Source organism: Nioella sediminis (assembly GCF_001879695.1).
Lineage (GTDB): Bacteria > Pseudomonadota > Alphaproteobacteria > Rhodobacterales > Rhodobacteraceae > Nioella > Nioella sediminis.
Map to the genome: position 1 here is coordinate 1 of NZ_MNBL01000027.1, position 48,022 is coordinate 48,022.

Annotated in this window: 59 protein-coding genes, 1 pseudogene and 1 riboswitch; of the genes and pseudogenes, 29 read left to right on the top strand and 31 right to left on the bottom strand. The window is 62.8% G+C overall.

Translation table 11 applies throughout. The features are described from left to right. Nucleotides 1-229: ATP-binding cassette domain-containing protein (locus BKY26_RS02995; RefSeq protein ID WP_131541751.1), on the bottom strand; the 229-nt coding region annotated here is incomplete at its 3' end. 160 nt (nucleotides 230-389) lie between these two features. Here BKY26_RS02995 and BKY26_RS03000 point away from each other — a divergent pair. Continuing rightward, on the top strand, nucleotides 390-1,385 hold the full coding sequence (locus BKY26_RS03000) for a nuclear transport factor 2 family protein (RefSeq protein ID WP_071688969.1): 996 nt from the start codon (nucleotides 390-392) through the stop codon (nucleotides 1,383-1,385). 360 nt (nucleotides 1,386-1,745) lie between these two features. On the opposite strand, the gene BKY26_RS03005 is transcribed toward BKY26_RS03000, so the two are convergent. Together BKY26_RS03005 and BKY26_RS03010 are read right to left on the bottom strand one after the other, a co-directional pair. Then, the gene (locus BKY26_RS03005) at nucleotides 1,746-3,392 is read right to left on the bottom strand and encodes a lysine--tRNA ligase (RefSeq protein ID WP_071688970.1); all 1,647 of its coding nucleotides are present in this window, start codon (nucleotides 3,390-3,392) and stop codon (nucleotides 1,746-1,748) included. An 81-nt stretch (nucleotides 3,393-3,473) separates the two neighbouring features. Further along, nucleotides 3,474-4,367: a LysR family transcriptional regulator gene (locus BKY26_RS03010; protein ID WP_245764419.1), complete on the bottom strand. Its 894-nt coding sequence runs from the start codon at nucleotides 4,365-4,367 to the stop codon at nucleotides 3,474-3,476. Between the two features lie 98 nt (nucleotides 4,368-4,465). Between BKY26_RS03010 and BKY26_RS03015 the strand changes: the two genes are divergently transcribed. Beyond that, a complete protein-coding gene (locus BKY26_RS03015) occupies nucleotides 4,466-4,948 on the top strand; it encodes a cupin domain-containing protein (protein WP_083431296.1) in 483 nt (160 codons plus the stop codon). Nucleotides 4,949-5,065: 117 nt separating this feature from the next. Further along, entirely contained in the window at nucleotides 5,066-5,485 is a 420-nt protein-coding gene (locus tag BKY26_RS03020; protein ID WP_071688922.1) for a tellurite resistance TerB family protein, read from the top strand. Between the two features lie 9 nt (nucleotides 5,486-5,494). Here the strand turns inward: BKY26_RS03020 and BKY26_RS03025 are convergent, their stop codons facing one another. Both BKY26_RS03025 and dacB read right to left on the bottom strand, forming a co-directional pair. Further along, entirely contained in the window at nucleotides 5,495-6,529 is a 1,035-nt protein-coding gene (locus BKY26_RS03025; protein ID WP_071688923.1) for a DMT family transporter, read from the bottom strand. Nucleotides 6,530-6,638: 109 nt separating this feature from the next. Continuing rightward, complete coding sequence (gene dacB, locus BKY26_RS03030; protein ID WP_071688924.1) at nucleotides 6,639-8,126, bottom strand: D-alanyl-D-alanine carboxypeptidase/D-alanyl-D-alanine endopeptidase; 1,488 nt, start codon at nucleotides 8,124-8,126, stop codon at nucleotides 6,639-6,641. A 99-nt stretch (nucleotides 8,127-8,225) separates the two neighbouring features. Here dacB and BKY26_RS03035 point away from each other — a divergent pair, with 99 nt between their 5' ends. After that, nucleotides 8,226-9,074: a DMT family transporter gene (locus tag BKY26_RS03035; RefSeq protein ID WP_227434904.1), complete on the top strand. Its 849-nt coding sequence runs from the start codon at nucleotides 8,226-8,228 to the stop codon at nucleotides 9,072-9,074. Here BKY26_RS03035 and BKY26_RS03040 read toward each other — a convergent pair. Further along, the gene (locus BKY26_RS03040; RefSeq protein WP_071688925.1) at nucleotides 9,071-9,673 is read right to left on the bottom strand and encodes a nicotinate-nucleotide adenylyltransferase; all 603 of its coding nucleotides are present in this window, start codon (nucleotides 9,671-9,673) and stop codon (nucleotides 9,071-9,073) included. The genes BKY26_RS03035 and BKY26_RS03040 overlap by 4 nt on opposite strands. Before the next feature lie 97 nt (nucleotides 9,674-9,770). On the opposite strand from BKY26_RS03040, the gene nthA reads away from it, so the two are divergent. The 8 genes from nthA to BKY26_RS03080 all read left to right on the top strand — a co-directional run bounded on the left by nthA (nucleotide 9,771) and on the right by BKY26_RS03080 (nucleotide 16,316). Further along, nucleotides 9,771-10,412 carry a nitrile hydratase subunit alpha gene (gene nthA / locus BKY26_RS03045; protein WP_071688926.1) on the top strand — a complete coding sequence of 214 codons (642 nt, stop codon included), beginning with the start codon at nucleotides 9,771-9,773 and terminating at the stop codon, nucleotides 10,410-10,412. Further along, nucleotides 10,412-11,065: a nitrile hydratase subunit beta gene (gene nthB / locus BKY26_RS03050; protein ID WP_071688927.1), complete on the top strand. Its 654-nt coding sequence runs from the start codon at nucleotides 10,412-10,414 to the stop codon at nucleotides 11,063-11,065. Before nthA ends, nthB begins: the two co-directional genes overlap by 1 nt. After that, a complete protein-coding gene (locus tag BKY26_RS03055) occupies nucleotides 11,052-11,405 on the top strand; it encodes a nitrile hydratase accessory protein (protein ID WP_071688928.1) in 354 nt (117 codons plus the stop codon). Before nthB ends, BKY26_RS03055 begins: the two co-directional genes overlap by 14 nt. A gap of 78 nt (nucleotides 11,406-11,483) precedes the next feature. Beyond that, the gene (locus tag BKY26_RS03060; RefSeq protein ID WP_071688929.1) at nucleotides 11,484-12,356 is read left to right on the top strand and encodes a bifunctional helix-turn-helix transcriptional regulator/GNAT family N-acetyltransferase; all 873 of its coding nucleotides are present in this window, start codon (nucleotides 11,484-11,486) and stop codon (nucleotides 12,354-12,356) included. A gap of 149 nt (nucleotides 12,357-12,505) precedes the next feature. Beyond that, nucleotides 12,506-14,161 carry an energy-dependent translational throttle protein EttA gene (gene ettA, locus BKY26_RS03065; protein WP_071688930.1) on the top strand — a complete coding sequence of 552 codons (1,656 nt, stop codon included), beginning with the start codon at nucleotides 12,506-12,508 and terminating at the stop codon, nucleotides 14,159-14,161. 522 nt (nucleotides 14,162-14,683) lie between these two features. After that, nucleotides 14,684-14,890: a cold-shock protein gene (locus tag BKY26_RS03070; RefSeq protein WP_071688931.1), complete on the top strand. Its 207-nt coding sequence runs from the start codon at nucleotides 14,684-14,686 to the stop codon at nucleotides 14,888-14,890. 130 nt (nucleotides 14,891-15,020) lie between these two features. Next, nucleotides 15,021-15,467, top strand: coding sequence for a thioredoxin TrxC (trxC, locus tag BKY26_RS03075; RefSeq protein WP_071688932.1), 447 nt, complete (start codon nucleotides 15,021-15,023; stop codon nucleotides 15,465-15,467). Nucleotides 15,468-15,812: 345 nt separating this feature from the next. Continuing rightward, nucleotides 15,813-16,316, top strand: coding sequence for a histidine phosphatase family protein (locus tag BKY26_RS03080; protein WP_071688933.1), 504 nt, complete (start codon nucleotides 15,813-15,815; stop codon nucleotides 16,314-16,316). On the opposite strand, the gene yciA is transcribed toward BKY26_RS03080, so the two are convergent. Further along, a complete protein-coding gene (gene yciA, locus BKY26_RS03085) occupies nucleotides 16,313-16,708 on the bottom strand; it encodes an acyl-CoA thioester hydrolase YciA (protein WP_071688934.1) in 396 nt (131 codons plus the stop codon). The two genes, BKY26_RS03080 and yciA, sit on opposite strands and share 4 nt — an antisense overlap. Nucleotides 16,709-16,826: 118 nt before the next feature. On the opposite strand from yciA, the gene BKY26_RS03090 reads away from it, so the two are divergent. Next, entirely contained in the window at nucleotides 16,827-17,351 is a 525-nt protein-coding gene (locus BKY26_RS03090) for a DUF4329 domain-containing protein (protein ID WP_071688935.1), read from the top strand. 37 nt (nucleotides 17,352-17,388) lie between these two features. On the opposite strand, the gene gcvP is transcribed toward BKY26_RS03090, so the two are convergent. The 3 genes from gcvP to gcvT are packed head-to-tail and all read right to left on the bottom strand — an operon-like array spanning nucleotide 17,389 to nucleotide 21,733. Further along, entirely contained in the window at nucleotides 17,389-20,238 is a 2,850-nt protein-coding gene (gcvP, locus tag BKY26_RS03095; protein ID WP_071688936.1) for an aminomethyl-transferring glycine dehydrogenase, read from the bottom strand. Nucleotides 20,239-20,250: 12 nt separating this feature from the next. Continuing rightward, the gene (gene gcvH / locus BKY26_RS03100; protein ID WP_071688937.1) at nucleotides 20,251-20,610 is read right to left on the bottom strand and encodes a glycine cleavage system protein GcvH; all 360 of its coding nucleotides are present in this window, start codon (nucleotides 20,608-20,610) and stop codon (nucleotides 20,251-20,253) included. Between the two features lie 22 nt (nucleotides 20,611-20,632). Beyond that, the gene (gcvT, locus tag BKY26_RS03105) at nucleotides 20,633-21,733 is read right to left on the bottom strand and encodes a glycine cleavage system aminomethyltransferase GcvT (protein ID WP_071688938.1); all 1,101 of its coding nucleotides are present in this window, start codon (nucleotides 21,731-21,733) and stop codon (nucleotides 20,633-20,635) included. 144 nt (nucleotides 21,734-21,877) lie between these two features. After that, a riboswitch (glycine riboswitch) is annotated at nucleotides 21,878-21,967 on the bottom strand. A gap of 73 nt (nucleotides 21,968-22,040) precedes the next feature. On the opposite strand from gcvT, the gene BKY26_RS03110 reads away from it, so the two are divergent. Both BKY26_RS03110 and BKY26_RS03115 read left to right on the top strand, forming a co-directional pair. Then, nucleotides 22,041-22,607, top strand: coding sequence for a gamma-glutamylcyclotransferase family protein (locus BKY26_RS03110; protein ID WP_071688974.1), 567 nt, complete (start codon nucleotides 22,041-22,043; stop codon nucleotides 22,605-22,607). 70 nt (nucleotides 22,608-22,677) lie between these two features. Beyond that, nucleotides 22,678-23,301: a sulfotransferase family protein gene (locus BKY26_RS03115; protein WP_071688939.1), complete on the top strand. Its 624-nt coding sequence runs from the start codon at nucleotides 22,678-22,680 to the stop codon at nucleotides 23,299-23,301. A gap of 51 nt (nucleotides 23,302-23,352) precedes the next feature. On the opposite strand, the gene rpmD is transcribed toward BKY26_RS03115, so the two are convergent. The 11 genes from rpmD to rpmC form a co-directional block, all read right to left on the bottom strand. Next, the gene (rpmD, locus tag BKY26_RS03120) at nucleotides 23,353-23,541 is read right to left on the bottom strand and encodes a 50S ribosomal protein L30 (protein ID WP_071688940.1); all 189 of its coding nucleotides are present in this window, start codon (nucleotides 23,539-23,541) and stop codon (nucleotides 23,353-23,355) included. A 12-nt stretch (nucleotides 23,542-23,553) separates the two neighbouring features. Continuing rightward, nucleotides 23,554-24,126 carry a 30S ribosomal protein S5 gene (gene rpsE, locus BKY26_RS03125; protein ID WP_071688941.1) on the bottom strand — a complete coding sequence of 191 codons (573 nt, stop codon included), beginning with the start codon at nucleotides 24,124-24,126 and terminating at the stop codon, nucleotides 23,554-23,556. Nucleotides 24,127-24,246: 120 nt separating this feature from the next. Next, the gene (rplR, locus tag BKY26_RS03130) at nucleotides 24,247-24,606 is read right to left on the bottom strand and encodes a 50S ribosomal protein L18 (RefSeq protein ID WP_071688942.1); all 360 of its coding nucleotides are present in this window, start codon (nucleotides 24,604-24,606) and stop codon (nucleotides 24,247-24,249) included. A gap of 11 nt (nucleotides 24,607-24,617) precedes the next feature. Further along, nucleotides 24,618-25,151, bottom strand: a complete 534-nt coding sequence (rplF, locus tag BKY26_RS03135) for a 50S ribosomal protein L6 (protein ID WP_071688943.1) — start codon at nucleotides 25,149-25,151, stop codon at nucleotides 24,618-24,620. Nucleotides 25,152-25,163: 12 nt separating this feature from the next. Continuing rightward, nucleotides 25,164-25,556, bottom strand: a complete 393-nt coding sequence (rpsH, locus tag BKY26_RS03140) for a 30S ribosomal protein S8 (protein ID WP_071688975.1) — start codon at nucleotides 25,554-25,556, stop codon at nucleotides 25,164-25,166. Nucleotides 25,557-25,571: 15 nt separating this feature from the next. After that, complete coding sequence (gene rpsN, locus BKY26_RS03145; RefSeq protein ID WP_071688944.1) at nucleotides 25,572-25,877, bottom strand: 30S ribosomal protein S14; 306 nt, start codon at nucleotides 25,875-25,877, stop codon at nucleotides 25,572-25,574. Nucleotides 25,878-25,898: 21 nt separating this feature from the next. Continuing rightward, nucleotides 25,899-26,462 (bottom strand): 50S ribosomal protein L5, encoded by a 564-nt coding sequence (gene rplE / locus BKY26_RS03150; RefSeq protein ID WP_071688945.1) that lies wholly within the window; start codon nucleotides 26,460-26,462, stop codon nucleotides 25,899-25,901. After that, entirely contained in the window at nucleotides 26,455-26,766 is a 312-nt protein-coding gene (gene rplX / locus BKY26_RS03155) for a 50S ribosomal protein L24 (RefSeq protein WP_071688946.1), read from the bottom strand. Before rplX ends, rplE begins: the two co-directional genes overlap by 8 nt. A 1-nt stretch (nucleotide 26,767) precedes the next feature. Then, complete coding sequence (gene rplN / locus BKY26_RS03160) at nucleotides 26,768-27,136, bottom strand: 50S ribosomal protein L14 (protein WP_007427594.1); 369 nt, start codon at nucleotides 27,134-27,136, stop codon at nucleotides 26,768-26,770. 74 nt (nucleotides 27,137-27,210) lie between these two features. Further along, entirely contained in the window at nucleotides 27,211-27,441 is a 231-nt protein-coding gene (gene rpsQ / locus BKY26_RS03165) for a 30S ribosomal protein S17 (protein ID WP_071688947.1), read from the bottom strand. A gap of 14 nt (nucleotides 27,442-27,455) precedes the next feature. Beyond that, nucleotides 27,456-27,662 (bottom strand): 50S ribosomal protein L29, encoded by a 207-nt coding sequence (rpmC, locus tag BKY26_RS03170; RefSeq protein WP_071688948.1) that lies wholly within the window; start codon nucleotides 27,660-27,662, stop codon nucleotides 27,456-27,458. A gap of 225 nt (nucleotides 27,663-27,887) precedes the next feature. Here rpmC and BKY26_RS03175 point away from each other — a divergent pair, with 225 nt between their 5' ends. Continuing rightward, a complete protein-coding gene (locus BKY26_RS03175) occupies nucleotides 27,888-28,508 on the top strand; it encodes a 2OG-Fe(II) oxygenase family protein (protein WP_071688949.1) in 621 nt (206 codons plus the stop codon). A 157-nt stretch (nucleotides 28,509-28,665) separates the two neighbouring features. Further along, a complete protein-coding gene (locus tag BKY26_RS03180; RefSeq protein WP_071688950.1) occupies nucleotides 28,666-29,451 on the top strand; it encodes a TIGR00266 family protein in 786 nt (261 codons plus the stop codon). A 191-nt stretch (nucleotides 29,452-29,642) separates the two neighbouring features. Here the strand turns inward: BKY26_RS03180 and rplP are convergent, their stop codons facing one another. The 6 genes from rplP to BKY26_RS03210 all read right to left on the bottom strand — a co-directional run bounded on the left by rplP (nucleotide 29,643) and on the right by BKY26_RS03210 (nucleotide 33,009). Then, nucleotides 29,643-30,056: a 50S ribosomal protein L16 gene (gene rplP / locus BKY26_RS03185; RefSeq protein ID WP_071688951.1), complete on the bottom strand. Its 414-nt coding sequence runs from the start codon at nucleotides 30,054-30,056 to the stop codon at nucleotides 29,643-29,645. 13 nt (nucleotides 30,057-30,069) lie between these two features. After that, nucleotides 30,070-30,792, bottom strand: coding sequence for a 30S ribosomal protein S3 (rpsC, locus tag BKY26_RS03190; RefSeq protein WP_071688952.1), 723 nt, complete (start codon nucleotides 30,790-30,792; stop codon nucleotides 30,070-30,072). Next, complete coding sequence (rplV, locus tag BKY26_RS03195; protein WP_071688953.1) at nucleotides 30,792-31,172, bottom strand: 50S ribosomal protein L22; 381 nt, start codon at nucleotides 31,170-31,172, stop codon at nucleotides 30,792-30,794. The genes rpsC and rplV overlap by 1 nt, the downstream gene beginning before the upstream one ends. Nucleotides 31,173-31,175: 3 nt before the next feature. Then, entirely contained in the window at nucleotides 31,176-31,454 is a 279-nt protein-coding gene (gene rpsS / locus BKY26_RS03200; RefSeq protein ID WP_071688954.1) for a 30S ribosomal protein S19, read from the bottom strand. 3 nt (nucleotides 31,455-31,457) lie between these two features. Continuing rightward, nucleotides 31,458-32,300 (bottom strand): 50S ribosomal protein L2, encoded by an 843-nt coding sequence (gene rplB, locus BKY26_RS03205; protein WP_071688955.1) that lies wholly within the window; start codon nucleotides 32,298-32,300, stop codon nucleotides 31,458-31,460. Nucleotides 32,301-32,517: 217 nt separating this feature from the next. Next, nucleotides 32,518-33,009 (bottom strand): P-loop nucleotide/nucleoside kinase family protein, encoded by a 492-nt coding sequence (locus BKY26_RS03210; RefSeq protein WP_083431299.1) that lies wholly within the window; start codon nucleotides 33,007-33,009, stop codon nucleotides 32,518-32,520. Between the two features lie 166 nt (nucleotides 33,010-33,175). Between BKY26_RS03210 and BKY26_RS20850 the strand changes: the two genes are divergently transcribed. The 5 genes and pseudogenes from BKY26_RS20850 (at nucleotide 33,176) to BKY26_RS03235 (ending at nucleotide 35,806) form a co-directional block, all read left to right on the top strand. Continuing rightward, nucleotides 33,176-33,385: a type II toxin-antitoxin system RelE/ParE family toxin gene (locus BKY26_RS20850; RefSeq protein ID WP_425434462.1), complete on the top strand. Its 210-nt coding sequence runs from the start codon at nucleotides 33,176-33,178 to the stop codon at nucleotides 33,383-33,385. A gap of 144 nt (nucleotides 33,386-33,529) precedes the next feature. Further along, nucleotides 33,530-33,742: pseudogene (locus BKY26_RS20595) on the top strand (transposase); the annotation flags it as partial. A 171-nt stretch (nucleotides 33,743-33,913) separates the two neighbouring features. Next, nucleotides 33,914-34,342, top strand: a complete 429-nt coding sequence (locus tag BKY26_RS03225; RefSeq protein WP_071688957.1) for a DUF2852 domain-containing protein — start codon at nucleotides 33,914-33,916, stop codon at nucleotides 34,340-34,342. Nucleotides 34,343-34,423: 81 nt separating this feature from the next. Then, nucleotides 34,424-34,870, top strand: a complete 447-nt coding sequence (locus BKY26_RS03230; protein ID WP_083431301.1) for an RDD family protein — start codon at nucleotides 34,424-34,426, stop codon at nucleotides 34,868-34,870. A gap of 108 nt (nucleotides 34,871-34,978) precedes the next feature. Then, nucleotides 34,979-35,806 carry an arginyltransferase gene (locus BKY26_RS03235; protein WP_071688958.1) on the top strand — a complete coding sequence of 276 codons (828 nt, stop codon included), beginning with the start codon at nucleotides 34,979-34,981 and terminating at the stop codon, nucleotides 35,804-35,806. 77 nt (nucleotides 35,807-35,883) lie between these two features. Here BKY26_RS03235 and BKY26_RS03240 read toward each other — a convergent pair whose 3' ends face one another. The 3 genes from BKY26_RS03240 to BKY26_RS03250 form a co-directional block, all read right to left on the bottom strand. Then, on the bottom strand, nucleotides 35,884-38,241 hold the full coding sequence (locus BKY26_RS03240) for a TRAP transporter large permease (RefSeq protein WP_071688959.1): 2,358 nt from the start codon (nucleotides 38,239-38,241) through the stop codon (nucleotides 35,884-35,886). Between the two features lie 14 nt (nucleotides 38,242-38,255). Further along, nucleotides 38,256-39,188 carry a TRAP transporter small permease subunit gene (locus tag BKY26_RS03245; protein WP_071688960.1) on the bottom strand — a complete coding sequence of 311 codons (933 nt, stop codon included), beginning with the start codon at nucleotides 39,186-39,188 and terminating at the stop codon, nucleotides 38,256-38,258. Between the two features lie 123 nt (nucleotides 39,189-39,311). Beyond that, the gene (locus BKY26_RS03250; protein ID WP_071688961.1) at nucleotides 39,312-40,394 is read right to left on the bottom strand and encodes a TRAP transporter substrate-binding protein; all 1,083 of its coding nucleotides are present in this window, start codon (nucleotides 40,392-40,394) and stop codon (nucleotides 39,312-39,314) included. A 683-nt stretch (nucleotides 40,395-41,077) separates the two neighbouring features. Between BKY26_RS03250 and BKY26_RS03255 the strand changes: the two genes are divergently transcribed. The 3 genes from BKY26_RS03255 to ilvN are packed head-to-tail and all read left to right on the top strand — an operon-like array spanning nucleotide 41,078 to nucleotide 44,610. Next, nucleotides 41,078-42,820, top strand: a complete 1,743-nt coding sequence (locus BKY26_RS03255) for an acetolactate synthase 3 large subunit (RefSeq protein ID WP_425434463.1) — start codon at nucleotides 41,078-41,080, stop codon at nucleotides 42,818-42,820. Beyond that, nucleotides 42,820-44,025 carry a glycosyltransferase family 87 protein gene (locus BKY26_RS03260; protein WP_071688963.1) on the top strand — a complete coding sequence of 402 codons (1,206 nt, stop codon included), beginning with the start codon at nucleotides 42,820-42,822 and terminating at the stop codon, nucleotides 44,023-44,025. Before BKY26_RS03255 ends, BKY26_RS03260 begins: the two co-directional genes overlap by 1 nt. A 24-nt stretch (nucleotides 44,026-44,049) precedes the next feature. Then, on the top strand, nucleotides 44,050-44,610 hold the full coding sequence (ilvN, locus tag BKY26_RS03265; protein ID WP_071688964.1) for an acetolactate synthase small subunit: 561 nt from the start codon (nucleotides 44,050-44,052) through the stop codon (nucleotides 44,608-44,610). A 126-nt stretch (nucleotides 44,611-44,736) separates the two neighbouring features. Here ilvN and BKY26_RS03270 read toward each other — a convergent pair whose 3' ends face one another. Further along, nucleotides 44,737-45,009 carry an EF-hand domain-containing protein gene (locus BKY26_RS03270; protein WP_071688965.1) on the bottom strand — a complete coding sequence of 91 codons (273 nt, stop codon included), beginning with the start codon at nucleotides 45,007-45,009 and terminating at the stop codon, nucleotides 44,737-44,739. Between the two features lie 270 nt (nucleotides 45,010-45,279). Here BKY26_RS03270 and BKY26_RS03275 point away from each other — a divergent pair, with 270 nt between their 5' ends. From BKY26_RS03275 to BKY26_RS03290, 4 genes are all read left to right on the top strand, one after another. Further along, the gene (locus BKY26_RS03275) at nucleotides 45,280-45,801 is read left to right on the top strand and encodes an RNA polymerase sigma factor (protein ID WP_071688966.1); all 522 of its coding nucleotides are present in this window, start codon (nucleotides 45,280-45,282) and stop codon (nucleotides 45,799-45,801) included. A gap of 120 nt (nucleotides 45,802-45,921) precedes the next feature. After that, nucleotides 45,922-47,082 carry an aromatic ring-hydroxylating oxygenase subunit alpha gene (locus BKY26_RS03280; protein WP_071688967.1) on the top strand — a complete coding sequence of 387 codons (1,161 nt, stop codon included), beginning with the start codon at nucleotides 45,922-45,924 and terminating at the stop codon, nucleotides 47,080-47,082. Further along, nucleotides 47,075-47,296 (top strand): hypothetical protein, encoded by a 222-nt coding sequence (locus tag BKY26_RS03285; RefSeq protein WP_071688968.1) that lies wholly within the window; start codon nucleotides 47,075-47,077, stop codon nucleotides 47,294-47,296. Before BKY26_RS03280 ends, BKY26_RS03285 begins: the two co-directional genes overlap by 8 nt. A 225-nt stretch (nucleotides 47,297-47,521) precedes the next feature. Next, nucleotides 47,522-48,022 (top strand): hypothetical protein (locus BKY26_RS03290; RefSeq protein ID WP_131541754.1); only part of this gene is annotated, 501 nt, incomplete at its 3' end.

Genomic DNA, 48,022 nt, shown 5'->3' on the forward strand with positions numbered 1-48,022 from the left:
CGTCCCGATCCTTGGGTTCAAGGTTGTTCACGACGGTGCCGCCGACGATGATCTCACCCTCGGTCGGATCTTCCAGCCCCGCGATCATCCGCATCGTGGTGGTCTTGCCGCAGCCCGAGGGGCCAAGGAGAACAAGAAACTCCTCGTCCGCGATGGTCAGGTCGAAGCTGTCGACACCGACGAAATTTCCCCAACGCTTGGAGATATTGCGCAACTGGATTTCGGCCATCTGGCTCCCCGCAAGAATGTTGCATACGTTTGCAAGAAGGCTAGACAAAGCTGCGGCAAGTTGGCAAGGATTTTTTGCAAACGTATGCAAAATAGCTCTGGCAACACCGTGCAGACTGGCCCAGACTGCACGGGAAATGCTTGAAAAACAGGCGGAGACAATGATGAGCTTCCAACAGGAAAAAGACCTTGTCCGCAGCTTCTACACGGCGCTCGATGCGGCGGGACCTAACGAATCGTCCGCCGTTCTGGCGCGGTTCTGCGCGCCTGACCTGATCTGGCGCGGGATGCATCCCTTCGACATCCTGACCGGACCCGATCAGGTGGCGGACCGGTTCTGGTCGCCGCTGAAGACGTCGCTCAAACGGTTGCAGCGGCGCATGGACGTGTTCATGGCCGGGCAGAATTCACTGACCGATGACGGCGCGGTCTGGGTCTGCTCGATGGGTCACCTGATGGGGCTTTTCGATGCGCCCTGGCTCGGCATCCCCCCAACCCGCAAGATCGCCATGCTGCGCTATGCGGCCTTCCACCGGGTGGAAAACGGCAAGATCGCGGAAACCGCCATGTTCTTCGACATTCCGGCGCTGATGATGCAGGCCGGGCTACAGCCCTTCCCGGCCCAGACCGGCGCGCAGCTGATTCAGCCCGGCCCCCTGCCCCATGACGCGCTGATGTTCGACCCGCAACCGCCCGCGGACGGCGCGAAAACGCTGGCCACGATCAACGCGATGATTTCCGATCTGGGGCAATGGCAATCCGGCCTGCCGCTGGAGGAGGAACTGGCGCGCACATGGGACGACGGCATGATCTGGTGGGGCCCCGCCGGGATCGGCGCGACCTACACGATCGAACGCTATGCCAAACAGCATTCCGGCCCCTTCCGGGCAGGCTTCGCGGACCGCAGCGGTACCGGCCATATCTGCCGCTTCGCCGAAGGCCACTATGGCGGCTTCTTCGGCTGGCCCAATTTCACCGCCCGGCCCACGGGCGGGTTCATGGGCATGCCGGCCACCGGAAAGTCGGGTGAATTCCGGGTGGTCGATATCTACCGCCGCCAGGGCGATAAACTGGCCGAGAACTGGGTGTTTATCGACCTGCTGCATTTCTGGAAAACGCAGGGGCTGGACGTTCTGGGACGAACGGTGGGACTCTGACGCCCCTTGCAAAGATGCCCATGGGAAAGGGGAACAAGACCCGCGCGCAGGATGTCATAAAGTGGCGGCCCCGGTGTTTCAAAAAGCATCTTCCCGGCCGCACCGACCTGCCCTTTCATCTTGGCCCAAATACCTCCGCCGGAGGCGTCCTTCCCCAGTCACCGGCACTGCCGCCCGACCCGACGTGACTCCGTCGCCACCCATCCGTGGCAACGCGGCCCGAGGAGGGCGCCAGAGGCGCCTGACGAGGGGCGCTCCCCGGTCGACGCCGACAGGCGGCGAAACCGCGTTTTGTCTGCACAAGGGGTGTATGGGGGGTGTACAGGGGGTGTACACATGGCACCCCCCTGTTTTCAGGTCTCAGCCCGCCAGCTTGCCATCCAGCGCATCGCGGATCAGCTGCTTGCTTTCCTCGATCCCGTAAAGCGCGATAAAGCCACCGAAACGGGGCCCCTGGGACGCGCCAAGGCAGACCTCGTAAAGCGCCTTGAACCAGTCGCGCAGCGGCTCGAATCCGTGGGTCTTGCCGATGGCGAACACGATGGATTGCAGGAACTCGTCGTCGTTCCAGTTTACCTCCGGCTGCGGATCGTCCCGGCCTGCCTCAGCGTTCTTTCTGGCAATGACATCAAGGGCTTTGTCGGCGTCCCCAAGGCAGACCAGCAGCTCCTCCATCGCGGCCTTTTCCTTGTCATCGGCAAGGCGGAAAGCGCGGGTGGGCTTCACGAAATCATTGTAATAGCGGATCGCGAAACCGGCGGCCTGATCGAGGTCCGGATTGGCCTCCGGGCTCGCCTCCGGCGCATAGCGCTGGATAAAGCCCCAGAGCTTCTCTTTCTCCTCTGCTCCTGACACACTGGCGAGGTTCAGCAGCATCGCAAACGGCACCACCATCGTACTGACCGGCACCTCGCCCGCGTGAATGTGATAAACGGGGTTTGCCAGTTTTTGATCAGCGTTTTGAGTGTGATAGGCGTTCAGCTGCTGGTGATACTCATCCACCGCCTTGGGGATCACGTCGAAGTAAAGCCGCTTCGCTGTCTTCGGCTTGAGATACATGAAGTAGCTCAGCGATTCCGTCGAGGCATAGGTCAGCCATTCGTCGATCGAAATCCCGTTGCCCGAGGATTTGGAAATCTTCTGCCCCTGATCATCAAGGAACAGTTCATAGGTGAAATGCTCCGGCGCGGGTTCGCCCAGGATCCGGCAGATCGCGTCATAGATCGGCGTGTTGGTCGAATGGTCCTTGCCATACATCTCGAAATCCACGCCAAGCGCCGCCCAACGGGCGCCGAAATCGGGCTTCCATTGCAGCTTCACATTGCCGCCGGTCACTGGCAGCGTCCATTCGCGGCCATCCTCGTCGTCAAAGGTGATCGTGCCATTCTCCGCATCCACATGTTTCATCGGCACATAGAGCACCCGCCCCGTTTCCGGGTGGATCGGCAGGAAGATCGAGTAGGTCTGCCGACGCTCCTCACGCAGACTTTTCAGCATCACCTTCATCAACGCGTCATAGCGTTCCGCCGCGCGCAGCAGGATCGTATCGAACTGGCCGGTGCGATAGAATTCGGTGGCCGAGTAGAATTCATACTCGAACCCGAACGTATCGAGGAACCGGCGCAGCATCGCGTTGTTGTGGTGGCCAAAGCTTTCATGTGTCCCGAACGGATCGGGCACCGAGGTCAGCGGCTTTTGCAGATGCTCTTTCAGCATCTCCTGATCGGGCACGTTCCCCGGCACTTTCCGCATCCCGTCCAGATCGTCGGAGAAGCAAATCAGCTTGGTGGGGATGTCCGAGATGACCTCAAACGCGTTGCGGATCATCGTGGTGCGCAGCACCTCGCCGAACGTCCCGATATGCGGCAGCCCCGAAGGCCCATAGCCGGTTTCGAACAGCACATAGCCCTTTTCCGGCGGCGACTTTTCATAGCGTTTGAGCACCCGGCGCGCTTCTTCGAAGGGCCATGCTTTCGAGCTCATTGCAACGTCGCGCAGATCAGACATTTCATTCTCCAGAACGGGCGGGTGGCGCACCATGCGCCAAAACCCGCCGCTTCCTAGGGCGGGCGGGGCGCGGGGTCAACATCAGCCCCCTTGAATCATGGCCTCTGCGACGATCCAATCATGAATTCCCGTCACTTCCGCGCTGGCCGCCAGCCCGTCGCGGCGGGTGATAAAATAGCCCCGCACCGACCGCGCAGACGGCCCGTCAAGCCGCACCATCGCGCCCGTATTCAGGAAACTGTCCAACAGGCCCGACCAGCACAGGCAGACCCCCTGCCCCGCCAAGGCCGCGTTGACCAACATGGCGTAGGAGTTGAAATCGAGCTGTCGCACGCCAACGGGCATTCTTTCGCCCGCCGCTTCGAACCAGCTTGGCCAGTCATGCCAGTGCTGGCGGGCGGATTCCATGGTCAGCAGGGTCAGTTTTGCCAGATCGGGCGGGCTGTCGTGTCGGGCCAGATAGTGGGGACTTGCGACCGGAAAGACCTCGTTTCCCAGAATCCGGCGGGCCAGAGGTTCCGCCTCGCTTGCCAGCCCATAGCGGATCGAAACATCGCCTGGCCGATCAGGATCACCATACTCCTGGCTCATGATCCTGATTGTGAGCTCCGGAAAGGCCGCCTCCAGTTCCGCCAGCTTCGGGATCAACCAGAATCCGACGAATCCCGACGGTCCGGTCACCGTCACCACCCGCTTGGCATTGCCCCTGCGGATCGTCTCGGCAGCGGCCTCGATCTGGCCGAACCCAGTTCGCAAGGCCCGCATCATCTCTCGCCCCTGTTGGGTCAAACGCGCGGGCTTATGACTGCGGTCGAACAGGCGGCAGCCCAGATCCTGCTCCAGCGCGGCGATCCTGCGCGACACGGCGGGTTGCGACACGTTCAGCTCGCGCGCGGCGCCGGTCAGTGTACCATGGCGCACTGCGGCGTAGAAAGCCGTCAGGCCGGAAAACGGGGGCAGACGTGATGACATCATAATCTCAACGTATATTTCTGATCATCTTTAGCGCATTGCGCAGCCAAGGGACAATCCGCAATCTACCTCCACCACACGGGCTAAGAAGGACACCCCCGATGACCCAGTTCGCCAGCGCAGCCGTAGAGTCCCTGACCGAAAGCGAAGAGGCCTTCGTAACCCATGCTCCCGCCGATAACAGCCCCTATCCGCCCTCTTGCGAGGCCTTCTCGATCCATGCGGATGACGTGGCACAAGAGGGCGGCGATCCCACTTACGGCACCGTGACCTGGCGCACCCTGATCAACGGCACCCCCGATGTGCCGCGTGAATTCGTTCTGGGTATCGCCGAGTTCGGTCCCCATGGCACCTTGCTGCAGCACCGCCACGATCCGGCAGAGTTCTATCTTGGCATCGACGGTTCGGGCGTCGTGACCATCGAGGGTGTTCCGCATGTCATCGCCGCGGGCGTGGCGATTTATGTGCCCGCCGGTGCGGAACATGGCGTGGTCGCGGGCCCCGAGGGTCTGCGCTTTACCTACGGATTCGCCGAAGGCAGCTTCGAATCCGTTCAGTATCGTTTCAGCGCCGCAAGCGCCTGAACGAGACACGCCGCCGCGCATACCGCATTCCCCGGCGCGGCGGCGTCACGTCCCCTTGCCCCCATGCGCGGCTGACCCTAGTCTCTGGCCGGTATCCGCATTTGAAGGCAAAGACCCGTGACCGAACAGCCCCCCCTTTCCCCGCAGGACGCGCTTGTCGCGCTGATGATCGCCGTTTCGGTATCGGATGAGAACATCCGCACATCGGAACTGGTCACGATTGAACGCATCGTTGATCATCTGCCGGTATTCGCAGAGTTCGACGCCGACCGGCTTGGGGTGGTCGCGCGGATCGTGTTTGACCTGATGGAAGAGGAAGACGGGCTCGATGCGCTGTTCGGACTGATCACCGATGCGCTGCCTGAACGCCTGTTCGAAACCGCCTATGCGCTCGCCTGTGACGTGGCTGCCGCGGATGGGCTGCTGCGCCAGACGGAATTGCAGATGCTGCAGGAAATCCGCTATCAGCTGAATATCGACCGCCTGCACGGAGCGGCCATCGAACGTGGTGCACGGGCACGGCACATGACGGTCTGATCCGGTCCGCTAGTCGTTTTCCACATCTTGCGTCACGGTCATGGGGGCGACCGGGTTGCCCGGTGCCACCGAGGACTCGGCCACCGGATGCGGGCTGAGCGTCGTGCGTGAGGAGCGAAGCTCCCGATACCCCAGGTAAAGGCCACTGGCGATGATCAGCGCCATGCCCGTCAGCGTTGCGGTACCAGGCACTTCCCCCCATAGCAGGTAAGCCATCACCGAAGCGATCGGCAGGTAGATATAGTCGAAGGGCGCCACAAGGCTGGCCGAGGTGACCATATAGGCGTGGGTCAGCAGGAAATACCCGATCAGCCCAACCGCCCCCATCAGCCCGAGCCGTCCCAGTTCCCAGCCTGTTGGCAGGACCCAGGTGAACTGCAAATGGGTGTGTTCCGCCGGGATCGGCACGATCGTGTTGGTCAGCCAGCCCACGGGCACGATCAGGAGCCCCGAAAAGACCAGCGTATAAAGCGCCGTGGTCAGCGTGGTTTCCCGGTCGCCGATGCGGCGGGCGAGGATCTGGGCAATGGCGTAGAACAGCGCGCAGGTCAGCGGCATCAAGGCGATCCAGCTAAAGGCGTCTCCCGTCGGGTTCATCGCGATCAGGACGCCAACGAATCCCACGATCAGCGCGCCCGTTCGGTGCGGGCCGATGGTTTCACCCAACCAGAGCGCTGCCAGAGCGGCAATGATCAGCGGGGCCGAGAAGAACAAGGTAGACACCTCGGCCAGCCCCATGAAGGGAAACGCGCCATAGAAGGCGGCAAAGCCGGTGGCCAGCAGAAAGGCGCGCAAGAGATGCAGCCGCCATAACGGCGTGAACAACCGGTGCGCCCCCCTCAACCACAGGATCATCGGCACCATCACCAGCACCGCCATGACCCCGCGCGTGACGATCAACTGCCAGACGCTGTAATCCTCCAGCAGCGATTTCATCATCCCGTCCATCGCAACGAAAAAGAACATCCCCAGCACAACGCTGGAAATGCCCTCGATCGCGCGCGGAGCAGCGACCCCGGTTGCTGGCTGTGTGGCGTCTGACACGCGGATTATCCAATCTTTTTAGCAGTCGTCCGGCCACAAATCCCGGCGCGAACGTCCGTCCAGTCAAAGTCGGAAAACGTCCCCTGTCGCGCCTGTTTGCGACCAAGCGTCAGGTCCGGTCATGCACCAGTGCCCATCTCTGGATCAGCTCCTGCTGCAAGCGCTTGGCGCGGCTGTTGTAGCCGCGGGCCCCGGGCGGGCGTTCTTCCTGTGACGGATCGAAGGTGGTGCGCCGGGGCAGATCGCCGCAAAAGACGGCAAAGGCCAGATCGCGGCCCGATGGCGCCCGGACGAAGCCCGCGAGGGTCGAAACGAAGTAGAGCGTGCCGGTCTTGGCCACAACCTGCACCGGGTGATCGGGAATAGGAGCGCCCTGATCGTCGAGGATCGGAATATCCCTCATCAGCCGGCGCAGACCGCCATTCGGCCCGGTGCCAACCAGAGCGCGCACCATTTCGCGGGTGCTGATCCGGCTGTCTTCGCTCAACCCCGAATGATCGAGCAAGTTCTGGCGCCGGACGCCGAACCGGTCCTGCATCCAGCGGCCCATTTCATCGGCGGACTGTTCCAGCCCTTGCGGTTGAACCCCGCCTGCCTGCGTGGCCATCAGGCCCGCAACTTCTGCCGTCAGGTTGGTGGACCACCGCATCATGCCGCGCAGGATGTCTTCCAGCGGCTCCGATACATGTTCGGCCATGACAAGCGCGCCCTCGGGCGGGGCCTCACCCGGTACTGCCGTTTCCAGCACAATGCCGCGCGACCGGGCCAGCACCTGGAACACCTCGGCGGCATAAAGATGCGGGCGGCGGACGGGCAGCCAGCGGGCGCCGTTCTGGCCAAGCGCACCGCGCGCAACGCTCCATTCCTCGCGGTCTTCCGTGGCCTCGTATTCATAGACCGGCGCGGACCGGTCCACGACCTGCATCCGCGCAACCGAGACCGGAGGGCGCACCGACTCCGACCGGGCATCCATGGAAACGGAATAGCCCTCGGCCCCGCGCTGCCATTCGAAATGCACCCGGTTGAAGTTCAGGTTCAGCCCTGAGATGGCGGGGTTATAGCCCACGTGACCTGGCTGATCGGGGTCGATGGCGGTCACATGGGGAATCGCGCCAGAGGCCACGCGGAACGCCCCCGTCACCTCGCGCAGACCGGCATCGGCCAGATCGCGCGCCATGGCATTGAGCGCATCGGTATCGAGCAGCGGATCGGCCCCGCCAACCAGCCACAAATCACCCTCCAGCCGCCCGTTCGACAGGCTGCCATCGGCAATCAGCCGCGTGCGGAACCGATAGCCGGGCCCGAGCCTGTCCAGCGCATAGGCGGCTGTCATCGCCTTGGTGACAGAGGCGGGCGGCAGACCCAGAAGCGGGCTGACCGCCTCCAGCACCTCGCCGGTATTGGCATCGGCCACGACGCAGGACACAGCGCCACCCAGATCGGCCCTTGCGATCAGCTCCGCGGCGCTTGGAAGGGTGCGCAGCTCGAACCCGTCGGGGCGGCGCAGCGGAATGCGGGATACCTCGGGCGGCAAGGCGAACGCGCCCTGCGCAAGGCTGGCGAAGGTGCCGGCCAGGAATGCGCGTCTCGAAACCATAATGCTCAAATGCTCTTTTCCGTCCGACGCCTACTAAACCGCAGGCAGGCCCGTCACTCAAGCCTTTCGGTGGTCGGAATTTGCCCCTATCACGCGAACATGACCCAACCGCTGTTCCGTGCCTTGCCGCTCATGATCGTGGCCATGTTCCTGATCCCGCTTGGCGACAGCGCCGGACGGCTGCTTGGGGCGTTTCACGGGGTAAACCCGTTCTTCACGGCGTGGAGCCGCTTCGCCCTCGGCTTCCTGCTGCTCGCCCCGTTCGCCTTTTCGCTTTCCGCAATGCGCCTGCTGACCGATTGGCGTATCTGGCTGCGCGCCGCGTTCCTGATCTGCGGCATCACCAGCATCCTGACCGCCCTGAGAACCGAGCCGATTGCCAATGTCTTCGGCGCCTTCTTCATCGGCCCGATCCTGAGCTATTTCCTGTCGGCCCTGTTCCTGCGCGAGCCGATCACGCTGATGCGCACGGCGCTGTTGCTGGCGGGGTTCTATGGTGTCGTCATGGTGGTCGATCCGCGCTTCGGCCTGTCCCCCGGTCTGGGCTTTGCGCTGCTGGCCGGGTGTTTCTACGGGGCCTACCTGACTGCCTCCCGCTGGCTGACAGATGTCGGGCGTCCGCGCCAGATACTGATCACCCAACTGCTGATCGGGGCCGTGGTGCTGCTGCCCGTCGGGCTCTACCACTGGCCCCCGATGTCCGGGGAGATTGCTGCCTTTACCACCGTTTCCGCCCTCGGGTCGGCGCTTGGCAACCTGCTTTTGATCGTGGCGCTTGGCATGGCGCCTGCATCGCGTCTGGCCCCATTCGTCTATATCCAGCTGGTCGCCGCAACGCTTTGGGGCCTGCTCATTTTCGCGGAAGTCCCGCAGGAGCGCGCCCTTCAGGGGCTGGCGTTGATCCTCGCCTCGGGGCTTGCCACGTTGTTTCTGAGGGAACGGCGCTAGCGCGTCCAGTCGCCCCGCGCGCGGATCTCGGTGGACGAGATATCGACCATCGGCACATTGAGGAAACACCAGGCTGGCGTATCGCGATGCGCAAGCCCTTTGGCCCCGGCGGCGGGCACCTTGAACCGGCGATAGATCTGCGCGGCCTTGGCGGTACGCGCCGAAATCCGCTGACCGGGCCGGGCCAGAACGCCCACGGGGATGTTCTGCATGATCCAGTCCCATCTCTGCCAGCGATGCAGGCTGGCGAGGTTGTCTGCCCCCATCAGCCAGACGAACCGCACACAGGGATAGAGCCGAAACAGCCCCTCCAGCGTTTCGGCGGTGTAACGTGTGCCAAGATGCGCCTCGATATCCGTGGCCTCGATGCGCGGATGCTGGATCAGCGCGCGCGCCACCGCCATTCGCTTGTCCAGCGGTGCGGGGCCTTCCGATTTCAGCGGGTTGCCGGGGCTGACCAGCCACCACACCCTGTCCAGCCCGAAGCGCTTCAACGCCTCGCGGCTGACATGCACATGACCCTCATGCGGGGGATCGAACGATCCTCCGAACAGGCCCACGGTCATGCCGGGGCGGACATATGGCAATCCCGCGCGCATGGGCGCCTTTGTTGCGGCCCGCGCGCCTGCTGTCCAGAGGTCAGATGTTGACACGCCCGTATTCCTGCCTTTCCCTGCCCGGTGAAGGAGCCAGCCCATGTCCACATTCGACAGCAAACACGCCGCCCATCTGCACCGCCATATCCATTCGCATCTGCCAAGCGACCCGGCGCTGCGGGTGAAGGCGCTGGAAAGCCTTGCGGTGGAAAAGGGGCTGATCGCGTCCGAGACCGTCGATGCCTGGGTCGAGGCCTATTCCGAACATATCGGCCCGATGCGCGGGGCGAAGGTGGTGGCGCGGGCCTGGGTCGATCCCGGTTTCAAGGCGCGGCTGCTGGCGGACGCCACCGAGGCAATCAAGGAATTCGGGTTCGAGGGCAATGCAACCGGCCACCTGAAGGCCGTCGAGAATACCGACACGCAACACAACATGGTCGTCTGTACGCTCTGCTCCTGCTACCCGTTCTCGATCCTCGGCATGTCGCCCGCCTGGTACAAATCCGCCGCCTACCGCGCCCGCGCCGTCCGCGAACCGCGCGCCGTGCTGGCCGAGTTTGGCGTTGACCTGCCCGAGGACGTGGCCGTCCGAGTGTGGGACAGCACCGCCGAACTGCGCTACCTCGTGGTGCCGAAGCGCCCCGCCGGGACCGAAGATTGGGACGAAGAGCGTTTGGCCGGGATCGTCACCCGGAATTCGATGATCGGCACGGACCGCGACCTGTCTGCGGGGTCCGTGTGATGGATGGCATTCACGATCTAGGTGGCAAAGAGGGCTATGGCCCGATTCCGGTTTCGGAAGGCGACGCGCCTTTCACCCATGACTGGGAACAGCGCATGTGGGGGCTGGCGCGCGAGGGCATCTGCCCGTCGATGACCATCGACTGGTTCCGGCATGGGCTGGAACTGATGGTGCCGGGCGACTACCTGACCTTCTCCTATTTCCAGAAATGGGCCACGAATTACCTCATGCTCATGGTCGATGCGGGCCAGATCACGCTGGCGGAGCTTGAACGCGGCTACGTTCTGGAACCGGCCGACCCCGCCAAGGCCAAGACCGTCGATCAGGTTGTCGAACAGGTCCGCCGCGCCTGCACCGATTTCTCTGTCCCCGAAGACGCCCCGGCGCATTTTGCCGTAGGCGACACCGTTCGCACCCTTCGCCAGATCAATCACAATCACACCCGCCTTCCCGCCTATGCCCGCGATTGCGTGGGCGAGGTGATCGCCCATCATGGCTGCCACCTTTTCCCCGACGAGGGCGCCCATAACCGCCATGTCGGACAGCATCTTTATACCGTCAGCTTCTCGGCGCAGGAGCTCTGGGGCGATGACGCCAACCCCCGCGACACGGTCACGCTGGAGCTGTGGGAGAGCTACCTTGTTCCGGCCTGAAAACCCGCTCGCCCCCCGCGATCCGGTCTTTGACGAGGCCTGGCAGGCGCAGGTGCTGGCGATTGCCGACACCATGGTGCAGGCAGGCCGGTTCAGTGCCACGGCCTGGGCCGAAACGCTCGGGGCGGAATTGCGTGCGGCAGAGGCGGCGGGCAAGCCCGACACGACCCGAACCTATTACGAGGCGGCCCTCGCTGCGCTGGAACGCCTGACGACAGAGGCTACCGAGATCACCGGCACGGACCTCAGCGAACGCAAGGCCACCTGGACCCGCGCCTATGAACGCACGCCGCACGGCCAGCCGGTTTTGCTGGAACGCGGGCGCGACGGGCAAAGCTGAATCGCCAACTGATTGGGCTGGGAGTAGCTTGGAGCGTTTCTGCTTGTCAGGCGATTTTATCTGACTTAAGTCAGATAAATGACCGATGACATCCAACGCATCCGCCGTTTCAATCGCGCCGTGACCTCCGAGGTGGGCGCGCTCGACACGTCTTTTCTCGGCCTGGGCCGCCCGCTTGGCTCGGCGCGCGTGCTGAACGCCATCGGCCATGGATTGCAGGAGGTCGGGGTCATCCGTGACTATCTCGGGCTCGATTCCGGGCTGATGAGCCGCCTTCTGCGCGGGTTGGAGTCTGAGGGGATGATCACCACAGGCCCCAGCCCGGATGACAGCCGCCGCCGCATCGCGCAGCTGACCGATGAGGGCCGCGCCGCCTTCACGGAATATGAGCGGCTTTCGAATGACCAGGCGCGCGCCATCCTCGCCCGCCACCCGCGCCCACAGGCAATTCTGGACGCGATGGACCTGATTGCCACGGCGCTCGGGCAGGACCGTATCGAGATCATCGAGATCGACCCGCGCGAGCCCGAAGCGATCCATTGCCTGACGCAGTATTACCGGGAGCTTGAACGCCGATTCGCCACCGGCTTCGACGTGAACCTGTCACGTGATCCGGAGGCCACCGACATGATCCGCCCGCGCGGGGTGTTCCTGCTGGCCATGTCCGACGCGTTGCCGATTGGCTGCGTAGGGTTGAAGGGCGGCGACGGACCGGTGGCCGAGATCAAACGGCTTTGGGTCTCACCCGCCGCGCGGGGGCTGAAGCTGGCGACCCGGCTGATGACACGGGCAGAGGACGCCGCACGCCGTCTTGGCATCCACACTCTGCGGCTCGACACCAACTCCGCCCTGCCCGAAGCGGCGGCCCTGTATCGCAAGACCGGCTGGCGAGAGATCGACCGGTTCAACGACGACCCCTACCCGGACATGTTCTTCGAAAAGACCCTCTGATCCTTTCATCTTGGCAGAAATACCTCGGGGGGTCCGGGGGGCTGGCCCCCCGAAAAGGGGTGGGCGGGCGGGCCCGACCTCCCCCGCCCATTGCCCCGACCGCTCCCCTTGTCTATGTGAGGGATCAACGCGAATGCATGAGGGTTCCTATGGCTTCCTACCAGTATGTTTATCACATGGACGGGGTCTCCAAGACCTATCCCGGCGGCAAGAAATGCTTTGAGAATATCCGGCTGAGCTTCCTGCCCGGCGTCAAGATCGGTGTCGTGGGCGTCAACGGCGCCGGCAAATCCACGCTGATGAAGATCATGGCCGGGATCGACAAGGATTTCACCGGCGAGGCTTGGGCCGCCGAGGGCGCCAAGGTGGGCTACCTCCCGCAGGAGCCGCAGCTGGATGAAACCATCTCGGTGCGCGATAACGTCATGCTGGGTGTGGCCGAGAAGAAAGCCAAGCTCGACCGGTTCAACGAGCTTGCGATGAACTATTCCGACGAGACCGCCGACGAAATGGCGGCCCTGCAGGACGAGATCGACGCGAACAACCTGTGGGATCTCGACAGCCAGATCGACGTCGCGATGGAGGCCCTGCGCTGCCCCCCCGATGATGCGATGCCCGCGAACCTGTCTGGCGGGGAACGCCGCCGTGTGGCGCTGTGCAAGCTGCTGCTGGAAGCGCCCGACATGCTGCTGCTCGACGAACCGACCAACCACCTGGACGCGGAAACCATCGCCTGGCTGCAACAGCACCTTATCGACTACAAGGGCACGATCCTGATCGTCACCCACGACCGGTACTTCCTCGACGATATCACCGGCTGGATTCTGGAACTCGACCGCGGCCGCGGCATCCCCTACGAGGGCAACTACTCCGCCTGGCTGGAACAGAAGGCCAAACGGCTGGCGCAGGAAGCGCGCGAGGACAAGTCGCGCCAAAAGACGCTGGAACGCGAACTGGACTGGATCCGGCAGGGCGCCAAGGCGCGTCAGGCCAAGCAGAAGGCCCGGATCAACGCCTATAACGATCTGGCCAGCCAGTCCGAGCGCGAAAAGATCACCCGCGCGCAGATCGTTATTCCGAACGGGCCCCGCCTTGGCAGCAAGGTGATCGAGGTCGAGGGGCTGCAAAAGGCCTATGGCGACAAGCTTCTGGTCGAGGACCTGTCCTTCGCCCTGCCGCCCGGTGGCATCGTCGGCGTGATCGGCCCCAACGGCGCCGGTAAATCGACCCTCTTCCGCATGCTGACCGGGCAGGAACAACCCGATGCCGGCACCGTGGACTATGGCGACACCGTCAAGCTGTCCTATGTGGACCAGTCCCGCGACGCGCTCGACGCCAATGCCACGGTGTGGGAAGAGATCTCGGGCGGAGCCGAGATCATCGAACTGGGGGACGCGCAGGTCAATTCACGGGCCTATTGCTCGTCCTTCAACTTCAAGGGCGGCGACCAGCAGAAGAAGGTCGGGCTTCTGTCGGGCGGGGAACGCAACCGCGTCCACATGGCGAAGCTGCTGAAAGAGGGCGGCAACGTCCTGCTGCTCGACGAACCGACCAACGATCTGGACGTGGAAACCCTGCGGGCGCTGGAAGACGCGCTGGAAGATTTTGCAGGCTGCGCCGTGATCATCTCGCACGACCGCTTCTTCCTCGACCGTCTGTGTACCCACATCCTGGCCTTCGAGGGCGAAGCCCATGTGGAATGGTTCGAGGGCAACTTCGAGGCCTATGAGGAAGACAAGAAACGCCGCCTCGGCCCGGACGCGCTGGAGCCCAAGCGGGTGAAGTACAAGAAATTCGTGAGGTAGTCGCCGGTATTGCCAAATGCGTGGCAAGAACCCATTGCCACGCCGACCGCGAGATGTCTTGAGCATCTACCTCAAAACGAAAAACAGGGGGCGCTATGGCATCGCCCCCTGTTTCTCTCCCGACTGCCGAAGGCGCTTCCCGCGCGTTCCGTGAGTCCGCGCGCAGGGGCAACCCGTTCCGATCAAGACGCGCCCACGTGGGGGCAGATGCGCGACCCGCTTCCGATCGGATCACCCGCCTCATGCTCGGAATATCACCAACCTAGCCGCCCCGACCCCACCCGCGAAGATGTGCAGGCGTATGGCGTACTATCCATTCGTATAGGTCCGGTCGTCGCGCCTCTCGGGTCATGGATAGACGATTATCCTTGCATTTTGCTCCGCCTGCCCCCATATGCGCGGTGCGACCGTTACCGCATTTCGACCTCTGTCTCCCTAAACGGCTTCAGTCTCGACCTGCTACCGACTGACGCCAGAGTTGCCGCATACTGCGGGCGACGTTTAATCTAGGAGACCACGGATATGGCCACTGGCACCGTGAAATGGTTCAACACCACCAAAGGCTTCGGCTTCATCGCACCCGAAACGGGCGGCAAGGACGTTTTCGTCCACATCTCCGCCGTGGAACGGGCTGGCCTGACCGGCCTCGCCGACAACCAGAAAGTGACCTACGATCTGGAAGCTGGCCGTGACGGCCGCGAAAGCGCGACCAATATCGCCCTGGCTTGATCGGCCACACGCGACAGAATTCCTGAACGGGGCGCGGCGCAGGCTGCGCCCCTTCTTCTTTGGTTAAGGCCCCTTGCATCGCAGGCCACACTGCCCATTTATTGTCTGTGTCAATCAAATGGAGAGTCCCATGTCCGCTGCCGCCAAACTCACCTGCCTCGATTGCGGGGCTGTCAACAGGGTGCCGACCGACAAATTGACCTCGGGCCCGAAATGTGGGGTCTGCGGGGCGAAACTGGTGGATGGCAAGGTCAAGGCGCTGGACCCGGCAACGCTGGCCAAGGCCAGCAAGACCGACCAACTGCCGCTGCTGGTGGATTTCTGGGCGCCGTGGTGCGGACCCTGCCGGATGATGGCCCCGCAATTTGAGCAGGCGGCGCGGTCGCTTGCCCCTCATGCCCGCTTCGCCAAGATCGACACACAGGATTTCCCGCAGGTCAGCCAGAAATTCGGCATCCGGGGCATTCCGCTTTTGATCCTCTTTCAGAACGGCCGGGAAATCGGGCGTCTCAGCGGGGCGCGACCAGCGGCTGATATCGAGGCGTTCGTGCGAAGCCATGCGAAGGTCAGCGCCTGAAACACGCCCGCGCCGATTTCTTTTGAACCTTCCGCCGGGCGGCGGCGACCCATGCATATACGCAAGATCACACCGCCCGAAAGGATCGTCCCATGCCCGCCCCGTCCCGCCAGAACGGCCCCTCCCACCGGACCAATGGCCAAAAGGGCACGAAGCGCCCCACGGGGTTCCGCTTTACCGATTGGGCGATGATCTGAGTTGTCCCTGCCTGTTGTTGACTGTACCCCCGGAAGATCCCCGTCTTCCGGGGGTTTTTCCGTCAAAATGCCTGAAAACGAAGCGGCATTTTGAAAGCTTTCCCATCCATGCTACTTTCGATCCCCAATACGAAACGGGGGGAAAGATATGCTTGCAATCAGCAGACGTGGTTTATTGTTCACCGCACTCGGAGCGGCGGCGGCTTGTTCACCGCTCTCGCGCGTCACAGGCCATAGTCTGGCGCCGAACAGCCGTCTGATCATCTACAGACATGCCGATCGGGTCGACGAGAACCTGACACCGCAGGGGATCGTCCGCGCAGCAGCCTTCGCCGATGCCCTGGAGAGCGTGGAAATTGACGCAATCTACAGCCCCGGCATTCAGCGCAATCTTGATACGGCCGAACCCCTGGCGCGTGCCAAAGGCCTTGAAATCACGCGCGTTTCCGTGGATCAGATCGCCCGGCGCATTGCCCGACTGTCTGCGGGCCGAAGCGTCGTCTGGGTCGGCAACAGTGGCAATCTGCGCGACATCTGGGAAACGCTAGACCTGGAAGGGCCACCGCCCGTGGAATATGGCGACCTGTTTATCGTCACGACCGATGCATCGGGCGCGGTGCAGATCGACCGCCGACGGGTCGAGATCCTCTAGGTCTCGGACGCGGGCACCGGCCTTGGCCTGCCCTCTTCGTCAATGGCAACGAAGGTAAAGAGCGCCTCGGTCACCTTTTCGCGTTCACCAACCGCGCCGCGTTTGACCCAGGCTTCGACCTCGATCCCCATCGAGGTGCGACCCACACGCCCGATCCGCGTATAGACGCACAGCACATCGCCCACGGCAACGGGGCGGATGAACTTCATCGCATCGACGGCCACCGTGGTACAGCGCCCGCGCGCACGTTCGCGGGCGAGGATACCGCAAGCGATATCCATCTGGCTCAGCACCCATCCGCCGAAGATATCGCCATTGCCGTTCATGTCGGCGGGCATCGCCACCGTACGCAGGGTCAGGTCGCCCTGGGGCTCTGTTCTCTGGTCGCTCATCTCGCCTGCCTTTCCTCAGCCATTGTCAGAGTGGCACCGGAGCCGGGGACAAACAAGGCTGGCATCACGCCCCGGCTGCCCCTATCTTTTCATGAGATTGAGAGAATTGGAGTCCCCCATGCGCCTCATTTCCGCGCTTCTAGCCCTCGCCCTGACCGTCCCCGCCGCACAGGCGCAAAGCGTCGAGGAGACAGAGCTGGTCCATGCCCTTTTGCGCAACATGAACCCCCAGTCGATCACCCATAACCGCGAGGTCTGCGGCTATATCGTGCGCACGCCCTCGGGGCAGCTGGATGTCAGCAAGGTCAGTTGGGGGGGCGAAGCGTCTTGTGGGATGATCCCGGTCGAGCCGGGATTTCAGATCATTTCGTCCTGGCACACCCATGCGGCCTGGGCACCCGGTTATGACGGCGAGGTTCCCTCAACCATCGACGTGGAAGGGGACATGGCCCGTGGCGTGAATGGTTGGGTGGCGACACCCGGCGGGCGGCTGTGGTTCATCAACGGACAGACCGGGTTCATGTATCAGGTCTGCGGGCGGGGTTGCCTGCCGTCCGATCCCGGTTTCTACCCGGAAGAACACGGACCCGTTGAAAAGCAATACACGCTGGCACAGCTGCGCCGCCGCTTCAACGCCCGCTAACGAAAAAGGCGCCGGGGGTGCCGGCGCCTTCCTTGCTTCACTCTGCCGCGTCCAGATACTCCTCCAGCGGCGGGCAGGTGCAGACCAGATGCCGGTCGCCATAGGCATTGTCCACCCGCCCCACCGGCGGCCAGTACTTATCCACCCGGAAGCTGCCCGGCGGGAAACAGCCCTGTTCGCGGCTATAGGGCCGGTCCCAGTCCCCGATCAGCGCATTCACCGTGTGCGGCGCGTGCTTGAGCGGGTTGTTCTCGGCATCCATCTCGCCCTTCTCGATGGCCGCGATTTCATCACGGATAGAGAGCATGGCGGTGATGAACCGGTCCAGTTCCGCCTTGGTTTCCGACTCCGTCGGTTCCACCATCAGCGTGCCCGCCACCGGCCAGCTCATGGTCGGCGCGTGGAAGCCGTTGTCGATCAGGCGTTTGGCGATGTCATCCACGGTCACATGGGCGCTGTCCGCGAAGGGGCGGGTGTCGAGGATGCATTCATGCGCGATGCGCCCCCCCTTGCCTTTGAAGAGCACGTCATAGGACCCTTCCAGCCGCTTGGCGATGTAGTTGGCGTTGAGGATCGCCACCTTGGTCGCCTGCGTCAGCCCCTCGCCGCCCATCATCAGGATATAGGCCCAGGAAATCGGCAGGATCGAGGCCGAGCCGAGCGGAGCCGCCGAAACCGGCCCTTGTTCCCCCCCGGTTTCCGGGTGGCCCGGCAGATGCGGGGCCAGATGCGCCTTGACGCCGATGGGACCCATGCCGGGGCCACCGCCGCCATGCGGAATGCAGAAGGTCTTGTGCAGGTTCAGGTGGCTGACGTCACCGCCGATATCGCCGGGACGCACCAGACCCACCATGGCGTTCATGTTGGCCCCGTCGATATAGACCTGGCCGCCATGGTCATGAGTGATCTGGCAGACCTCGCGCACCGTTTCCTCGAACACGCCATGGGTCGAGGGATAGGTGATCATGCAGGCCGCCAGCTTGTCGCCCGCCGCCTCGGCCTTTGCGCGGAAATCCTCCACGTCGATATCGCCGTTTTCTGCCGACTTCACCACCACGACCTTCATATCGCACATATGCGCCGAGGCAGGGTTGGTGCCGTGGGCCGATACCGGGATCAGGCAGATATTGCGATCTCCCTGCCCGTTGGCACGGTGATAGGCCTGAATTGTCAGCAGACCCGCATATTCGCCCTGCGCGCCCGAGTTCGGCTGCAGGCTCATCGCGTCATAGCCGGTGATCTGGCACAGCTGATCGGACAGATCCTTGGCCAGTTCCGCATAGCCTTCAGCCTGATCCGCCGGGGCAAAGGGGTGCATGTTGGAAAACTCGGGCCAGGTGATCGGCATCATTTCGGCCGCGGCGTTGAGTTTCATGGTGCACGACCCGAGCGGGATCATCGCGCGATCGAGCGCCAGATCCCGGTCCGCCAGACGACGCATGTAGCGCATCATCTCGGTTTCTGCCCGGTTGAGGTGGAAGATCGGATGAGTCAGATAGTCCGACTGGCGCAGCAGAGCGTCCGGGATGCGGTATTCCGCCGTTAGACCCGCCTTTCGGTCATGGATACCGAAGGCGCGCCACAGACGTTCGACGGTTTCGGGCCGCGTGGTTTCGTCCAGCGAGATCCCGATCCGCGTCCCACCAATCTTGCGCACATTGATCCGCTCGCGCCGGGCGGCGTCGATGATCGCGCCCTGTAACGGGCCCACATCCACGGTGATCGTGTCGAAGAAGCTCTCAGGCTCGACCTTGAAGCCCTTTTCCTCCAGCCCCCGCGCCACGCGCACGGTCTTGCGATGCACCCGCTGCGCGATGGCCTTCAACCCCTCCGGCCCATGGAACACGGCGTAGAAGCTGGCGATATTGGCCAGCAGCGCCTGTGCGGTGCAGACGTTCGAGGTGGCCTTTTCGCGGCGGATATGCTGTTCGCGGGTTTGCAGCGACAGGCGATAGGCGGGGTTGCCCTGCGCGTCGATGGACACACCGACAATCCGGCCCGGCATGTTGCGCTTGTAGGCGTCCTTGCAGGCCATATAGGCCGCCGAGGGGCCGCCAAAGCCCATGGGCACGCCAAAGCGCTGCGTCGATCCCACGGCGATATCCGCGCCCATGGCGCCCGGCTCCTTCAGCACGGTCAGCGCCAGCGGATCGGCGATGACGATGCCGATGGCCTTGGCTTCGTGCAGGCGGGCAATCTCGTCGGTGAAGTCGCGCACATGGCCATAGGTGCCCGGATACTGGAACACCGCGCCGAAGACGGCGTCAGGGTCCAGATCGTCGGGGCAACCCACGATGATCTCGATGCCAAGCGGTGCGGCCCGGGTCTGCATCACCGCGATGTTCTGCGGGTGGCAGTTTTCATCGACGAAGAAGCCCGTCGCCTTCGATTTCGACACGCGCTGCGCCATGGTCATGGCCTCTGCCGCCGCCGTTGCCTCATCCAGCAGCGAAGCATTGGCGATATCCAGACCGGTGAGGTCGGTCACCATGGTCTGGTAGTTCAGCAACGCCTCAAGACGCCCCTGAGAAATCTCGGGCTGATAGGGCGTATAAGCCGTATACCAGGCCGGGTTTTCCAGAATGTTGCGCTGGATCGCGGGCGGGCAGACAGTGCCGTAAAAGCCCTGCCCGATCATGGTGGAGAAGACCTTGTTCTTCTTGGCCACCTGCCGCATGTGGTAAAGCAACTGCCGTTCCGACATCGGCTTGCCGAAATCGAGCGGCTTGTCCTGGCGCAGGCTGGCCGGAACGGTCTGTTCGATCAGCTCGTCCAGATCCTTCACCCCCAGCACCTCGAACATCTCCGCCATCTCCGAGGGCGAAGGGCCGATGTGGCGGCGGTTGGCGAAGTCGTAGGGTTTGTAATCCGTGGGGGTGAAGGCCATCTGGGTCTCTCCTCAGTCGATCATCTCTTTATAGGCGTCTTCGTCCATGTACTCGTCCATCTGCGAGAGGTCGGTCGCCTTGATCTTGAAAAACCACGCCTCGCCCATGGGGTCGTCATTGACCATGCCGGGGGTATCGGCGAGCGCGTCGTTCACTTCCACGATCTCACCATCGAGCGGCGCCATGATGTCGGATGCTGCCTTGACGGATTCGATCACCACGATGTCGTCATCCTTGGCCACCTGGGTGCCGGCCTCGGGCAATTCGACGAACACCACATCGCCAAGGGCGGTGGCGGCATGCTCGGTAATGCCGACAGTCACGATATCGCCATCGGCGCGCAGCCATTCATGTTCTTCGGTGAATTTCATTGGGTCTCTCCCTTTCGTTGGATCAGCGTTTGTAATCGGGTTTGTGGAACGGCAGGTCGGTCTGCGCAGCAGGCAGGCGCTTGCCGCGAACCTCGCCATAAAGCGTAATGTCCGCGGGCACGGCGCTGTCAATGATCCCCATGGCGATCGGCGCGCCGACCGAGGGGCCAAAGCCGCCGGAGGTGATCACACCGATCTGGGTGCCGCCCTCAGCCGCATCGAAGAGGGGCACACCGCCACGCATCGGCGCACGGCCCTCGGGCCGCAGGCCCACGCGGCGGCGCGCTGCACCGTTCTGCATTTCGTCCAGGATACGGTCCGCACCGGGGAAGCCACCCTCCCGGTCACCGCCCACGCGGCGCACCTTGTTCACGGCCCAGGTCATCCCGGCCTCGATGGGGGAAATCTCTTCGGTCAGGTCATTGCCGTATAGCGGCATCCCGGCCTCCATCCGCAGGCTGTCGCGGGCGCCGAGGCCAATGGGCATGACCTCTTCCATCTCCAGCAACACGGAGGCGAAACCTTCGGCGGCATCGGCGGGGACCGAGATCTCGAACCCATCCTCACCGGTATAGCCCGAGCGGGAAATCCACAGCTCCACGCCGTTCCAAGCCACCTGCGCCACATCCATGAACTTCATCTCCGCAACAGACGGCACCAGCCGCGCCAGTGCGGTTTCCGCCAGCGGCCCTTGCAGCGCCAGCAACGCGCGGTCGGTCACTTCATCCACGCCGTCGATAGCGGCGCGCATATGGGCGATGTCATGTTCCTTGCGAGAGGCGTTGACGACGAGGAACAGATCCCCCGCCCGCCGCGCGATCATCAGGTCATCCAGAACCCCGCCCGCGTCATTGGTAAAAAGCCCATACCGCTGGCGGCCTTCCTTCAGGCCGATCACATCGACCGGAACCAGAGCCTCCAGCGCCGCATCCGCCGACAGCGGCAGCAGGACCTGACCCATATGGCTGACGTCAAACAGACCCGCCTTTTCCCGTGTGTGCTGATGTTCCGCCATGACCCCGGCGGCAAATTGCACCGGCATCTCATAGCCCGCGAACGGCACCATCTTGGCGCCCTGCGCCTCGTGCAGCGCCTTCAGCGGCAGGTGTTTCAGATCGCTCATGCGGCCTCCCCTTTTCATCGACCGGGGCTGGCCCGGCATCGCTAAAACATGCGTAATCCGCATGTCACGATGCCCCCTCTGTCCTTTCGCCTGAGATCGTTATCCCTTCGGCGGACGCAACACGCGCCTCTCTCCAGAGTTTCGATGTTCCAGCAGGTCCTGGCGCCTGAGAGTTTACCGGGGCGGTTGCTCCTTCGGCACCGGTACGGAACCGGATTCTCCCTGCTTGAACGAGGGGCAGGATAGCGATCTTTTTGATTCCGGCAAGCCCTTGCATGCAACCGCATACGCGGGCATCTCTATCGCCATGTCTGACCCTTTCTTCTTTGGCTATGGCAGCCTTGTGAACCGATCAACTCATACCTACCCCCGTGCCGCCAAGGCGACGGTGACCGGATGGGCGCGCGAATGGAAAAAGTCCAAGCTTCGGCGCGTTGCCTTTCTGACTGCGGTGGAGGCGCATGGCGAGGAAATTGACGGGCTGATCGCTGCTGTACCGGGGGCCGATTGGGTGGCGCTGGATGAACGCGAACGGGCCTATCACCGGTTACCGGTTCTGGAGATTCGCCATGACCACCCACCCCTGCCCGACATCCAGATCTATCGCGCGAGCGCGGATCATATAGAAGAATCGGGCGACCACGTCCTGCTGCAGAGCTATCTGGATGTGGTGGTGCAGGGCTATCTGCGGGAATTTGGCGTCGAGGGGGCGGACCGCTTCTTCGCCACCACCCATGGCTGGGACATGCCCATTTGCCGGGATCGCGAGGACCCGGTTTATCCCCGGCATCAGCGACTGACATCCGAGGAGCGGGATTTCGTCGATGACCGGTTGGAGCGGCTTGGGGTGGGATTTACGAACAGACGGCCCTGACAGGTCGTCCCGGATTTTTCTGGCAATCCTCGCCTAGTCACCTAGCATCGCCAAAAAGGGGGATGCAGGAATGGCGCTACAGATCATCGGGGCCGGGTTCGGCCGAACGGGAACCGAGTCGCTCAAACGTGCGTTGGAGATGCTGGGGTTCGGTCCCTGCCACCACATGCACGAGGTCATGGAGCGGCCTGAACTGAACACCCAATGGCGGGCGATTGCAGCAGGTGCCGATCCCGATTGGGACCGTGTGTTCGACGGCTACCGATCCACAGTCGATTGGCCCTCGACGCATTATTGGGATGCGCTGGCGGATCACTACCCGAACGCCAAGATCATCCTGTCTCTACGCGATGCGGCGGGCTGGTTCAAAAGCATGCAGAACACCATTCTGCCGGTTCTGCGCGACAGCACCGATGCCGAAAGCTTCGGCACGTCAGTCATCCGGGATCAGCTCTTTTCCGGAAATCTGGACGACCGGGACCACGTTGTCGGCGTCTACAAGGATCACATCGCGCGGGTGAAGGCCAGGATCCCGCCCGAGCGCCTGCTGACCTATGAGCTTGGCAGCGGATGGGAGCCGCTCTGCGCATTTCTGGGCTGCGACGTGCCGTCCGAGCCCTACCCGTCCGGCAACCGTCCCGACCAGTTCCACGAGAAAATCGCAGAGGCTGACGCCGCAAAGACTGTGCAATAGAAAACGCCCCGGCCTGTCGACCGGGGCGCTTCCTTAACCTCTCAGAGTAGCTTAGTCGCGCTCTTCGATGATTTCGACCATATGCGGGATCTTGGCGATCATGCCACGGACCGAAGGGGTATCTTCCAGTTCGCGGGTCTTGTGCATCTTGTTCAGGCCCAGGCCGATCAGCGTCTGGCGCTGGATGGCGGGGCGGCGGATCGGGGAACCGATCTGCTTGACGACGATGGTTTTTGCCATGGGTGCGTCTCCTTACGAGTCAGCGGCTTCGGCGGTGGCTTCGGCTTCCGGCTTGCGCAGGATGTCGGCCACTTTCTTGCCACGGCGAGCCGCAACCATACGCGGGGAGGACTCGTTGCGGAGACCGTCCAGCGTGGCGCGGATCATGTTGTAGGGGTTCTGGGACCCGGTCGACTTGGCAACCACGTCCTTGACGCCCAGCATCTCGAACACGGCGCGCATAGGACCACCGGCGATGATCCCGGTGCCTTCCGGAGCGGTGCGCATGGTCACCTTGCCAGCGCCGTGATGGCCCTTGACGTCGTGATGCAGGGTGCGGCCTTCCTTCAGCGGCACGCGGATCAGCTGACGCTTGGCCTGCTCGGTCGCCTTGCGGATCGCCTCGGGCACCTCTTTGGCCTTGCCCTTGCCGAAGCCGACGCGGCCACGCTGGTCGCCCACAACCACGAGGGCGGCGAAGCCGAAGCGCTTACCACCTTTGACGGTTTTGGACACACGGTTGATCGCGACAAGGCGGTCAGCGAATTCCGGGGTTTCTTCGCGCTCTTCGCGGCGGCGGCCGCGGCGCTGTTCACGTTCTGCCATTGATTGGCATCCTCTTTCAGGTGGCGCGCTATGCGCCGGTTGCGTCGATCGCAGTGGACAGGCGCAAACCCAGTCCCCCGATCATCGAGGCGGCCCCTGACCGGAGCCGCCTGCAAGTGATTAGAACTTCAGACCACCTTCACGCGCAGCGTCGGCCAGAGCCTTCACCTTGCCGTGGAAGAGGAAGCCGCCACGGTCGAAGTAGCATTCTTCGACGCCTTTGGCCTTGGCACGCTCGGCAATCGCCGCGCCCACCTTGGTGGCCGCTTCGACGTTGTTCTTGCCGACCACGCCCAGATCCTTCTCCATGGTGGAGGCGGAGGCCAGGGTGACGCCATTCACGTCGTCGATCAGCTGCACGCTGATGTTCTTGTTCGAACGGTGCACCGACAGGCGCGGACGCCCATTCGCGGTTTTCCGCAGCTTGTTCCGGACGCGCAGGCGGCGTTTCTGGAACAGGACTTGTTTGCTGTTTGCCATTGTTCGCGCCCTTACTTCTTCTTGCCTTCCTTGCGGAAGATATACTCATCCTTGTAGCGGATGCCTTTGCCCTTGTAGGGCTCGGGCTTGCGCCATTCGCGGATGTTTGCTGCAACCTGGCCGACCTCTTGCTGGTCGATGCCTTCGACGATGATTTCGGTCGGCTTCGGCGCGGTCACGGTGACCCCGGCAGGAACCTCGAAATTCACGTCATGCGACAGGCCGAGCGACAGTTTCAGGACATTGCCCTGCATCTGCGCGCGGTAACCCACACCCTGGATCTCCAGCTCTTTCTTGAAGCCTTCGGTCACACCGGTCACCAGATTGGCGACCTGGGTGCGGGACATGCCCCACTGCTGACGCGCCCGCTTGGACTTGCCGCGCGGGGTGACCGACACGGCGTTGTCTTCGACGGAGAGCGTCACATCGTCGGTTGCGGTGAAGCTGCGGGTGCCCTTGGGGCCCTTCACTTCAACGGTCTGGCCGGAGACGGATGCAGTCACACCCGACGGCAGCTCGACCGGTTTCTTACCAATACGAGACATTGCCAAACCTCCTTAGAACACGGTGCAGAGCACTTCGCCGCCAACATTGGCGCCACGTGCAGCTGCATCCGACATCACGCCCTTGGACGTGGAGACGATGGAAACACCCATGCCCTGACGGACCTGCGGGATGTCGTTGACGCTCATGTACACGCGGCGGCCGGGCTTGGACACGCGCTTGACTTCGCGGATCACAGGCTCGCCTTCATAGTACTTGAGGCTGATTTCGATGGTGGGATGGCCCTTTGCATCCGTGCCACGTTCGTAGCCGCGGATATAGCCTTCGTCGGCCAGCACATCCAGAACCCATGCGCGCAGCTTCGATGCCGGGGTCGACACGGTCGACTTGCCGCGCATCTGGGCGTTGCGGATACGGGTCAGCATATCACCGATAGGATCGTTCATCATGTCAAACCCTCCTTACCAGCTCGACTTGACCATGCCGGGGATCTGGCCGTTCGAGGCCAGGTCACGCAGCTTGATCCGCGACATTTTCAGCTTGCGGTAATACGCCTTGGGGCGACCGGTCAGCTGGCAACGGTTGTGAAGACGGGTGGCAGAGCTGTTGCGGGGCAGTTTCGCCAGTTTCAGGCGCGCCTTGAACCGCTCTTCCATCGGCCGCTCTTCGTCATTCGCGATTTCCTTCAGCGCGGCGCGCTTGGCGGCATATTGTGCCACCAGACGTTCCCGCTTCAGTTCGCGTTCGATCATTGCTTTCTTAGCCATGTTCTACTTCCTCTCCGCGGCTCAGCTGTTGAACGGCATGTTGAAATGCTTCAACAGCGCCTTGGCTTCCGCGTCGGTCTTCGCGGTGGTGGCGATCACGATATCCATGCCCCAGACCTCATCGACCTTGTCGAAGTTGATCTCGGGGAACACGATATGTTCCTTCATGCCCATGGCGTAGTTGCCACGGCCGTCGAAGGATTTGCCCGACACGCCGCGGAAGTCGCGGACGCGGGGCATTGCAATCGTGATCAGGCGATCGAGGAATTCGTACATGCGGTCGCCGCGCAGGGTGACCTTGGCGCCAAGCGGCATGCCTTCACGAACCCGGAAACCGGCGATCGATTTGGAGGCCGTGGTGGTCAGAGCCTTCTGGCCAGCGATGGCGGTCAGGTCTTCCTGGGCCGATTTGGCCTTCTTGGAATCGCGAACCGCTTCGGCCCCGCAGCCGATGTTCAGGACGATCTTGTCCAGGCGCGGGATTTGCATGTCGTTCTTGTAGCCGAACTCTTCCTTCATGGCAGCACGGATGCTGTCCTTGTAGGCGGCCTTCAGACGCGGGGTGTAGTTTGCGGAATCAAGCATCGATCACGTCCCCCGTGGTCTTGGCGTAACGGACCTTCTTGTCGCCTTCCATGCGGAAGCCAACGCGGGTCGGTTTGCCGTTTGCGTCGATCAGCGCGAGGTTCGACAGCTGGATCGGCATTGCCTTGGGAAGGCGGCCGCCCTGGTCGGTCTGGCTCTGACGGGTATGGCGGATCGCCATGTTGATGCCGTCCACGACGGCTTTGCCGGCCTTGGGGTCGACGGAGGCGATTGTGCCTTCCTTGCCCTTGTCCTTGCCGGCCAGCACGACGACCTTGTCGCCGGTTTTCAGCTTAGCAGCCATCTTACAGCACCTCCGGGGCGAGCGAGATGATCTTCATGAAGTTCTTGGCACGCAGTTCGCGCACAACCGGCCCGAAGATACGGGTACCGACCGGCTCACCTGCGTTGTTCAGGATCACGGCGGCGTTGCGGTCAAAGCGGATTGCGGTGCCGTCTTCACGGCGAACTTCCTTGGCGGTGCGCACGACGACGGCCTTGCGGACGTCCCCTTTCTTCACGCGGCCGCGCGGGATGGCTTCCTTCACCGAGACGACAATGATGTCGCCGACGGAGGCGTATTTACGCTTGGAACCACCCAGGACCTTGATGCACTGCACCCGGCGAGCGCCGGAGTTGTCAGCGACATCCAGATTGGTCTGCATCTGGATCATGTGGTTTCTCCCGACCTGTGGGGGCTGGTCTTGTTTGATCCCCCAGGGTTTCGTTCAATCTGGAACGGGATCGCTTAGTTCGCGATCACTTCCCAGCGTTTCGACTTCGAGATGGGGGCACATTCCTGGATACGGACGGTATCCCCCACCTTGAAAGTGTTGTTGGCATCGTGAGCCCGGTACTTTTTGGACTTACGGATGGTTTTCTGCAGCACGGGGTGCTTGAAGCGGCGCTCGACAGACACGGTGACGGTCTGTTCGTTCTTGTCGCTGGTGACGGTGCCGGTAAGGATACGTTTGGGCATCTAAGTGGCTCCTCTTACTCGGCCGACGCAGCGGCGGCTGCTTTTTCGTTCAGGATCGTCATGATGCGGGCAGTGTCGCGGCGGACCTGACGCATACGCGCGGTGTTTTCCAGCTGGCCGGTGGCCTGCTGAAACCGCAGGTTGAACGATTCTTTCTTCAGATTGACGAGTTCGTCCCGAAGCTGATCCGGGGTCTTGTCACGCAGTTCGGTGGCGTTCATGCGCCTTCTTCCTTCTCTCAAAACACCAGCGAGCCCCGCGATGGGTCACCCGTTGACCTGGTGGATGAATGACAAACGACGAATCCCCGGGCGAACCCGGGGAAGCGTGCGATGCCGCTCTATAGGGGGGTTGGGCGTGGGGGGCAAGGGTTAGATTGAAAAACCTGCACCACAAGGCTGCGATGGCTCTCGCGTGGCGGCACGCCTTGGGGTAATAGCACGCGCATGGCCCAGATATCATCCCTCTTCGTGACCCGCCTCTACCGCGCCCGCCTGTCGGAATTCGCCCCTGAGATTGACCCGCAGGAGCTGGACAATTCCTGCATCGTGATCGCCGAGGATGACGAGGCCGGGCAGCAATGGTGCGAGGCGAACGGCTATCCCGGCTATACCTCCTACGCCTCGCTCACCGACCTGCCCTGGCGCTTTCCGATCTTTGCCGATCTGGTGAAGGTGCTCGATCAGCACGTCGCGGCCTTTGCCGAGGATCTGGAGTTCGATCTCGATGGCCGCAAGCTGGTGCTGGAGGATCTCTGGATCAACATCCTGCCAGAGGGCGGCATGCATTCCAGCCACCTGCACCCGCATTCCGTCATTTCCGGCACAACCTATGTGGCGATGCCAGACGGGGCCAGCGCATTGAAGCTGGAGGACCCGCGATCCGGCCGGATGATGGCCGCCCCGGCCCGCAGGAAAGGCGCGCGGGAAGAGCTGAAGACCTTCATCTACGTCAAACCGGATGTCGGCGATGTGCTGCTATGGGAAAGCTGGCTGCGCCACGAGGTGCCGATGAACATGGCCGAGGAGGAACGCATCTCGGTCAGTTTCAACTACCGGTGGGAGTGAGGCCCGGCCCCGTATCGTGATACGGCGGCTGTGGATGAACGGCAGCGGACGCACGGCAAACCCCGGCTCCCGATACAGGACACTTGACGCCCGAAGGCGCGGCGTCAATTCTCTGGCCGGGTAATTTCCATTTCCAACAGCCAAAAGGATATTTCCGATGCAATGCCATGAAGTCGACTACGAGCTCTTTGGTGACGACATGCAGATCGTCGAGGTGGAGCTTGACCCCGGCGAGAAGGTGATCGCCGAAGCGGGCGCGATGAACTACCTTGAGGACGGCATCGATTTCGAAAGTCGCATGGGCGATGGCGCGCGTCCCTCGGGCGGGATCATGAACTCGTTGCTCAATGTCGGCAAACGGGTGCTGACGGGCGAATCCATCTTCCTCACCCATTTCACCAATAACGGTCAGGGCAAGAAGCGCGTGGCCTTCGCGGCCCCCTATCCCGGCAAGATCATCCCCGTGAATATGGCGGAGATCGGCGGCGAACTGATCTGTCAGAAGGATGCGTTTCTGTGTGCCGCTTTCGGGACAACCACGGGGATCGCCTTTCAGAAGAAGCTTGGCGTCGGGTTCTTCGGGGGCGAGGGCTTTATCCTTCAGCGCCTGAACGGCGACGGGATGGCCTTCATTCATGTGGGCGGCACCGTCATCAAGCGAGAGCTTGCGGCGGGCGAAACCCTGCGGGTCGATACAGGGTGTCTGGCGGCGATGGATGGCAGCGTCGGATATGACATCGAACGGGCCGGGAACCTGAAATCCATGGTCTTCGGGGGTGAAGGCCTGTTCCTTGCCACCCTGAAAGGCCCCGGCACCGTCTGGCTACAAAGCCTGCCCTTCTCTCGCCTCGCCGACCGCATCATGCGCGCCGCGATGCCGGGTGGCAGCAAGGGCGAGGGATCGGTTCTCGGTGGCCTGGGGGATATGTTCGGAGACCGGTAAGACCGGGCAGGGAAGCGCCTTCGAAGGCGCTTTGACCCGATTTCGAAATCGGGTTGGAAGGCGGTTCGAACCGCCTTGGCCCCGCTCAACGTCAAACGGCTCGCCCGAACCGGATCGCAGCAAAAGGAAGACCCCCGCCGATCAGCTCGACGGGGGTTTTGATGTCGTAGGGTGGGCAGTTTGCCCACCGATTACCAGTCTTCGCGGACCACGGTGCGGGTCTTGATCGGCAGCTTCATCGCAGCCAGGCGCAGGGCCTCGCGGGCGATCGGCTCGGACACGCCATCGATCTCGAACATGATCCGGCCGGGCTTGACCTTGCAGGCCCAGTAATCGACGGACCCCTTACCTTTACCCATCCGAACTTCGACGGGCTTCGAGGTCACGGGCAGATCGGGGAAGATCCGGATCCAGACACGACCCTGACGCTTCATGTGACGCGTCATGGCCCGACGGGCGGCTTCGATCTGACGGGCGGTGACCCGCTCGGGCTGGAGTGCCTTCAGGCCGTAGGTGCCGAAGTTCAGGTCAGACCCGCCCTTCGCTTCACCACGGATCCGGCCCTTGTGCTGTTTGCGGAATTTTGTGCGCTTCGGTTGCAGCATTGTCTTCTACTCCTTAGCGATCACGACGGCCACGGCCACCGCCCTGAGGACGCGGACCGCCACCTTCCTGGGCTTCAGCGGCGCGACGGTCACGGGCAGCGGGATCGTGCTCCATGATTTCGCCTTTGAAGATCCAGGTCTTGATGCCGATGATGCCGTAGGGCGTGGACGCCTCGGCATGTGCATAGTCGATGTCGGCGCGCAGGGTGTGAAGCGGCACGCGGCCCTCACGGTACCATTCGGTCCGCGCGATCTCTGCGCCACCCAGACGGCCGGCAACGTTCACGCGGATGCCCAGGGCACCCATGCGCATGGCGTTCTGCACGGCGCGCTTCATGGCACGACGGAAGGACACACGACGTTCCAGCTGCTGCGCGATGGATTCTGCCACCAGGGCAGCGTCCAGCTCGGGCTTGCGGACCTCGACGATGTTGAGGTGCAGTTCCGAAGCGGTCATCGACGCGAGCTTCTTGCGCAGGGTTTCGATATCGGCGCCTTTCTTGCCGATGATCACGCCCGGACGCGCGGTGTGAACGGTGACGCGGCACTTGCGGTGCGGACGTTCGATGATCACACGGGACACGCCCGCCTGCTTGCACTCTTCGTGGATGAACTCACGGATCTTGATGTCCTCCAGCAGGAGGTTCCCGTAGTCCTTGGTATCTGCGTACCAGCGGCTGTCCCAGGTGCGGTTCACCTGCAGGCGCATGCCGATCGGATTAACCTTGTGACCCATTAGGCTTGCTCCTCAACTTGACGCACCTTGATGGTGAGTTCCGAAAACGGCTTCACGATCCGGCCAAAGCGGCCACGGCCACGCGGACGACCGCGCTTCATGACCATGTTCTTGCCGACATAGGCTTCGGCAACGACCAGTTCGTCCACGTCGAGATTGTGGTTGTTCTCGGCATTGGCGATAGCGGACTGCAGGCACTTCTTGACGTCCTGTGCGATCCGCTTCTGCGAGAAGGTCAGATCGGCCAGCGCCTTGTCCACGGATTTGCCGCGGATCATCTGTGCCACGAGGTTCAGCTTCTGCGGGCTGGTGCGCAGCATGCGCAGCTTTGCCATTGCCTCGTTATCCGCCACGCGGCGGGGATTCTTATCCTTGCCCATGGCTTACTTCCTCTTCGCTTTCTTGTCGGCCGCGTGACCGTAATAGGTCCGCGTCGGCGAGTATTCACCGAACTTCTGGCCGATCATGTCCTCGGTGACGTTCACCGGGACGTGCTTCTTGCCATTGTAGACGCCGAAGGTAAGGCCCACGAACTGGGGCAGAATGGTGGAACGGCGCGACCAGATCTTGATGACCTCGTTGCGGCCCGACTCGCGGGCTTTTTCGGCCTTCTTGAGGACGTAAGAGTCGACAAAAGGGCCCTTCCAGACGGAACGCGACATCTATCAGCGTCCTTTCTTCTTGGCGTGACGCGAGCGGATGATGAGCTTTTGCGACGCCTTGTTCTTGTTGCGGGTACGAGCCCCTTTGGTCGGCTTGCCCCAGGGGGTAACCGGGTGACGGCCGCCAGAGGTCCGGCCTTCACCACCACCATGGGGGTGATCGACCGGGTTCATCACGACACCACGCACAGACGGGCGGATGCCCTTGTGGCGGTTGCGACCGGCCTTACCGATGTTCTGGTTCGAGTTGTCCGGGTTCGACACGGCACCAACGGTGGCCATGCATTCCTGACGCACGAGGCGAAGCTCGCCCGAGGACAGGCGGATCTGGGCGTAGCCACCGTCGCGGCCGACGAACTGGGCATAGGTGCCCGCGGCGCGTGCGATCTGGCCACCCTTGCCGGGCTTCAGCTCGATGTTGTGGACGATCGTCCCGATCGGCATGCCCGAGAAGGGCATCGCGTTGCCGGGCTTGATGTCGGCCTTGGCCGACGCGATCACCTTGTCGCCAAGTCCCAGACGCTGTGGCGCGAGGATATAGGCCTGCTCGCCGTCTTCGTACTTGACCAGGGCGATGAACGCGGTCCGGTTGGGGTCATATTCGATCCGCTCGACGGTCGCGGTGACGTCGAACTTGTTCCGCTTGAAATCGACGATGCGATAGAGACGCTTTGCCCCACCGCCGCGGCGGCGCATCGTGATCCGTCCGGTGTTGTTCCGGCCGCCCGACTTCGTCAGACCCTCGGTGAGGGCCTTGACAGGACGTCCTTTCCACAGCTCCGAACGGTCGATCAGAACCAGCCCACGCTGGCCCGGCGTCGTCGGCTTATACGACTTGAGTGCCATGTTTACTGTCTTCCGTTTTCTGTGCGGGTCCTGCGGCAGAAGCCGCGAAACCCTGATGTTATAGGCCCCCGTAGGTGCCCGTCGTGAGTGTCCTTGCGAACAAAAGCAGAGCCCCGGACGAATCCGGGGCCTTGCCGATGGGGTCTCTTAGGGGGTTCGGGGGGTGGGGTCAAGCGGCGTAGATGACAAATGGATCAAGCCGCGCGAAGTGTCCATCTTACGATCCACGCACCACTATCCTAAAGCCCTCCCCCTCGCCCGGCGGCACGAAGTGGCTGGTGATCTGTTCGAACTGTTCATCCGTCACATCGAACGGGTGCTCACCACCTGCATTGCGCGCCTTTAGACGGGCCTTGCAGACCTCATCCGAAACATCGAGATAGTGCAGCCTATGCGGCGCGCCGGTGCTGTTGGCCAACTCCTTCATCCAGCGGCGCTGCTCGACCGTGTTGGCCGGAAAGTCCAGCACCACGCTCACCCCCGCCGCCAGCAGGTCGCGCACCAGCGGCCCCACAACCTTTTTCAGCCGGGTGGAACAGCGCACATAGTCGGGGATCGTCAGCAACTCGTCAGGATAGAGCAGCGGCAGCCACTCGTCCTCTGACAGCACCACCGCCCGATGCTCTACCGCCAGCGCCTTCGCCAAAGTCGACTTCCCCGCCGCGATCTTGCCGCACAGGAAATGTAGTTCAGCTTGGCCGCTCGACATGGTCACAATCCTTCGCCCTATCCCCAAAACCATATGGGACATCCCCGAAACAAGAAAACCCCCGGCTTTCGCCGAGGGTTTCCTCAATCATAGTGACCAAACGATCAGAGACCAGTCGATACGTCGATCATGTTGCCCTCTTCGAGGGTAACGTAGTCTCCGCACGGTGCCTGATCTCTCGCTCGACATTCTGCCGCAAGCAGATGCCGATCTGGAGGATATTTGGCCCCATACCGCGCATGCATGGTCAATCGCGCACGCCGATCACTACATTGTCACCCTGTACGGATCATCCGAGATGCTTTGTGACCTGCCGACCGTCGCCCGCGAACGCCCTGAGATCACCCCACCTGCGCGCGTTCATCCCATCGGGTAGCATTACGTGATCTATCGTGTGGTGGGCGAAACCCTCACCGTGCTCCGCGTCGTGCACGATAGGTGGAACTGGCCAACCCTTTGACCTGAGCCCCTGAATTTCCTCCCGTTTCGTGTAGAGCCCGCCCAGCAAAAGGACGGACAAATGAAGCCGAGCCTCGCCGACGAACAGATCATTTCGATGATCAAGGAGCAGGAAGCTGACGAGAAGACAACTGATGTGTGCAGGCGCAATGGGATCAGCCAGGGCACCTTTTAAAAGTACAATAGCAAATACGGCGGCATGGCACTGTCGGATGCGAAGAAGCTGCGAGCGCTGGAAGCTGAGAATGCCAAGCTGAAGAAGCTCTTGTCCGAACAGACCCCCTACACCCGAAGACTCTCCATGAGGCGGAGGAAACTTGGGGCTCAGGTCACCGCAGCAAAGAAAATGTAAAAACTTTTCACATCCCCCCTTGAAGCCTCCGTCCGCCTTCCCATCTTGGATCATGTAAAGAGGATTTACATTGACCCCGAAACGGAGGACACCATGACTGCAACCGCCACCACGACCGATGTGGCCGACACCGCCAAAGGCTGGTTTTCGCGTGCCGAAGACTGGCTGGATGACAAGGGCAAGGGCGCCTGGATCGCCGCCATGGTCCTTGGTTTCATCTTCTTCTGGCCCGTTGGCCTCGCCCTTCTCTTCTACATGATCTGGAGCAAACGTATGTTCACCAAAGGCTGCCGCGCCCGTACCCGTTCCCATGGCCATTCCTTCCGCACGTCGGGAAACACGGCCTTCGACAGCTACAAGGCCGACACGCTGCGCCGGCTGGAGGAGGAGCAGGACGCGTTCGAAAGCTTCCTCAACCGTCTGCGTGAGGCCAAGGACAAGGCCGAGTTCGACCAGTTCATGGCCGACCGCGCCCGCCGGGCCCGGGAAGAGGCCGCTGACGCCGAAACCGTAGAGGCCTGACCCCCAACCCCTTGGGCCTCTCTCTGCCGGCCGCGCCTGTCCCCGCGCGGTCGGCCCTTTTCAATCCATGAAAAACGCGCCATGACCTATACAATGACTTCCGCCCTGCCCGACCCCGACCGCCAAGCCGTCTTTTACGACGGCATCCCCGCCAAGCGCCTTTTTGCCTGGGTCGTGGATGTGGCGCTGATTTTTATCGCCATGCTGCTGCTTGGCGTTCTGACCCTGTCGATCGCCTGGTTCCTGTGGCCGCTCTTCTGGATTGCCACCAGCTTTCTCTACCGGTCCATCACCATCGCGTCGGGCTCTGCCACGCTTGGCATGCGGCTGATGAATATCGAGCTGCGCAATGCGCAGGGCCAACGGCTGAACGGCACCGAGGCGATGATGCATACGGGCGGATACCTGCTCTGCGCCAGCTTCTTCCTGCCGCATGTCCTGTCCATCGGGATGATCGCACTCAGCCAGCGCCATCAAAGCCTGCCGGATGCCTTTCTTGGCACGGCCGCCATCAACCGTCCGCGGTAACGGGCCGTTAACCGGGTGGGCAGGCCAAAATGGGTTGCCCGCCCGCCGATCCTGTTGCAGGCTTTCCTGTGACAGGACAGTAACAGCAGCCCTTGCAGACAGGACGTTATGCGCCACAGCCTACCGCTTGCGCCACAATTCTATGTGACGGCTCCGCAGACTTGCCCATATCTTGAGGGTAAGCGGGAGCGGAAGCTGTTCACCGCCCTGCAGGGCGACCATGCCGAAAAGCTGAACGATTCGCTGTCCAAGCAGGGATTCCGCCGCTCACAGAACGTGCTTTATCGCCCGTCCTGTTCGGATTGTTCCGCTTGCTTGTCCGCCCGGATCAGGGTTGCGGACTTTGTGCCCACCAAAAGCCAGCGCCGCGCGCTGCGCCGAAATCAGGGCCTTGTACGCGAGGCGCGCAGCCCCTGGGCAACCGAGGAGCAATATGCGCTTTTCAGGAACTATCTCGATAGCCGCCACGCCGATGGCGGCATGGCCGACATGGATGTGTTCGAGTTTGCCGCGATGATCGAAGAAACGCCGGTGCGCAGCCGGGTCATCGAATATCGCGACACGGCGGATGCCGAGAACACTCTGACCGCCGTCTGCCTGACAGATGTGCTCGATGACGGGCTGTCGATGGTCTACTCCTTCTTCCGTCCCGATCAGGCGCAGCGGTCGCTTGGCAGCTATGTGATCCTCGACCATATCCAGATCGCGCGGGATGCGGGGCTTCCTTATGTCTATCTTGGCTATTGGGTGCCCGGCAGCGCGAAGATGGGCTACAAGGCCAAGTTCTCGGCGCTGGAGGTCTATCTGGGCGGTGCCTGGCAGCAGTTGAAAGATCCCGAGGCCTATGAATCCGAGGCGCATCCGCTGTCCATCGACCCGATCGCGGAACAGGTGGCGCGGCTGACCCTGCCTGATACCCGCCCGATGGACGACTGAACCTGTTCAGAGACCTTTGACATGCAGAACGGGCCCCCGATTGGAGGCCCGCTTTTGTTTGGGTGTCCGCCCTGCCCCTAGTTGTTGGGCAGCAGATCCGGCACGATGGTCACGATCTGCGGGAACAGCCACAGCAGCGCCAGCCCGATCACCTGGATCAGCACGAAGGGTATGACCCCCCGATAGATATGGCCCGTCGTCACGCTGGCTGGCGCGACCCCCCGCAGATAGAACAGCGCAAAGCCGAAGGGCGGTGTCAGGAAGCTGGTCTGAAGGTTCACCGCGATCATGATCGTCACCCATTTCGGGTCCATCGTGCCGCCATAGATGACCGGCCCGACGATCGGGATCACGATGTAGATGATTTCAAGGAAATCCAGAACGAAGCCCAGGATGAAGAGGATGATCATCACCAGAAGGAAGACCTTCCATTCCTCGTCGAAACTGCGCAGGAACGCCTGAATATAGTGTTCGCCCCCGAAGGAGATCACCACCAGGTTCAGCAACTGCGAGCCGATGAGGATGGTGAACACCATCGAGGTCACCTTCGCGGTTTCGCGCACCACCGGCGACAGCACACCGCCGCGCAGCAAGACCCAGCACCCGTAGAGCAGCCCGAAGAAGGCAAAGTGATAAGCGCCAAGCGTGATCAGGTAGGCGATCCAGTCTTCCACCGCCACGGACTCGCGGTTCACACGAAGGTCGAAATTGATCCCGAAAAGGATCATGATCACGATGGCAAGGCTTGCCCAGAGGATGATCTTGCCGGACTTCTGCTCTTCGCTCAGCTTGCGATAGGCCGCCAGCATGATCGCCCCACCGGCCCCGAGCGCCGCAGCCGGTGTCGGGTTGGTGATGCCACCAAGGATCGAGCCGAGCACGGCCACGATCAGCACCAGCGGCGGGAAGACCACGCGCAGCAATTCGTTCGTGGACAAGCGCTTCATCGCTTCCAGCACCCCATAGGCCGTGATGGCGAAGGGGATGGCCAGCAGGATGAAGGTGCTGCCGGAACTGGTGGCCGGACCGATCAGGGCAATGTCCACCAGGAATGCGGCAAGAACACCCGCACCACCGATCAACAGCGGGCGCGGATCGGCCGAAGGCATGATCCCGCGGGCGGTGGTCAGAACCAGGGCCAGCATGACGAAGAACACGGCCACGCCGGTGCCGATCGGCGCGATATTGGCCAGTGCTTCGGCGCGGGCAGCGTCCATTTCCTCGGCAGAGCGTTCATGCGACTGCTCCACCCCGCCGGATGCGTCGATGGCCTCCTGCTGCGCGACGGCTGCATCCCAGGCCTCCTGGCCATGCAGCTCGATCATGGCGTCGCGGCAGCTGTCGGACACGTTGGTGCGCAGGTCGGCGGACTCGCCGGCCTCGGAATAGGAGGAGACGAAAATCGACTGGCTGCCGACCAGACCCGCCTGCCCCGCCACGACCACCGCAAGGATGATCGCCAGCGGCACACCGAGGAACCATGTCAGCCCCTCGTTTCGGGTGATGACCTCGCCCGAGCCCCCCTCGAACTGCACCGCAGGCGCCTTGGAGGGATTCAGCATCGCAAAGCCGAACGCATAGGCCCCGTAGAGGAACGCAAGGAAGATCCCCGGCAACAGCGCCGCCTGGAAGAGCGTACCGACCGACAGAACCGCCGGGCTGCCCAGATAGGTCAGGGCGTCACGACAGCCCGCCGCGATGGCGCGGGTTTCCTGCCCGATGGCGTAGAGGTCACCGGCCAGCGTGCCGAGCAGAACGATCACGATAGAGGGCGGAATGATCTGCCCGAGCGTGCCCGAGGCGGCGATCACCCCGGTCGCCAGTTCCGGGCTGTAGTTGTTGCGCAGCATGGTGGGCAGGGCCAGAAGGCCCATGGTCACCACGGTTGCGCCCACGATCCCGGTGGAAGCCGCAAGGAACGCACCCACGATGACGATGGATACGGCCAGACCGCCCGGCAGCGGCCCGAAGACACGCGCCATGGTGGTCAGCAGATCGTTTGCAATCTTGGACCGTTCCAGCGTGATGCCCATCATCACGAACATCAGCACCGCAAGCAGCGTCTCGATGGACTGGCCCGCGATCACGCGCTCGTTCATGCGGTTGACGATAAAGCCCAGGTTGCGGTCCAGCGCCTGTTCCCAGCCACCGGGGAAGAGATGTTCTTCGATCCTTGGCAATTCCGGGTATCGGAAGACCGATATGGCCTCTCGCGCCACCCCTTCCGCAATCAGCGCGGCATATTCCGCCGAGCCGGTGTCGATGGCCGCATGCACCAGCAGCCCGGCATTGTCCAAAGCGGCGATGATGCCGAAGGAAATCACCCCGGCGCCGCCGATGGCGAAGGCCACGGGGAAGCCCGTCATGATGCCCCCGAAGAGGCAGAGGAAGACCACGATCAGGCCGACCTCGACTCCGTCAAGTCCGAATAGCATTGATCCCAGTCCCCTTAATGCGTGCCTTCGTAGGCTTCTTCGCCCTCACCGAGCGAGTCCTTGTCGAGATGTTTTCCAGCGCTCTCTTCGCCCTCGACCAGTTCGAGGTAGGAGCGCCAGAAGAATGCCATCGCCTGAATGAAGACCAGCGCGCAGTAGCTGACGAGCAGGATCTTGAACAGGAAGTAGGCGTTGAACCCGTTCGGGCTGAACCCGATGGTTTCCACGTTCCAGCGCAGCGCCCGGGCCTGCATCATCATCCGGTCCAGCGTCGCGCCCGCATTCGGGTTCGGCGTGACCAGGTGGCGCCAGAGGAAATACCAGGCATACATCCAGGTCAGCACGGTCGCCGGCATCATGAAGAAGATGGACCCGAACATGTCGATGATCCGCTTGGTGCGGTGGCTGACGGCCGAATAGACGAGGTCCACCCGCACATGCCCGCCCTGCACGAAGGTGTAGGTGACGCAAAGCGCCACGATCATCGCGTTGTAGAGTTTGAGCTCTTCCGAGAACCAGCTGAGATCCTGCGTGAACCCCAGCCCCATCGGCCCGATGGAGATTTCAGCGACCCGGAAGATGCGTTGCAGGAAGACGATCATGATCTGTTGCAGAACCATGATCAGACCCGCCCAGGCAAAGAAGCGGCCAACTCCGTTGGCAACGCCCTCCAGCCCGCGCACCAGTGCCCAGAGGAAGTCCCGCTTCCAGAAACCGATGACGGTCAGAACAAGGAAGGTCGTGAAGATCACGAAGAAGAATTCGACCGACCCGCCGTAATAGATGAACCGCGCCAGCGACTGCTTTATCTCAAGCGCGCGGTCGCCTTCGGCCTGTGCCCATCCGCCAAGCCATGCCAGCCACTCGCCGGGATGCGTGATCGCATAGCCCAGGTTGTAGAAGGACATGGCGATATTCTCCAGCGCCCAGAGAATGCCATCGAACATGTGGAATGCTCCCCCGTTTCGGTCGCAGATGCGGCCCTGCGCCGGATGCGTCCGTCACCTGTGGCACCGCCCCCCGGTTTTGAGCTCGGGGGGCGGGCCTGTCCGTATGAGCTTGATCAGCCCTTAGCCGAGCACGCGGTCACGCTGTGCGCGGTAGGTGCCTTCCGAGGCCTGGATCCAGCCCGAGGAGGTGCGCATCGAGGCCATCGCGCTTTCGCGGATGCGGGCGAACAGTTCGTCGCCCATGTTCTCGTCGAGCACTTCCTGCGACGCCGCGCCGAAGGCATCCCAGACCGAGTCGGGGAAGGTGCGGACCTGCACGCCACCCGCGACCAGCTGTGCCAGCGCGTTGGAGTTGTTGGCCAGGAACTGAGAGAGGTTCCACTGGTGGCATTCTGCCGACGCGATCTCGATGATCTTCTGATGCGCGGGCGACAGGCTTTCGAACACGTCGCGGTTCGTTGCCACCGACAGGCCTGCACCCGGCTCGTGGAAGCCTGCGGTGTAGTAGATGTTGGTGATTTCCTGGAAACCGGCCGACTGGTCCGCCCACGGGCCGATCCACTCGGTGCCGTCGATGGCACCCGATGCCAGCGCCTGGTACACTTCGCCGCCGGGCAGGTTCTGCACCGATGCGCCGAGACGACCAAGCGCCTGACCACCGAGGCCGGGCATGCGGAAGCGCAGGCCCTGGAAATCCTCGGGGCTGTTGATTTCATTGCGGTACCAGCCGCCGGACTGCGCCCCGGTGTTGCCGCCGAGGAAGGATTTCAGGCCGAAGATCTGGCCCAGTTCGTCATGCAGTTCCATGCCGCCCTGGTGATAGTACCAGTTGGCCAGTTCCTGCGCGGTCATGCCGAAGGGCACGGCGGTGAAGAAGGCGTAGCCGGGATGCTGGCTGACGAAGTAGTAGTCCGCGCCATGATACATGTCGGCCTGACCCGAGGTCACGGCGTCGAACACCTCGAAGGCGCCAACCAGTTCGCCTGCGGCCCGCAGGTCGACGGTCAGTGCACCATCCGACATCGCGGTGATCGAATCGGCAACACGCTGCGCCGAGTCATGCACACCCGCAAGGCCACGGCCCCAGGTGGTGACCATGGTCAGGGTGCGGTTGCCCTGTGCGTAGGCCGGTGCGGCAAGTGCGGTCGAAGCAGCAGCAGCGCCGCCGACAGCGGACGTTCTCAGAAAAGAACGACGGTCCATATGGTATCCTCCCCATTTGGATCTCCACGACCCCCATCGGGCCGCGGTTGAGTGTTTTTAGTGAGGCCACGTTAGCGAAGCCTCCCAGCGCAACAAAGCGCATTTTGGCATGTTTGGCTAGAAAATTGTAAAATTTTTTTACCAATTCCCGCAAAACGGGTGTTGTCACCGAAGAAAGCACGATTTGCTGGCGCTAACACGGACGACCTGTGAACCGTCCCATGCAGCCGAATGCCAACCGGCGTCACAATGCGACCGCTGATTCTCTTTTTGCGACCATGTTTTCAGGGAAAAACGGACCGGCCGGGTGCCCTAGCGTCAACGTCTCTGATCGGCCCCTTGCTCCAATGACGTCAAGCGGTGCAGGGGAGGCGTTACTTCCCTCCCGCTTTTCCAGACAGAAAGTTGCTGAAAAACACCGATCCGCGACATTCTTTCGCCCATGCGAGGTTGACGGGCTTTTTCAGCCGTGCATAAGCTGCCGCCACTTGCAAAGAGGAGCCCGTGAATGCCCCGCATTCTCGTACTTGTAGGAAACGCGCGCATGGGTCGGTGACGACAACCATATCGGTACCCCATGCGCCCCCGTCACACCGGGGGCTTTTTTTTTGCGACGGTGACAGGATTGATCAAGGAAAGCCCATGAGGGGCAACTGCTGGAAGGAGCAAGAGCAATGACCCAGATGACCGGCGCCAGGATGGTGGTCGAAGCCCTGAAGGAACAGGGTGTCGATACCGTATTCGGCTATCCCGGCGGTGCCGTGCTTCCGATCTATGACGAGATTTTCCAGCAAAACGAGATCCGCCATATCCTTGTGCGTCACGAACAGGGCGCGGTTCATGCGGCTGAAGGCTATGCCCGCTCGACCGGCAAGCCCGGCGTTGTTCTGGTCACATCCGGCCCCGGTGCCACCAATGCGGTGACCGGCCTGACCGACGCGCTGATGGACTCGATCCCGATTGTCTGCCTCACGGGCCAGGTGCCCACCTTCATGATCGGCTCGGACGCGTTCCAGGAGGCCGACACTGTGGGCATCACCCGCCCCTGCACCAAGATGAACTGGCTGGTGAAGGAAACCGACACCCTGTCGGGCACCATCCACGAGGCGTTTCACATCGCCACCTCGGGCCGTCCGGGTCCGGTGCTGATCGACATTCCCAAGGATGTTCAGTTCGCCACCGGGGCCTATTCCAACAAGCCCAAGGTTTCCAAATCCCATTACCAGCCGCGCGTGAAGGGTGACCCCGAGATCATCACCGCGCTGGTCGAGGCGATGGAAACCGCCGAGCGTCCGATCTTCTATACCGGTGGCGGTGTCATCAATTCCGGCCCGGCGGCAAACCAGCTGCTGCGCGAACTGGTCGAGGCCACCGGTTTTCCGATTACCTCCACCCTGATGGGTCTGGGATCGTACCCCGCCAATGGTGACAAATGGCTCGGGATGCTGGGGATGCATGGTCTCTATGAAGCCAACCTCGCCATGCATGGCTGCGACCTGATGATCAATATCGGTGCCCGCTTTGACGACCGGATCACCGGGCGCATCGCCGATTTCAGTCCGAACAGCCGTAAAGCCCATATCGACATCGACCCCTCGTCCATCAACAAGGTCATCCACGCCGATTTCCCGATCGTGGGCGATGTTGGCCATGTTCTGGAAGACCTGTTGCGGATCTGGAAAAGCCGGGGCCGCAAGACCAATTCGGCGGCGGTCAAACAGTGGTGGGCGCAGATCGAGGAGTGGAAGAAGACCCGCTGTCTCGATTATAAACCGTCCGAGGCCACCATCAAACCGCAATACGCGCTGGAACGGCTCGAGGCCCTGACCAAGAACCATGACCGTTACATCTGCACCGAGGTGGGCCAGCATCAGATGTGGGCGGCGCAGTTCCTGGGCTTCAACGACCCCAACCGCTGGATGACCTCGGGCGGCTTGGGCACCATGGGCTATGGCACCCCGGCCTCGATCGGCGTGCAGATCGCCCATCCCGGCGCGCTGGTCATCAACGTCGCGGGCGAAGCCTCGTGGCTCATGAACATGCAGGAAATGGGCACCGCGGTTCAGTACCGCCTGCCCGTGAAGCAGTTCATCCTGAACAACGAACGGCTCGGCATGGTCCGCCAGTGGCAGGAACTGCTGCATGGCGAGCGCTACAGCCATTCGTGGTCCGAGGCGCTGCCCGATTTCGTCAAGCTCGCCGAGGCCTTCGGCGCCAAGGGCATCATGGTCAGCGACCCCAAGGATCTCGACGATGCGATCATGGAAATGCTGAATTATGATGGCCCGGTGATCTTCGACTGCCTGGTCGAGAAGCACGAGAACTGCTTCCCGATGATCCCGTCGGGCAAAGCCCATAACGAGATGCTTCTGGGCGAGGCCGAAACGCAAGGTGCAATCCAGGCCGGCGGCGCGGTTCTGGTCTGATGACCGGGCCCTCGCAGCCTGCACTTCATCTCACCGAAGGCCGCGCCGGCCTTCGGGCCGGGGTGCTGTTTGCGGGCTCGACAGTCCTGCTGCTGGCGATCTGGCTGTTCTTCATCTGGCGCCTGGTGCTGCCCGGCGGGGCGGTCAGCTTCGACGTGGATTTCCGCGTGTTCTGGGCCGCCGCACAGCTGGCCGTGGCCGGAGACCCGCTGGCCGCGTTCGACCCGGCCCGGCTGATCGAGATCCACGGCATTGCCGGGGATGACTGGCTGCCTTGGGTCTATCCCCCGACCTTCCTGCTGATCCTGCTGCCGCTTGGGCATCTGTCCTTCTTTGCCGCGTGGCTTGTGTTCACAGGGCTGTCGATCCTCGCCATCCTTTTGGCGATCCGCCCGCTGGCGGCCGGAAATCGCGGCCTGTGGGCGGCCATTGCCCTTGCCCCGGCGATGCTGCCCGCGCTGCTTCTGGGGCAGGTGTCGGTGCTATGGGCCGCTGGTCTGGTGGCGGTGCTCGCAGCCTTGCAGGCGGGGTGGCCGGTTCTTGCCGGGGTTATCTGCGGGCTGCTGACGATCAAGCCGCAACTGGGGCTGATGCTGGCCATCGCGCTGCTGGCCGGTCGCCAGTGGACGGCCATCGGCGTGGGCGCTGGCGTGGCCGTGGCCTTCGCCGCACTCGCCACCCTTGTCTTCGGCCCCGACTATTGGCCCGCCATGGCCGAGATGGGCCAATCCCATCTGGAGGTCGTGCGAAGCCGCATCGCCGAGGGCGGCTTCATGGTCAGCGCCTATTCCGCCCTTGTCGGACTGGGACTGCCGGAACCTCTGGCGCTTGGCCTGCAATGGGGGCTGGCCGGGGTTGCGGCCATCGCGGTCTGGCTTGCATGGTCATCGGACCGGATCGGCCCCGATCTGCAAGGGGCCGTTCTGCTGACTGCCACGCTCCTCTCCGCGCCCTATCTCTGGTACGGTGAAACCGCGCTTCTGGCCCCTGCGCTGTTGCTGTTTCTTCGCGCCGATGCCCTGCCGCCGGGCTGGGTCGGCTATGCCTTCGGCCTGCTTCTGATGCTGGGGGCCGCGCCCTATATCCTGTTTCAAATCCTGACGACCGGAGCGCAAGTTCCCGTTCGTCTCTTCGTCTCGCCTGTCATCCTGGCCGCGTTCGGCCTGGCGATGGCCACACTCCTCTCGCGCCGCCGGGCGCGCTAGCCGCTTTCGGGAAAGGAAGTTCACATGTCCCCGCTCAATATCGAACAAGGCTCGTCCAGCCACTCTGCCTACGACCTTCGCAGCCACATGTCCGATGTGGTGGAGGTTCATACGCTGGCCATTCTGGTGGAAAACGAGCCGGGCGTTCTGGCACGCGTCATCGGGCTGTTTTCGGGCCGTGGCTACAATATCGAAAGCCTGACGGTCGCAGAGGTGGATCACACCGGGCGACGGTCGCGCATCACCATCGTGACCAGCGGCACCCCGCAGGTGATCCACCAGATCAAGATGCAGCTCGAACGCATGGTGCCCGTGCATGAGGTGGCCGACCTGACCGTCGAAGGCCCCCATGTCAGCCGCGAACTGGCGCTGATCAAGGTCTTCGCCAAGGGGGAATCCCGCGTGGAAAGCCTGCGCATTGCCGAGATCTTCCGCGCCAATGTGGTCGACAGCACGCTGGAAAGCTTCATCTTCGAGATGACCGGCACGCCCGAAAAGATCGACGCCTTCGCCGACCTTATGCGCCCCCTGGGCGAGGTGCGCATGGCCCGCACCGGCGTCGCGGCCATGGCGCGCGGTCTGTAAGACCAAGGCAGGAAACACATCGGGGGCGCCGGATCATCTCCGGCGCCCCCTTGTCGTGGCGGCTGTCCCGCAGTCCGGCCCTGCGCACCCCGCCTGCCGGATCGCTGCCGCCACGGGCTGCACCCCTCAGGCGTCTTCGGGCAGCAGACCCATGTCGATGGCACGGGACACCTCGGCCAGGTCGAGCGTGCCGCTGTCATCTGTGTCGATGGTGGTAAAAAGCTCCTCCGTGGCCTCGGGCACCACGGCCTGCAGCTCTTCGAGCGTTACCAGCCCGTCGCCATCCGCATCCATCGGCGCCCCCTGCGCGGCCAGCGCCGCCACCAGAAGTGCGCCTCCGGCAAGGGCCGCGCCCAGGATGCCGGAGATGCCTCGTTGCAGGATATGGGTAAACGTCATGTCTCTTGCTCCTTCGCAAGCTGTTCCGGGTTGCAAGGCCGGGCCTGTCCCCGTGCCTCATGAAACAGGACGGCCAGACCGGGAATTCCTTCCATCGCGGCCAGACCGTGCGCGGAGGAAGGCCCAAATCCCGGCCTGACATGCGCAACAAGCCGCCAAGGGCAAAAACCCGTGCGAAACCCCGCCGACCGGCGGCAAGGAGCGGCCCGCACAGAGACCGGCAGAACAATGAGATTGCCTTGACCGGTGCTCCGCCCCTTTCGTTGCGCCATGACACGCCCCATCCCCACCAAAGCCGCCATCCAGCTGGAGGCCCTGTTGCCAGACCTGCTGAGACTGGCCCGCTACCTGCTGCGCGACCGGGCGGCGGCCGAGGACATGGTGCAGGACATCGTTCTGCGGCTCTGGTCTCGCATGACCGACCCGTCCGAACCCGCCATCGACGACCTGCGCGCCTATGCGTTTTCCGCCCTGCGCAATCGGCTGCGCGACCGTGGGGCGGCCCTGCCCGATCAAAGCTTGGACGAGCATCTGCCCGATCCGGTGGCCGGCAGCACCCTGCCCGCCCGATTGGCCTGCGCCGAAACGCTTGCCGCAGTGGACAGCCTGCCCGCAGATCAGGCCGATCTGATCCGCATGCGCGCCATCGAGGGGCTGTCCTACGCCCAGATCGCTGCCCGCACCGGCCTGTCCGAGGGCACGGTCACCTCTCGCCTGTCACGCGCCCGCGCGGCCCTGCGCGAACGGCTGAACCTGCCACCCGGCGCTCCGGTGACCTTCCTTCTGGATTGACGGGCAAACCCGACACCTGTGTCAATTTCCGTCATCCCCCTGTCGCGCACAGGCAAGACGGGCTGACCATTGCGCCCTATCCCCGTTCCATTGTCTTAGGGACCGAGCGGGAGGGATGACATGCCTAAGGATCGTGAACTCAACGTGCTGGACGCCGTCCGCGCCCCCATCGAAGCCGCGCGGGGCCTGCCCAACAGCCACTACACCGACCCCGCCACCATCGCCGAGGAGAACGAGGCCGTTCTGCGTCGCACATGGGCCGGTCTGGCCGTGGGCGCGGATGTGCCCGAACCCTCGGACTGCAAACCGATCGAGTTTCTCGGCCAGCCCCTGCTGCTGGTGCGCGACAAGGACGGCACGCTGCGCGTCTTCGAAAACATCTGCCGCCATCGCGGCATGATCCTTGTCGAGGAACCCCGCAAGATCGAGGGCGCGATCCGCTGCCCCTATCACAGCTGGTGCTATTCCAAGGATGGGCGTCTCGTATCCACCCCGCATGTGGGCGGGCCGGGGCAAAACAGCCACCCGCAGATGAACCGCTCCGATCTCGGCCTGATCGAGGTGCGCAGCCATGTCTGGCGCGACGTGGTGTTCATCAACCTCTCGGGCGACGCCGCCCCCTTCGAAGAGGTCCACGCGGACCTGCTGACCCGCTGGAGCGACGTGGAAAAGCCGCTCTATCACGGCGGGTGGGACAGCCAGTTCACGCTGGACGTACAAACCAACTGGAAGCTTGCGGTCGAGAACTACTGCGAAAGCTACCACCTGCCCTGGGTCCATCCGGGCTTGAACAGCTATTCGCGGTTGGAAGACCACTACCACATTGAATCGCCCGGCAACTATTCGGGTCAGGGCACCTATGTCTATCGCCAGCTGGAAGGCCAGGATGGCGAGAAGTTCCCCGATTTCGACGGGCTGCCGGACTTCTGGGATGCGGGCGGTGAATACGTCGCGGTCTATCCCAACGTTCTTCTCGGCGTGCAGCGCGACCATGCCTTCGCCATCGTGCTGGAGCCGGTCAGCCACATGCAGACGCGCGAGCACGTGCATCTCTACTATGCCGAGCCGCAAACGGATGCCGCTCTGCGCCAGAAGAACGCGACGCAATGGAAGACGGTCTTCGTCGAAGACATTTTCGTTGTCGAGGGCATGCAGAAAGGCCGCAGCGCACCGGGCTTCGACGGTGGCCGCTTCTCGCCCGCGATGGATGGGCCGACACACCTGTTCCACGACTGGGTGGCCGGCAAGGTCGCGGCCCTGCGGGCCGAACGCGATGCTTGAGGATCTCGACCGGCGCCTTTTGGAGGCCCACGCGGTGGAGGACCGGGGGGCGCTGATCCAGCTCTATCAAGAGGCGTCGGGCGCGGCCCGTTCCGTTGTCGCGCGCAATTTCTACCTGACGCATGCCTATGTCTATGCGCTGGAGGCCGGGGTTCCCGAGGCGGATTTCCTGCGCAAGCGACTGGTGGAATACGGGGCCGAAACACCGGACTGAGGCGTTTTGCAACCTGCTTGACCAAAAGGGCACCGGTCGCCTTTGCTGGCAGCGGGTTTGCAAATCCACCCGACGCCAGGCCCCCGCATCCCTTGCCGCGGCCTCGTGCATTTTTCGGAAACTTCACGGCAAGCGCCCTGCCCGCGCCATAAAGTCCTGACCGAGTGTTAACGCCGTTTCGGCATGATGCTCAGCTGTGGGGGCCCTGCTTGGCTGGGGCTGGAAATGCCGGTACTGAGTTACGTTGCGCTGCTTGAACGCGACGTTGACGCATATCTGACGGGAATTTCGGATCTGGATGTCCGCACCTCGGAGTCCGGCGAACAGGTCCTCTATGCGACCAGCCGCTCCGGCGAGGCCATCTCTGCCTTCACCGTCACCGGCACTGGCGGCGCCACCCTGACCGATCACCAGACTGTTTCCACCAACGCAGACCGGATAGATTTCCTGTCTCTGGGCGGCGAATCCTATGTCGTCACCCTCGCCCCGCAGGAGGATTCCACCCGGCTCTATACGCTCGACAGCGAGGGTCGGATGACCGGCACCGCCCTGACCCTGTCAGGTGAGACCGCCGCCATGCACAGCCTCGTTCAGATGCAGATCGGGCAGGAAAGCTACCTCTATTGCACCGATGCCGAAAGCGGAGCGCTCGATGCCTTCCGGGTAGGCCCCGATGGCAGTCTCGCGGTGGTAGAGACCACGGCCTCCCCCGCCAATGTGGCGGGG

Bases quoted from the DNA above. Each gene is read 5' to 3' on its own strand.
- BKY26_RS03000 (WP_071688969.1), top strand. From the start codon at position 390: ATGATGAGCTTCCAACAGGAAAAAGACCTTGTCCGCAGCTTCTACACG.
- BKY26_RS03005 (WP_071688970.1), bottom strand. From the start codon at position 3,392: ATGTCTGATCTGCGCGACGTTGCAATGAGCTCGAAAGCATGGCCCTTC.
- BKY26_RS03010 (WP_245764419.1), bottom strand. From the start codon at position 4,367: ATGATGTCATCACGTCTGCCCCCGTTTTCCGGCCTGACGGCTTTCTAC.
- BKY26_RS03015 (WP_083431296.1), top strand. From the start codon at position 4,466: ATGACCCAGTTCGCCAGCGCAGCCGTAGAGTCCCTGACCGAAAGCGAA.
- dacB (WP_071688924.1), bottom strand. From the start codon at position 8,126: ATGGTTTCGAGACGCGCATTCCTGGCCGGCACCTTCGCCAGCCTTGCG.
- BKY26_RS03035 (WP_227434904.1), top strand. From the start codon at position 8,226: ATGACCCAACCGCTGTTCCGTGCCTTGCCGCTCATGATCGTGGCCATG.
- BKY26_RS03040 (WP_071688925.1), bottom strand. From the start codon at position 9,673: ATGCGCGCGGGATTGCCATATGTCCGCCCCGGCATGACCGTGGGCCTG.
- nthA (WP_071688926.1), top strand. From the start codon at position 9,771: ATGTCCACATTCGACAGCAAACACGCCGCCCATCTGCACCGCCATATC.
- nthB (WP_071688927.1), top strand. From the start codon at position 10,412: ATGGATGGCATTCACGATCTAGGTGGCAAAGAGGGCTATGGCCCGATT.
- BKY26_RS03060 (WP_071688929.1), top strand. From the start codon at position 11,484: ATGACCGATGACATCCAACGCATCCGCCGTTTCAATCGCGCCGTGACC.
- ettA (WP_071688930.1), top strand. From the start codon at position 12,506: ATGGCTTCCTACCAGTATGTTTATCACATGGACGGGGTCTCCAAGACC.
- BKY26_RS03070 (WP_071688931.1), top strand. From the start codon at position 14,684: ATGGCCACTGGCACCGTGAAATGGTTCAACACCACCAAAGGCTTCGGC.
- trxC (WP_071688932.1), top strand. From the start codon at position 15,021: ATGTCCGCTGCCGCCAAACTCACCTGCCTCGATTGCGGGGCTGTCAAC.
- BKY26_RS03080 (WP_071688933.1), top strand. From the start codon at position 15,813: ATGCTTGCAATCAGCAGACGTGGTTTATTGTTCACCGCACTCGGAGCG.
- yciA (WP_071688934.1), bottom strand. From the start codon at position 16,708: ATGAGCGACCAGAGAACAGAGCCCCAGGGCGACCTGACCCTGCGTACG.
- BKY26_RS03090 (WP_071688935.1), top strand. From the start codon at position 16,827: ATGCGCCTCATTTCCGCGCTTCTAGCCCTCGCCCTGACCGTCCCCGCC.
- gcvP (WP_071688936.1), bottom strand. From the start codon at position 20,238: ATGGCCTTCACCCCCACGGATTACAAACCCTACGACTTCGCCAACCGC.
- gcvH (WP_071688937.1), bottom strand. From the start codon at position 20,610: ATGAAATTCACCGAAGAACATGAATGGCTGCGCGCCGATGGCGATATC.
- gcvT (WP_071688938.1), bottom strand. From the start codon at position 21,733: ATGAGCGATCTGAAACACCTGCCGCTGAAGGCGCTGCACGAGGCGCAG.
- BKY26_RS03110 (WP_071688974.1), top strand. From the start codon at position 22,041: ATGTCTGACCCTTTCTTCTTTGGCTATGGCAGCCTTGTGAACCGATCA.
- BKY26_RS03115 (WP_071688939.1), top strand. From the start codon at position 22,678: ATGGCGCTACAGATCATCGGGGCCGGGTTCGGCCGAACGGGAACCGAG.
- rpmD (WP_071688940.1), bottom strand. From the start codon at position 23,541: ATGGCAAAAACCATCGTCGTCAAGCAGATCGGTTCCCCGATCCGCCGC.
- rpsE (WP_071688941.1), bottom strand. From the start codon at position 24,126: ATGGCAGAACGTGAACAGCGCCGCGGCCGCCGCCGCGAAGAGCGCGAA.
- rplR (WP_071688942.1), bottom strand. From the start codon at position 24,606: ATGGCAAACAGCAAACAAGTCCTGTTCCAGAAACGCCGCCTGCGCGTC.
- rplF (WP_071688943.1), bottom strand. From the start codon at position 25,151: ATGTCTCGTATTGGTAAGAAACCGGTCGAGCTGCCGTCGGGTGTGACT.
- rpsH (WP_071688975.1), bottom strand. From the start codon at position 25,556: ATGAACGATCCTATCGGTGATATGCTGACCCGTATCCGCAACGCCCAG.
- rpsN (WP_071688944.1), bottom strand. From the start codon at position 25,877: ATGGCTAAGAAAGCAATGATCGAACGCGAACTGAAGCGGGAACGTCTG.
- rplE (WP_071688945.1), bottom strand. From the start codon at position 26,462: ATGCTTGATTCCGCAAACTACACCCCGCGTCTGAAGGCCGCCTACAAG.
- rplX (WP_071688946.1), bottom strand. From the start codon at position 26,766: ATGGCTGCTAAGCTGAAAACCGGCGACAAGGTCGTCGTGCTGGCCGGC.
- rplN (WP_007427594.1), bottom strand. From the start codon at position 27,136: ATGATCCAGATGCAGACCAATCTGGATGTCGCTGACAACTCCGGCGCT.
- rpsQ (WP_071688947.1), bottom strand. From the start codon at position 27,441: ATGCCCAAACGTATCCTTACCGGCACCGTCACCAGCGACAAGAACGAA.
- rpmC (WP_071688948.1), bottom strand. From the start codon at position 27,662: ATGAACGCCACCGAACTGCGTGACAAGACCCCGGATCAGCTTCGGGAC.
- BKY26_RS03175 (WP_071688949.1), top strand. From the start codon at position 27,888: ATGGCCCAGATATCATCCCTCTTCGTGACCCGCCTCTACCGCGCCCGC.
- BKY26_RS03180 (WP_071688950.1), top strand. From the start codon at position 28,666: ATGCAATGCCATGAAGTCGACTACGAGCTCTTTGGTGACGACATGCAG.
- rplP (WP_071688951.1), bottom strand. From the start codon at position 30,056: ATGCTGCAACCGAAGCGCACAAAATTCCGCAAACAGCACAAGGGCCGG.
- rpsC (WP_071688952.1), bottom strand. From the start codon at position 30,792: ATGGGTCACAAGGTTAATCCGATCGGCATGCGCCTGCAGGTGAACCGC.
- rplV (WP_071688953.1), bottom strand. From the start codon at position 31,172: ATGGGCAAGGATAAGAATCCCCGCCGCGTGGCGGATAACGAGGCAATG.
- rpsS (WP_071688954.1), bottom strand. From the start codon at position 31,454: ATGTCGCGTTCCGTCTGGAAGGGCCCTTTTGTCGACTCTTACGTCCTC.
- rplB (WP_071688955.1), bottom strand. From the start codon at position 32,300: ATGGCACTCAAGTCGTATAAGCCGACGACGCCGGGCCAGCGTGGGCTG.
- BKY26_RS03210 (WP_083431299.1), bottom strand. From the start codon at position 33,009: ATGTCGAGCGGCCAAGCTGAACTACATTTCCTGTGCGGCAAGATCGCG.
- BKY26_RS03225 (WP_071688957.1), top strand. From the start codon at position 33,914: ATGACTGCAACCGCCACCACGACCGATGTGGCCGACACCGCCAAAGGC.
- BKY26_RS03230 (WP_083431301.1), top strand. From the start codon at position 34,424: ATGACCTATACAATGACTTCCGCCCTGCCCGACCCCGACCGCCAAGCC.
- BKY26_RS03235 (WP_071688958.1), top strand. From the start codon at position 34,979: ATGCGCCACAGCCTACCGCTTGCGCCACAATTCTATGTGACGGCTCCG.
- BKY26_RS03240 (WP_071688959.1), bottom strand. From the start codon at position 38,241: ATGCTATTCGGACTTGACGGAGTCGAGGTCGGCCTGATCGTGGTCTTC.
- BKY26_RS03245 (WP_071688960.1), bottom strand. From the start codon at position 39,188: ATGTTCGATGGCATTCTCTGGGCGCTGGAGAATATCGCCATGTCCTTC.
- BKY26_RS03250 (WP_071688961.1), bottom strand. From the start codon at position 40,394: ATGGACCGTCGTTCTTTTCTGAGAACGTCCGCTGTCGGCGGCGCTGCT.
- BKY26_RS03255 (WP_425434463.1), top strand. From the start codon at position 41,078: ATGACCGGCGCCAGGATGGTGGTCGAAGCCCTGAAGGAACAGGGTGTC.
- BKY26_RS03260 (WP_071688963.1), top strand. From the start codon at position 42,820: ATGACCGGGCCCTCGCAGCCTGCACTTCATCTCACCGAAGGCCGCGCC.
- ilvN (WP_071688964.1), top strand. From the start codon at position 44,050: ATGTCCCCGCTCAATATCGAACAAGGCTCGTCCAGCCACTCTGCCTAC.
- BKY26_RS03270 (WP_071688965.1), bottom strand. From the start codon at position 45,009: ATGACGTTTACCCATATCCTGCAACGAGGCATCTCCGGCATCCTGGGC.
- BKY26_RS03275 (WP_071688966.1), top strand. From the start codon at position 45,280: ATGACACGCCCCATCCCCACCAAAGCCGCCATCCAGCTGGAGGCCCTG.
- BKY26_RS03280 (WP_071688967.1), top strand. From the start codon at position 45,922: ATGCCTAAGGATCGTGAACTCAACGTGCTGGACGCCGTCCGCGCCCCC.
- BKY26_RS03285 (WP_071688968.1), top strand. From the start codon at position 47,075: ATGCTTGAGGATCTCGACCGGCGCCTTTTGGAGGCCCACGCGGTGGAG.